General features: G+C 52.3%; 40 protein-coding genes, 2 pseudogenes and 1 CRISPR repeat array (2 of these 43 only partly in view). Of the genes and pseudogenes, 41 read left to right on the top strand and 1 reads right to left on the bottom strand.

Annotated elements, in window-relative coordinates; all coding sequences use genetic code 11:
• The 31 genes and pseudogenes from ACSAMM_RS07860 to ACSAMM_RS07710 form a co-directional block, all read left to right on the top strand.
• Nucleotides 1-1,373 carry the 3' portion of a glycoside hydrolase family 16 protein gene (locus tag ACSAMM_RS07860; RefSeq protein ID WP_457790909.1) on the top strand. It extends 70 nt beyond the left edge of the window, so the window shows 1,373 of its 1,443 coding nt (coding positions 71-1,443); its start codon lies beyond the left edge, outside the window; it ends in the stop codon at nucleotides 1,371-1,373.
• 8 nt (nucleotides 1,374-1,381) lie between these two features.
• Nucleotides 1,382-2,251: a family 16 glycosylhydrolase gene (locus ACSAMM_RS07855; protein ID WP_178722267.1), complete on the top strand. Its 870-nt coding sequence runs from the start codon at nucleotides 1,382-1,384 to the stop codon at nucleotides 2,249-2,251.
• A gap of 54 nt (nucleotides 2,252-2,305) precedes the next feature.
• On the top strand, nucleotides 2,306-5,194 hold the full coding sequence (locus ACSAMM_RS07850; RefSeq protein ID WP_178722269.1) for an extracellular solute-binding protein: 2,889 nt from the start codon (nucleotides 2,306-2,308) through the stop codon (nucleotides 5,192-5,194).
• Between the two features lie 13 nt (nucleotides 5,195-5,207).
• Nucleotides 5,208-6,122, top strand: a complete 915-nt coding sequence (locus ACSAMM_RS07845; protein ID WP_457790908.1) for a carbohydrate ABC transporter permease — start codon at nucleotides 5,208-5,210, stop codon at nucleotides 6,120-6,122.
• 10 nt (nucleotides 6,123-6,132) lie between these two features.
• Nucleotides 6,133-7,053: a carbohydrate ABC transporter permease gene (locus ACSAMM_RS07840; protein WP_178722271.1), complete on the top strand. Its 921-nt coding sequence runs from the start codon at nucleotides 6,133-6,135 to the stop codon at nucleotides 7,051-7,053.
• A gap of 39 nt (nucleotides 7,054-7,092) precedes the next feature.
• Complete coding sequence (locus ACSAMM_RS07835) at nucleotides 7,093-9,204, top strand: YIP1 family protein (protein ID WP_178722274.1); 2,112 nt, start codon at nucleotides 7,093-7,095, stop codon at nucleotides 9,202-9,204.
• Nucleotides 9,205-9,277: 73 nt separating this feature from the next.
• Nucleotides 9,278-11,485 carry a DUF5696 domain-containing protein gene (locus ACSAMM_RS07830; protein WP_178722276.1) on the top strand — a complete coding sequence of 736 codons (2,208 nt, stop codon included), beginning with the start codon at nucleotides 9,278-9,280 and terminating at the stop codon, nucleotides 11,483-11,485.
• Nucleotides 11,482-12,390 (top strand): sugar ABC transporter permease, encoded by a 909-nt coding sequence (locus ACSAMM_RS07825; RefSeq protein WP_178722278.1) that lies wholly within the window; start codon nucleotides 11,482-11,484, stop codon nucleotides 12,388-12,390. The genes ACSAMM_RS07830 and ACSAMM_RS07825 overlap by 4 nt, the downstream gene beginning before the upstream one ends.
• A 15-nt stretch (nucleotides 12,391-12,405) precedes the next feature.
• On the top strand, nucleotides 12,406-13,404 hold the full coding sequence (locus ACSAMM_RS07820) for an ABC transporter permease subunit (RefSeq protein ID WP_178722280.1): 999 nt from the start codon (nucleotides 12,406-12,408) through the stop codon (nucleotides 13,402-13,404).
• Nucleotides 13,405-13,439: 35 nt separating this feature from the next.
• Nucleotides 13,440-14,894 carry an extracellular solute-binding protein gene (locus ACSAMM_RS07815; RefSeq protein WP_178722282.1) on the top strand — a complete coding sequence of 485 codons (1,455 nt, stop codon included), beginning with the start codon at nucleotides 13,440-13,442 and terminating at the stop codon, nucleotides 14,892-14,894.
• 33 nt (nucleotides 14,895-14,927) lie between these two features.
• Nucleotides 14,928-17,132: a hypothetical protein gene (locus tag ACSAMM_RS07810; RefSeq protein ID WP_457790904.1), complete on the top strand. Its 2,205-nt coding sequence runs from the start codon at nucleotides 14,928-14,930 to the stop codon at nucleotides 17,130-17,132.
• A gap of 311 nt (nucleotides 17,133-17,443) precedes the next feature.
• The gene (locus ACSAMM_RS07805; RefSeq protein WP_457790902.1) at nucleotides 17,444-17,905 is read left to right on the top strand and encodes a tRNA (uracil-5-)-methyltransferase; all 462 of its coding nucleotides are present in this window, start codon (nucleotides 17,444-17,446) and stop codon (nucleotides 17,903-17,905) included.
• Nucleotides 17,906-17,995: 90 nt separating this feature from the next.
• A complete protein-coding gene (locus ACSAMM_RS07800) occupies nucleotides 17,996-18,451 on the top strand; it encodes a hypothetical protein (protein ID WP_178721829.1) in 456 nt (151 codons plus the stop codon).
• A 170-nt stretch (nucleotides 18,452-18,621) separates the two neighbouring features.
• Entirely contained in the window at nucleotides 18,622-19,113 is a 492-nt protein-coding gene (locus tag ACSAMM_RS07795; protein WP_178721828.1) for a hypothetical protein, read from the top strand.
• Between the two features lie 63 nt (nucleotides 19,114-19,176).
• Nucleotides 19,177-22,785, top strand: coding sequence for an InlB B-repeat-containing protein (locus ACSAMM_RS07790; protein ID WP_457790900.1), 3,609 nt, complete (start codon nucleotides 19,177-19,179; stop codon nucleotides 22,783-22,785).
• A 143-nt stretch (nucleotides 22,786-22,928) separates the two neighbouring features.
• The gene (locus tag ACSAMM_RS07785; protein WP_457790898.1) at nucleotides 22,929-24,755 is read left to right on the top strand and encodes a DUF4091 domain-containing protein; all 1,827 of its coding nucleotides are present in this window, start codon (nucleotides 22,929-22,931) and stop codon (nucleotides 24,753-24,755) included.
• Between the two features lie 9 nt (nucleotides 24,756-24,764).
• Nucleotides 24,765-25,166, top strand: a complete 402-nt coding sequence (locus tag ACSAMM_RS07780; protein ID WP_457790896.1) for a hypothetical protein — start codon at nucleotides 24,765-24,767, stop codon at nucleotides 25,164-25,166.
• Nucleotides 25,167-25,362: 196 nt separating this feature from the next.
• On the top strand, nucleotides 25,363-27,282 hold the full coding sequence (locus ACSAMM_RS07775; protein WP_457790894.1) for a DUF5054 domain-containing protein: 1,920 nt from the start codon (nucleotides 25,363-25,365) through the stop codon (nucleotides 27,280-27,282).
• Between the two features lie 137 nt (nucleotides 27,283-27,419).
• Nucleotides 27,420-28,586, top strand: a complete 1,167-nt coding sequence (locus ACSAMM_RS07770) for a Gfo/Idh/MocA family protein (protein WP_457790892.1) — start codon at nucleotides 27,420-27,422, stop codon at nucleotides 28,584-28,586.
• A gap of 11 nt (nucleotides 28,587-28,597) precedes the next feature.
• Entirely contained in the window at nucleotides 28,598-29,413 is an 816-nt protein-coding gene (locus ACSAMM_RS07765) for a sugar phosphate isomerase/epimerase family protein (protein WP_457790890.1), read from the top strand.
• 464 nt (nucleotides 29,414-29,877) lie between these two features.
• On the top strand, nucleotides 29,878-30,384 hold the full coding sequence (locus tag ACSAMM_RS07760) for a sigma-70 family RNA polymerase sigma factor (RefSeq protein ID WP_457790888.1): 507 nt from the start codon (nucleotides 29,878-29,880) through the stop codon (nucleotides 30,382-30,384).
• Between the two features lie 429 nt (nucleotides 30,385-30,813).
• On the top strand, nucleotides 30,814-31,182 hold the full coding sequence (locus ACSAMM_RS07755) for a type II toxin-antitoxin system PemK/MazF family toxin (RefSeq protein ID WP_457790886.1): 369 nt from the start codon (nucleotides 30,814-30,816) through the stop codon (nucleotides 31,180-31,182).
• Nucleotides 31,172-31,558 carry a recombinase family protein gene (locus ACSAMM_RS07750; protein WP_457790885.1) on the top strand — a complete coding sequence of 129 codons (387 nt, stop codon included), beginning with the start codon at nucleotides 31,172-31,174 and terminating at the stop codon, nucleotides 31,556-31,558. Before ACSAMM_RS07755 ends, ACSAMM_RS07750 begins: the two co-directional genes overlap by 11 nt.
• 11 nt (nucleotides 31,559-31,569) lie before the next feature.
• Entirely contained in the window at nucleotides 31,570-31,716 is a 147-nt protein-coding gene (locus tag ACSAMM_RS07745; RefSeq protein WP_457790883.1) for an SHOCT domain-containing protein, read from the top strand.
• Nucleotides 31,717-31,846: 130 nt separating this feature from the next.
• Nucleotides 31,847-33,403, top strand: a complete 1,557-nt coding sequence (locus ACSAMM_RS07740) for a recombinase family protein (protein ID WP_457790881.1) — start codon at nucleotides 31,847-31,849, stop codon at nucleotides 33,401-33,403.
• The gene (locus tag ACSAMM_RS07735; RefSeq protein WP_457790879.1) at nucleotides 33,400-34,305 is read left to right on the top strand and encodes a recombinase family protein; all 906 of its coding nucleotides are present in this window, start codon (nucleotides 33,400-33,402) and stop codon (nucleotides 34,303-34,305) included. Before ACSAMM_RS07740 ends, ACSAMM_RS07735 begins: the two co-directional genes overlap by 4 nt.
• Nucleotides 34,250-35,875, top strand: a complete 1,626-nt coding sequence (locus ACSAMM_RS07730) for a recombinase family protein (RefSeq protein WP_457790877.1) — start codon at nucleotides 34,250-34,252, stop codon at nucleotides 35,873-35,875. Before ACSAMM_RS07735 ends, ACSAMM_RS07730 begins: the two co-directional genes overlap by 56 nt.
• A gap of 132 nt (nucleotides 35,876-36,007) precedes the next feature.
• Nucleotides 36,008-37,032, top strand: a pseudogene (locus tag ACSAMM_RS07725) (virulence RhuM family protein).
• Nucleotides 37,033-37,234: 202 nt separating this feature from the next.
• The gene (locus ACSAMM_RS07720; protein WP_457790875.1) at nucleotides 37,235-39,061 is read left to right on the top strand and encodes an ATP-dependent nuclease; all 1,827 of its coding nucleotides are present in this window, start codon (nucleotides 37,235-37,237) and stop codon (nucleotides 39,059-39,061) included.
• A 317-nt stretch (nucleotides 39,062-39,378) separates the two neighbouring features.
• Nucleotides 39,379-40,569, top strand: coding sequence for an IS256 family transposase (locus ACSAMM_RS07715; RefSeq protein ID WP_457789050.1), 1,191 nt, complete (start codon nucleotides 39,379-39,381; stop codon nucleotides 40,567-40,569).
• Nucleotides 40,570-40,897: 328 nt separating this feature from the next.
• Nucleotides 40,898-41,971, top strand: coding sequence for a hypothetical protein (locus tag ACSAMM_RS07710; RefSeq protein ID WP_457790873.1), 1,074 nt, complete (start codon nucleotides 40,898-40,900; stop codon nucleotides 41,969-41,971).
• Between the two features lie 211 nt (nucleotides 41,972-42,182).
• On the opposite strand, the gene ACSAMM_RS07705 is transcribed toward ACSAMM_RS07710, so the two are convergent.
• Nucleotides 42,183-43,373, bottom strand: coding sequence for an IS256 family transposase (locus ACSAMM_RS07705; RefSeq protein WP_457789050.1), 1,191 nt, complete (start codon nucleotides 43,371-43,373; stop codon nucleotides 42,183-42,185).
• A gap of 339 nt (nucleotides 43,374-43,712) precedes the next feature.
• On the opposite strand from ACSAMM_RS07705, the gene cas3 reads away from it, so the two are divergent.
• The 10 genes and pseudogenes from cas3 to ACSAMM_RS07655 form a co-directional block, all read left to right on the top strand.
• Nucleotides 43,713-46,097 (top strand): CRISPR-associated helicase Cas3', encoded by a 2,385-nt coding sequence (gene cas3 / locus ACSAMM_RS07700; RefSeq protein WP_457790871.1) that lies wholly within the window; start codon nucleotides 43,713-43,715, stop codon nucleotides 46,095-46,097.
• A gap of 1 nt (nucleotide 46,098) precedes the next feature.
• On the top strand, nucleotides 46,099-46,827 hold the full coding sequence (gene cas5c / locus ACSAMM_RS07695) for a type I-C CRISPR-associated protein Cas5c (RefSeq protein ID WP_457790869.1): 729 nt from the start codon (nucleotides 46,099-46,101) through the stop codon (nucleotides 46,825-46,827).
• Nucleotides 46,828-48,660: a type I-C CRISPR-associated protein Cas8c/Csd1 gene (gene cas8c / locus ACSAMM_RS07690; RefSeq protein ID WP_457790867.1), complete on the top strand. Its 1,833-nt coding sequence runs from the start codon at nucleotides 46,828-46,830 to the stop codon at nucleotides 48,658-48,660.
• Nucleotides 48,635-49,480: a type I-C CRISPR-associated protein Cas7/Csd2 gene (cas7c, locus tag ACSAMM_RS07685; protein WP_178724058.1), complete on the top strand. Its 846-nt coding sequence runs from the start codon at nucleotides 48,635-48,637 to the stop codon at nucleotides 49,478-49,480. Before cas8c ends, cas7c begins: the two co-directional genes overlap by 26 nt.
• Nucleotides 49,470-50,132: a CRISPR-associated protein Cas4 gene (cas4, locus tag ACSAMM_RS07680; RefSeq protein WP_178724023.1), complete on the top strand. Its 663-nt coding sequence runs from the start codon at nucleotides 49,470-49,472 to the stop codon at nucleotides 50,130-50,132. The genes cas7c and cas4 overlap by 11 nt, the downstream gene beginning before the upstream one ends.
• On the top strand, nucleotides 50,129-51,160 hold the full coding sequence (gene cas1c, locus ACSAMM_RS07675; protein ID WP_457790865.1) for a type I-C CRISPR-associated endonuclease Cas1c: 1,032 nt from the start codon (nucleotides 50,129-50,131) through the stop codon (nucleotides 51,158-51,160). The genes cas4 and cas1c overlap by 4 nt, the downstream gene beginning before the upstream one ends.
• Before the next feature lie 6 nt (nucleotides 51,161-51,166).
• On the top strand, nucleotides 51,167-51,457 hold the full coding sequence (gene cas2, locus ACSAMM_RS07670; protein WP_178724019.1) for a CRISPR-associated endonuclease Cas2: 291 nt from the start codon (nucleotides 51,167-51,169) through the stop codon (nucleotides 51,455-51,457).
• A gap of 171 nt (nucleotides 51,458-51,628) precedes the next feature.
• A CRISPR array of direct repeats spans nucleotides 51,629-56,118; the repeat unit is 33 nt; unit sequence GTCGCTCCCCCCGCGGGGAGCGTGGATTGAAAT.
• Between the two features lie 218 nt (nucleotides 56,119-56,336).
• Nucleotides 56,337-56,510: pseudogene (locus tag ACSAMM_RS07665) on the top strand (carboxymuconolactone decarboxylase family protein); the annotation flags it as partial.
• A gap of 45 nt (nucleotides 56,511-56,555) precedes the next feature.
• Nucleotides 56,556-56,996, top strand: coding sequence for a carboxymuconolactone decarboxylase family protein (locus ACSAMM_RS07660; RefSeq protein WP_457792163.1), 441 nt, complete (start codon nucleotides 56,556-56,558; stop codon nucleotides 56,994-56,996).
• Nucleotides 56,997-57,018: 22 nt separating this feature from the next.
• Nucleotides 57,019-57,671 carry the 5' portion of an iron-containing alcohol dehydrogenase gene (locus tag ACSAMM_RS07655; protein WP_457790863.1) on the top strand. The gene runs 514 nt beyond the window's last position, so the window shows 653 of its 1,167 coding nt (coding positions 1-653); its start codon is at nucleotides 57,019-57,021; the stop codon falls past the right edge of the window.

Here is a 57,671-nt window from a genome sequence, read left to right as displayed (position 1 = left end):
CCTCTAGCAAGGAGACGTCCTCCACGATGTCCACGGGAAGCGGTTCCAAAACGATTGAGAGAACCACCACTGCGTCGGCGACGGCGGAGACGACCGGCTCCACCGGCGCGCCGCAGACAGACGGCACGCAGACGACGGTGTTGTCCGCCGAGCGCTCCACCACAACCTCTCGCACCACGACGACGACGGTAGCCTCCGTCAAATGGGACGGTCCGGCTGGATATACCATCGTGGTCCCGGCCGCGGCCGAACGCGAGGTACTCCAGGCGGCGGAACGCCTCAAAGCATTTTATGCGCAGAAATATCAAGTGGACCTGCCGATAGTCAAGGATAGCCAGAAGGAAACCGACAAGGAAATCCTGATAGGTAAAACCAACCGTAGCCAAAGTAACAAGAGCCTGGATGATAATGCCTATGCGGTATCAGTTAAGGGGAAGAAACTGGTGTTTGACCTAGGACACTATGTCGCGGCGCATAGGGCGATAACTCAATTTATTGCGAATAGTACGGCTACGGGCAATATCATGCCCTATCAGAAAACCTTTGATTTTGGAACAAAGATGCTGGAAAAATATGTGTATGTATGGGGCGATGAGTTCGACAGCGACTCGCTGGACGACTTGAAATGGCACTTTGGCACCGACATGGGACCGCGCCCTGATCTCGTGCTGATGAACGATGAAAATCCGGATTACGTCAAGGTAGCGGATGGCTACCTCCAGATGAGTGCGCGCCGGTATTTCAGCCCGGTCGAGCCCATGGTCCGGTACGCCACGGCTCAAACCGTCAGCACCCAAGAAACGATGAATTATAAGTACGGGTATCTGGTTATGCGCGCGAAACTGCCCTACAAGCAGGGCGCATGGCCGTCTTTTTGGATGAAGTCGACTGGAAAGCTGGCACCGAGGAAAACCACCGACTATTTCGCGGAGGTGGATATCCTGGAGGTGTTCTCAAGTGTTCACACACTTTCTCCGAACCTGCATAAATGGTATGCCAATGGAACTCATACGCAGTATCCCGGGGGAAAAAAGGAAAGTTATCGGTTCGAGAACTATTACAATCTCAACGAGGAGTATCATCTCTACGGTTTTGAATGGACGCCGGAGAAAATGACCATGAGCATTGACGGTGTTGACTATATGACATTTGACCTGTCCTACGATTTTGATGAAGGCGGGAACATGGACGGCTTCCACGATTGCATGTACTTCATGATGAGCAATCACTTGTTTACGGAACATGGCGCGTATATTCCGAATCCGGAGGCCATCGCCAACGACTATACAAAATTCCCCATCGAGTATTGTGTGGATTGGGTTCGCCTGTACCAGGAGCCAGGCGTTGGTGAGCTGCACACCAAGCAGGGATAGGATTCGATGTGAAACGGGTGAAAAAAGCGATGGAAGGGAATGGGGGATTACATATGGATATCTCGAAGCCGGGCGGCTACACACTGGTATGGCATGATGAATTTGACGGGAGCGTGCTGGATCCTGCCAGGTGGCAGCTTCTGGAGAGTATGCGGGGAAGCGAGGATACCGGTTTGGCGGACGAGTCGAACCCCGCGGTTATGCGTGTTGAGGACAGCCAGCTGAAGCTGAGCGCCATCCGTGATAAGAACGTGGACGACGGCGGCCCGCATTATACGACTTGTTATTCGATCACCACGTTCGATCGGATGCATTTTCGATATGGTTTTCTCGAAATGCGGGCAAAGGTGCCCTTCAAGAAAGGTGCCTGGCCGTCGTTCTGGATGAAGTCCGCCACAGGCAAGCTTGCGCCGAGGGCCACCATGGCATACATGGTGGAAGTGGATGTGTTTGAGGTTTTCGCAAGCAAAACCACGCTGGCTTCCAATATTCATAAGTGGTATGCTGACGGTGCGCACACGCAATTCCCTTACGCGGAGAGAATCCGGTATTCCTTTCGGGACAGTACCAGCTTAAATGAGGAATACCATCTCTATGGTTTTGAATGGACACCGGACGCCATGACGATGTATGTGGATAGCGAGCCGTATATGACATTTGATCTATCCAGAGATTTTGATGCGGGTGGAGATATGGACGGTTTCCATGACCCGTTATTTATCCTTCTCAATAATCACCTATTTACGCCATACAGCCGGTGGTCTCCGGGAGAAAACGCCCTTGTCGACGATACCTCGGCGTTTCCGATGGATTACTGGATCGATTGGATCCGCCTTTATCAGAAGCCCGGACTCGGCGATTTGTATGTTGTTGGTTAATTTGGTCTCCGCTGCCGGTCAGCGAGTACCGTTTTGAGAAAGGATATTCGAGCTATGCTGCGTTTGAAAGGGCTCTCCGGTTTCTGTCTGGTTATCGTGACGATAGGCGGCTTGCTGTGTGTTACGCTGCCCCAGACAGCGGCGGCACAGTCAGAACCGGTAACAGCCGCGGTTGAGCAAGACACGACCAAAACGGACGCGGGAGGATATGAGAGCTATCTCGCTGGCCTGACCGGGATTCCCGCCGCAAAGGAGGAAATCCGTGTCGCGGGCGCGGATTACATAAGGGAAGATTCCGCCGACGTACAGACGAAGGAGCAATATGCGGATGGAAAAAATGTGCTCCTTTGGAGCAATGGCGAGGGTACCGTCACCTATTTGACGGAGGTTCCTGTGGATGCGTTGTATACCGTTTGGCTGACTTACCTGCCGCTGGAAGGCAGTGGCGTCGACATTCGGCTGGGACTTCGTGTGAATGGCGAATACCCGTTTGAGGGTATGGAGAAGCTGGAGTTGCCTCGTATGTGGAGGAACGAGGACGGCGAATGGCGCAGGGACGGCATGGGCAACGAACTGACCCCGGAGCAGGAGGAATACGACGCATTTGTCAGCTGGCCCGCGAGGGATGCAAGCGGTGTGATCGCACGGCCGTATACGCTGTATTTGACCGCGGGAATGCATGAGTTGACTCTTGTGGCTGGCGGCGTGCCTTTTGCTTTGGAGAAAATCGAGTTGCGTGCACCGGAAAAACCGGAGGCGTATATCGATAAAGCAGCGGGCTACGATCCGGCGCCGACCGGGGGACAAGTGAAACCAGTGGTCATCCAAGGCGAAAACGCCGCGATAAAATCGACGCGTTCGTTGGTTCCAAAATCGGACAACGGTACGGCCAGCCTGACACCGGCCAGCCCGCGCCTTTCTAAACTGAACTATATAGGCGGCAGCTCGTGGAAGCTGCCGGGAGAAACGCTGGTGTGGAACTTTACCGTGGAAACAGACGGGTATTACAAGGTTGGTTTTCACTTCAAGCAGGATCAGGTTATCAACGGCGAATCTTATCGCTGGTTGAAAATCGACGGAAAAACGCCCTTTGCCGAAGCGCAGAACCTGAAGTTTTCCTATAAGCCGCAGTGGCAGTTCAGCGCCATGTCGGATACGGATGGGACACCGTATCTTATCTGGCTGAAGGCCGGCGATCATCAACTGTCTCTGGAAGGTACGCTGGGCGATATGGCGCCCTTTTACCGGAGACTGTCCGAACTGGTGAGCAGCCTGGGTGACGAGTATATGAAAATGGTCATGATTACCGGCGAATCGCCGGATATGAACCGTGACTATGAGCTGTTTCGGCAGGTTCCAGATTTTGAAAAAACGCTGCAAAGAAATCTGGATGCGCTGACGAGCTTGGCGCAGGATATGCGCGCGATGACGGGAAAGAGAAGCAGCCAGTATATCGCCTCGTTGGAGAATATGGCGCGTGTGCTGCGCTTGATGCTGGATCGCCCCTATACCGCCCACCAGTATATTAAGGATTACTATACCAATTACTGTACCGTCAGCTCATGGCTGTATGAAATGGCGTCCATGCCGCTGGCTATCGACGAGATACAAATCGTTCCTCATGACACGGAATTTAATGGAGATAAAGCGGGCTTTTTTGAGAAGCTGTCGTTTGGCTTCCAGCGGTTCTGCAACTCGTTTACGCGTGACTACCGCTCCATTTCTGCGGTGCAGGATACGCAGAAAACCATCCGTCTGTGGGTGAACTGGGGCCGGGATCAGGCGATGATTCTAAACTCATTGATTCAAGACTCGTTCGTTCCAGAGACCGGAATCGGCGTGCAGCTGGAAATTGTCAACGCCACGCTGGTCAAGGGTATTCTGTCGGGAAATTCACCTGACTGCGCTCTCCAGATGGCCCGCGCGGAGCCGGTGAACCTGGGGATGCGCCATGCACTGTACGATTTGACACAGTTTGACGATTTTAACAGCGTTCTGGAGCGTTTCCAGCCGGGGGCGGAGGAACCCTACCGGTATAGTGATGCATGCTACGCGCTGCCGGATACACAGACCTTTTTCAGTATGTTCTACCGCAGCGATGTGTTTGAGGAACTTGGTTTGACGGTTCCCGAGACATGGGAGGATTTCATACACGCAGCGACGGTCATTCAGCGCAACAATATGCAGGTGTATATTCCCTACACAACGATATCCACGACCACGTCGGTGGACACAGGCCTTGGCAACCTGAACCTGTATGCGACGATGATGGCCCAGAGCGGGCTGCCTATCTATAATGACAGTCGGACGGCGACGGCCATCAACACGCCGGAGGCCATTTCTGTTTTCGAACAGTGGACTCGTCTGTATACGGATTATAAATTCCTCAAGGAAGCAGATTTTTATAACCGATTCAGCGTCGGTACCATGCCGCTGGGTATCGCGCCGTATACGCTTTATTTAACGTTGTCACAGGCCGCATCCGGGATTCAGGGACGGTGGTCTGTGGAACCGGTGCCATCGTTCACCAGTGAGAATAAAGCAATTACCGGAGCGGGAACCGGCTGTGCTATCGTGGCCAAATCGTCCCACGTTGACGAAGCATGGGAGTTCCTGAAATGGTGGACATCCGCTCAGACGCAGGCGCGATATTCCCGCAATCTCGAATCCGTGTTGGGTTTGGTCGGACGGCATCCCACGGCTACGGTCGAAGCGTTCGCCGACTTGGCATGGGAGCCGGAAGTTCGGAACAATTTGATGGCGCAATGGGAGAACGTTGAGGAATTGCCTGAAATCCCCGGTAGCTACTATCTGACGCGGGCTATTGACCAAGCATTTTGGGCGGTTGTCAACGGCGAATCCAATGGGAAAGACGCCATCTTGAAATGGAGCGAAGTTGCCGACGCGGAAATAAGCCGTAAAATTAAGGAATATGTGCAGTAAGGGGGGACGAGATATGAATTCATTAACTAATAAGCGCCGGGGCGCGGCAAGGTCGCTGCATGGTCAGTGGCCTATGGTTGTCATGCTTCTGCCTTTTTTTCTCCTGTTTACCCTTCTCACCGTTGTGCCCATCATCTCATCCCTTGTACTGAGCTTCACCTCCTATGATATGCTGAACCCTGTGCGTTTTGTCGGCATCGACAACTTCCTGAGGATGTTCACCAGCGACAATGTGTTTCCTATTGTTCTAAAGAATACATTGCTGTTTGCCCTCATAACGGGTCCGCTTGGCTTCCTGCTTGCGTTTCTGCTGGCTTGGTTCGTCAACGAATTCCCCCCTAAGGTACGCACGTTGTTATCCTTTATGTTTTACAGTCCGTCACTGGTGGGGAACGCGTATTTTATATGGAAGGTTTTATTCAGCGGTGACAGCTACGGTTATCTGAATAGCTTCTTGCTGTCCATGGGACTGATTACCGAGCCGGTGGTGTGGCTGAAAAACCCTGACTTTATCCTGCCGATTATTATTTTGGTGCAGTTGTGGCAGAGCATGGGCATTTCTTTTCTGGCCAATATTGCCGGCCTGCAAAATATTAACAGGGAACTGTATGAGGCGGGGACGATCGACGGCGTGCGAAACCGGTGGCAGGAATTGTGGTATATTACTCTCCCCTCCATGCAGCACATGATCCTGTTCAGCGTCGTTATGCAGATTCAAAGCAGCTTTTCCGTCAGCACTATCGCGATTGAGCTGGCGGGGTTTCCCAGCACGGGATTTGCTGCCGATACCATCGTGTCGCATTTGACAGATGTAGGCGTGGTGCGCTATGAGATGGGCTACGCGTCAGCGATCGCCGTGGTGCTGTTTATCCTTATGGCCGCGACGCGTATTATTCTGGGCAAGATTTTGCAAATGGTTGGAAAGTAGGGGTAACACAATGAAACAAGCTTCTGTGGCAAAGGCTAACCCCGGCCGGCGCTTCTTTGGATCATGGGTAAAGCGGCGGATACAGACTCGCCGCTTTACCCGCTCTCGCGCGGCAAACATCATGTACTTTGTCCTCATTTTTTCTGCAGGGCTGTTCACCATGCTGCCCTTGATTTATGCGGTTGTCACCTCTTTTAAGCCGCTTGACGAATTGTTGCTATTTCCGCCGCAATTCTTTGTCCGGCGGCCGACCATTGAAAATTACGTCGCCCTGCCCAGTCTGCTGTCTGATCAATTCGTGCCGCTGACCCGGTACCTGTTTAACAGTGTATTCGTCAGTGTTATTACGACGGGGTTGTATATCCTGATTTCCGCAATGGCGGCGTTTGCGCTGTCCAAATCCAAGCTTCGCTTCCGGAATGTTCTGTTCATGATTGTGCAGTTTGCGCTGCTGTTCAACGCCTATACCTTATCCGTGCCCCAATACCTTATTTTATCCAAGCTGCATATTATTGACACCTATCTGGTTTATATCATGCCGCAAATGGCGACGACGCTGGGCGTGTTCTTGATGAAGCAGTATATAGAAGGGTATGTGCCCGACACCCTTCTGGAGGCGGCAAACATAGACGGGGCGGGATATTTTCGTAGCTTCTTCCGTATCGTTTTGCCTATTGTAAAGCCCGCTCTGCTGACGCTGACATTGTTTGCGTTTCGGGATATATGGGCGTTAGTGCCGCAGGGAACCATATTCAGCGAGCAGTTGAAAACGCTGCCTATGATTATGGCTCAGGTAACCGCGGGAGGTATTGTGCGCTCCGGCAGTGCGATGGCGGTCTCGGTGATTATGATGATTCCGCCGGTTATTGTGTACTTGATTTCGCAGAGCAATGTGGTCGAGGCCATGAGCAGCGCGGGCATTAAGGAATAGCAGCGGGCTGCAAGCAGAGGATGGAGGGCTCCTTTGAATATGACGAGGAAAATCATAATGGCGGCAACCGTGCTGACACTGTTGTTTGGACTATGCGCATCGTTTTGGGTGTCCGGTGAAGAGGTTCCGTATGAGAGCTACACCTATTGGGAGGACACCAGTGCCGCCGGCAGCCGGAAGGCGGTTTACGCAAAGCCTTCGTATACGGTGAAAACAGTCGTCAGTGCCGCTTCCCTTGGCGTGAAAGAATTTAAACAGCTGTCTGACATATGCACCGACAGCAGCGGCAATCTCTATCTTCTGGACGGCGGCAACTCCCGCCTGATTATTGCAGATAGTAATCACACCCTTGTAGGGGAACTGAAATCCCTGAACTATAACGGCGAACAGCTGAACTTTGAGGGCGCGCGTAGCGTTTATGTGCATACGGACGGCACCATTTATATTTGTGACACTGATAACCAGCGGGTACTGCTGGCTGACGCTAAGGGGACGGTAACGGATATTCTTACGTTGCCCGATTCCAATCTGATTCCGGATGATTTCCGTTTTCTGCCGATCAAGGTGGCGGTAGATTCCTATGGTTACACCTATGTGCTGAGTGACGGTTCGTATTATGGTGCTTTGCTGTATACGGCGGATAATACGTTTTCCGGGTTTTATGGAGCAAACAAAGTAAAGGGGACCCTGACAGACGCGCTGTCAAGCTTGTGGAGTCGGTTATTTGTTAACAATAAAAAGAAAGAGGCCAGCGTCAGGGCGCTGCCGTATTGTTTCGTCGATATTTGCATTGATGCGGAAAATTTTGTTTATACGGCAACCGGGTTTACGGATATAAGCCAGATGACGGGACAGATTAAAAAACTTAACCCCGGCGGGGGCTCCAACGTGCTGAATTCCGACGATGTGAATTTTGTCGATGAAGGAGTCAATACCACCTTTGACCCCGGTCAAATGCTCAAACAGGATATCGGTGGCGTTGCCGTGGACAATGAAGGCTTCATGTACTGCCTAGACACAACCTATGGACGGGTGTTTCTGTATGATCAAGAGTGCCGGCTACTGACGACTTTCGGCGGAGGCATGGGAACAGGAGAACAGGCCGGCACCTTTAAGGCGGCGAATGCCATCGCGCTCCGCGGTTCGGAGGTATTGGTCTGTGACGGCATTCAAAACACGGTGACGGTGTTCCAGAGCACGCCCTACGGCGCCCTCCTGCGAGACACCCGCGCATTGACCCTATCGGGAAAATATCAGGAGGCCAAGGCGGACTGGGAGGAAATCCTGCGACAGGATCGTAACTGCCAGCTGGCGTATAGCGGTCTCGCCCGCGCCTATCTGGCCGAAGGAGAATATACGCGGGCGATGACCCTCGCCCGGCAAGGATGTGACAGGGACACCTATGCCCTGGCTTTCGATAAACAGCGAAACGCGTTTTTGACCCAGTATTTCTGGATACTCTTGCCTTGCGGCTTGGTTTTAATTGGTGGATTGTTGACCGTGCTGGTGTTATCCATGCGTAAAAAGCTGGCACCGATAAAAAATAAGCAGTTGCGCTTAATGCTCAACACGGCGATTCGGCCGGTTCAGTCTTTCAACGAAATAAAAGAAAAAAAGGAGGGTTCGCTGCTTTTATGCGGCGTACTAGTTCTCCTGTATTATATATTATCCGTTTTGCAGGAACTGTGCGGAGGATTTCTCTTTACCTTTCACGATCCGTCAAACTTCAATTCCCTGTGGGTGCTAGCTCGTAGCGTAGGGCTGATTGTATTGTGGATCGTGAGCAATAAAGCGGTCTGCACATTGATGGAGGGCAAGGGTCGCTTGCGGGATATCGCAATCGTAACGTGTTACAGCCTGATTCCCGTCATACTAGGCCGTGTTCTATTCTTAGTTCTATCCAATATCCTTCTGCCGTCCGAAGCGGAGTTCCTCGGCATACTGCAAACGGTCATGTTCCTGTATACCTTGCTGTTGCTGACGATTGGAACTATCAAAATTCACGACTACAGCATGGGGCGGTTTCTTGGCACCAGCGCGCTGACGGTGTTTAGCATTGCGGTGATTGTATTTTTAGTCATTATGATTGGCATCCTGATGCAGCAATTTTTCGGATTCCTCGTTACCCTGTTTTTGGAAATGACCATGTAGGGAGAAATCGATAACACAGTGGAGAAAATCAATGAGAAAACATAATCGTATAAGTCGGATAGCCGTCCTTACCATGGTGGTGTTGCTAGGCCTCCTGAGCGGATGTGCGCAAAGAGCGACGGTGAGCTATCCGGCCTTTGGCACCCAGATAGACGAGACAGAACAGGAAAACGGCCCGGTAGTGGAAAACAGCAGGTTCCGTTTGGAATGGGACAATAAGAACAAGCAGATAACCTTGGTGGATATTGTCCGTAATGTCCGGTGGAGTCCAACGCCGACCGGCTCTTCGGAACAATTGCTGGATGAGTTCGGTTTGCCGGTGAAGAACCATCCCATGGTCGAATCCGCTATTTTAGTGGATTATATTGAGGCCGACACCCAAAATCTGGTGACGTCCAACTCCTATAATGGTGCTGTGCGCAACGGCCGTGTGTCCTGTTCTCCATTATCCGACGGACTGAAAGTGACGTATTTTTTCGACCAGGAGGAATTTGCCGTTCCGGTGGAATATCGCCTGCGCGAAAGCGGCATGGAAATAACGATCGATCCGACAGAAATCCAGGAGGGCAGGAATAAAGTGTTCAAAGTGGCGGTCGCACCGTTTTTCTGCGCGGTCGCCAACACTGGCAAGGACGGGTATTTATTTGTGCCGTCCGGCTCCGGGGCGCTGGTATATCCCAAAACGATTTCTTCGTCGGGACTGTCGTATTCCCAGGAAATGTACGGCGACGATCCGATCGTCGAGAGAAACGATCTTCCCGCGACACAAGAGGAGGTTCGGTTGCCGGTATACGGCGCGAAAGCGGGAAACCAGGCTATGTGCGCGATTATCGAAAGCGGCGCCGATACAGCGTATATCGAGGCGAGAGCAGGCGCGTCCTCGCTCCGGTACTCAACGGTTTATGCGTCCTTTCGCGTGAGAGGCTATGCCAATCTGCAAACAAAGCTGTATACCAATAGGATCAAGCAGTCCGTCAAGTATATGGAGGAACGTGTCGAAGACAAACTGACCGTTGGATTTTATCCATTGTACGACGGCGATGCCAACTATACGGGGATAGCCAAGACCTACCGTGAGTACCTGATTCGGACGGATGGGCTGACGCGCAGGGAACGCGGGAGCAGCGCTTTCAGTCTGTACATAAACGGCGGCATACTGGCGAAGAAGTCGTTTCTCGGCGTTCCCTATGAGACGTTGATACCTCTGACGACGCTGGCGCAGGCGGAAACGATTATCCGGGAGCTGTATGAGGAAACCGGCGCCGCACCCGCGGTGTCGCTGGACGGTTTCGGTGAGAGCGGCTTGAATATCGGAAAAATTGCCGGCGGCTATACCGTGCATAACAAGCTGGGGTCAGTCAAGATCATGAACGAACTGGCCAGTTACTGCCGGGAGAACACGATTCCTCTATTCTTTGATTTTGACACGGTACGGTTTTCCTCGTCCGGCGACGGTTGGTCGAAAACCTTTGACACAGCCAAGGGGGCCAATGGTCAGACGGTGTACCCGACCATGTACCATGTGGCGCTGCGAAACAAGGCGGCAGATACCCGTTATGTGCTGCTGGCGCGCGAGCAGTTGGCCGGCAGCGCGCAAAAGCTGATTAGCAAGACGAAGAAATGGGAGGTGGAGGGATTCGGCCTTGGAACGATGTCCAGCCTCGCCTATTCCGATTACGGTAGCCGGAGAACCCATTCCAGGGGGGGGATGTCCTCAGATATAGCGGTTTTCATGGATACTATACATAGCAGCGGACGGAAGCTTGCCGTATCCGAGGCTAACGCCTATGCTGCTTCGCGCGCCGATCACATTTTCCGCGCGCCGATGCGATCCACGCAGCACGAGATATTTGATGACGATATTCCTTTTTATCAAATTGTGTTTAAGGGCTATATACCGATGTCCTCCGCCGCCGTCAATCTAGCATCGTCTCCTGACGATATGCTGCTGGCTGCTGTTGAAGGCGGATGCAGCCCCGCTTACTCGTTATTTGATACCTACGATGCTGCGGCGCTGGATGCGGTTTCCCCGACGCTATGCAGTGGGGTTTATGCGGATTGGAGAACGGCCATCGTCGACACGGCTCGCATGCTCAAGCCCTATTACGAGTCTATCGATGGCGTGGCGATAATGTCTCATACGCTACTGGGGGACAGAGTCCGTATGACGGTTTATGAAAACGGCGTGGCGGTTGTTGTCAATCGCGGTCAAACGGCGCAGGACACACCGCTGGGACGTGTGGAAGCGGGACAATACCGGATAGGGGAGGCAGCGGCATGACAGACCGTGTAAAGCAACGAAAAATACGGGGTATTGAATCCCTGAAAAGTCGGTATGGACTGCTGTTTGTTTCTCCATGGATAATAGGCTTCGTCCTGTTCTTCGCTATTCCGTTGTTTCAATCCGTGGTTTATTCGTTCTCCACGGTTGTTTTGACCGATAAAGGCATGGAATCCTCGCTAACCGGCTTTCGACATTACTTCAAGCTGGTGATGGAGGATCCCACGTATACCGACAGTCTGCTTTCTTCGGTCGCTACCTTAGTATATTCCCTGCCTCTCATCTTGGTGGTTAGCCTGATTCTGGCACTGATTTTGAATCAGAGGTTTCGCGGGCGGCTGTTTTTCCGCGTGCTGTATTTTTTGCCGGTGATCATCACGACGGGCGTTGTGATGAATTTGCTGTTTATGACGACCAGCCGGGATATGACGACAACTGCCATGTCTGAGTCCATAACCGACAATATGTTCAGCGTGGAAGACGTGATGGGCTGGCTGAATCTGCCGCCGCAGATCGCCGAGTTTGCCAAAAATATTATCAACAGCATCTTTGACCTGATTTGGAAGAGCGGGATACAGATTGTACTGTTCATCGCGGGACTGCAGTCCATTCCGAAATCCCTGTATGAAGCCAGTACGGTTGAGGGCGCTTCCAAATGGGAGGAGTTCTGGTTTATTACATTTCCCATGCTGTCGAGAGTGACTCTTTTGGTCGGTATCTTTACGATGATTGAGCTGTTTACTGATGCGAACAATACGCTGGTCAGCCGGGCCTACACGCAGATGCAGGGTGGAAACTATGATGAAACCTCGGCGATGCTTTGGATGTATTTTATGATTGTCGGTTTCATAATGGGCATATTGGTATGGGCTTATCACTGCTTCCTGGTAAAACGTTGGGATTGAAAGGAGGGGAATCGTTTGAGAAGTCTGGAGGAAATCCTCAGCCCGACAAACCGCTCGGACAGTCTGAACCGGACGGTGCGCCGGGTATCCCGGCTCAAGCACGGCCTTTACAGCGTGGCTAGGCTACTTATCCTGCTGGCAATTGGCTATATCATTCTTTATCCATTGTTTTATATGATCGTGTCCTCCATCAGTACACGAGACGCTTTCCTAGATCCGGGGCGGATTTGGCTGCCTAGCTCGGTGACGCTGGAGAACTTCCGGTTTACATACGAGGTGATGGATTACGGAAACGCCCTGCTGGCGACGCTCCGGCTTGAGGTGGTCAGCGCACTAATCGAAGTTGTTACCTGTGCGGTTGTCGCTTATGGTTTTGCCCGTTTTCGCTTTAAGATTCGCAAGCTTCTGATGGCGTTGCTGTTTGTGACGATTATGGTTCCTGCTCCCATGATTATAATTCCACTGGTGATTAACTTTTCGAAGATGGATGTACTGGGAATACTTGGTCTGTTTCAAGACGTCTCCGGCATCGATTTGCGACCGAACCTACTGGGAACCGAGCTGACGTTTTATTTGCCGTCGCTATTTGCTGTCGGTCTGCGTTCCGGCATATTGATTTACATTTATATTCAGTTTTTTAAGGGACTTCCATCTGAGCTGGAGGAGGCGGCATGGATTGACGGTGCCGGTCCGATTCGCACGTTTGTCTCTATAGCAGTTCCGTCCTCGGGTGTCGTTATCCTGACCGTGACGATTTTCTCCCTGATTTGGCATTGGAACGACTATTTTCTGGCATCTATGTATATGAGACGAGATTATCCGCTGGCTGTCGCTCTTTCCAACCTGAACGAGATGCTGACTACCCGTGGCATATGGTTGACGGCCGATAATCCGGAAGGCATGGCCTATCTGATGGCCGGCTGTTTGATGTTTATTATCCCGGTGCTGTTGGTGTTTATGGTTGTTCAGCGCTGGTTTATCGAAAGCATAGACCGTGTGGGTATTACAGGATAGAAACATATACGCAAATAGACAAGGAGGAGTTTTTAATGAAAGCAAAGTATCGCATCATTACTCTGGCATCGACGGTGTCCTTAACGTTGTCGATTCTCGCCGGATGCAGCGGCAAACAGTTGAATGGGCCCGGCCAATCCGGTTCGCAGAGCACGGGAGAGAGCGTCACGATCGGCGGTACAACCAGCGGTATATCTGGCGCCAGCGTGTCTTCAGATGTCAGCGGAGAGACCACTTCCGGCGCGGACTCCGCCGTGAAAACCACGGTAAGTGGTGAAAAGACGAGTTCTACAACACGTGGGAACAGCAGTACCCCTGCCGGGAAGGTGGATCCTGAAAAATATCGCGGGACCACGGTGCGCTTTGCTACTTGGAAAGACCCACAGGCGAACGAGGACGGTCCGGTCGTGACGGCGTTTGAGAAGAAATACGGTATTAAGGTCCAGGTGGACATGGTGGCGCAGACTAACTATATTCAGACACTTACCAGCATGATTGCGGCAAAAGATGCGCCGGACATCTGCTTCGACAACAACGAGTTTCCCGCATCGTTCTCCGTGCTGCAGCCGTTGGAAGTATCCCAAATCGATATGAGCGATCCTATTTGGGACGCCAGCACCTTTGCTGCTTCCAGCCTAGGAGGCAAGCCGTACTTGTGCAATACTGTAGGCAACATCTGGTCGGAAACGGACATGGTATTCTTTAACAAAAAGCTGTTGGAGGATAACAATATCCGTACTCCTGCCGAGTATTACGAGGCGGGAGTCTGGACGTTTGATGCGATGTACACGGTTATGAAGCAGGTCTCCGAACTGGGAAGCCAATACAAAGGCGGATATATGGATCCTCGGATTCTTCCCGCCATGTTTGGAACGGGATTTTTCAAGCTCAGTAACGGAAGGATGGTCAGCGATATCCAGAATCCCATGCTGACAAAGGTGTACCAGTTTGCCGCCAAATGTAACAAAGAGGGATTAACCACGGACCGCGATGCTTTCATGAACGGTAAAACCGGTCTTTGCGTTACAAACGCGTTTGGATTAAAAAAGACGGGATATTGGGCGGAAATGAATCCCGATTATATCGGCTTTACCTATTTGCCCGACTTTGATGCCAACACAAAAGCGAAGCCGGCCAGTCTGTTCCGTGGCTGGGGTATCATTAAGGGCGCTAAAAATCCTGTGGCCGCCGGTATCTTTCTGCGGTATTACCTAGACGTCAACAATTACAACACTGATGAGGCGTTTATCAATAAAGAGGCATCCAACTTCTTTTTCAAGCTGACTTCCAAAAATGCGGCGCAAAAGGAGTACTATCTCCTGCGGGGACTGGTTAAGATTACGGGATCCACAGAAGCGAAGTTTACCGACATTGTGAAAGCCGATCCCGCGCAGGTGGCACAGCAGATTGATTCGTTGAAAAATGTGGTGGCTAACGACGTAAAGACTATCAACAGCTTTTTGGAGAAACAGGAGAAGTTATATAAATAACCCGTGCTTTTTTGCAAAAAAGGAGAGCTCTCTATGAAAAGAAAGCGCATCGGGAAAGCTGTTCTGTCCCTGACGCTGGTCGTCGCCATGTGCCTGCCGTTTACAGCGGGGCATCGGGGACGACTCGTTGCCGCCGCGAGCACTGTGTGGTCGGGCGGGGCAGCCGCCGAATATGCCGGGGGCCAGGGAACCCAAGAGGAGCCGTATCGAATTGCCACAGGGGAACAATTGGCTCTGCTGGTACAGACGGACGCCACGGCAACGGCTGGGAAGTATTACGTCCTGACGGAGGATATCCGTCTCAATGATACCTCTGCCGAGGATTGGAAACAGTCGGCGACCCCCTGGGTCCAGTCCGACGTGAGTTTTCGTGGCCAATTGGACGGGCAGGGGCATGTGGTAGAGGGACTGTTTATCGACGCGGACGTCACGACCACGACCCGCGCGGGATTGTTCTGCTTCATTGGACCGGGTGCCGTCGTGAAAAACGTCGGAATTGTAAAGGCTGATCTGAAAGCAAAGTTTGTTGGTAGTATCGCGGCTTATATAGAGCATATGGACGGGACGCCTCCTCGAATCAGCAACTGTTTTGCTGCTTCCAGTGTAAAGATACAGGGAGCAGACGTCGGCGGGCTCGTGGGAGCTACGCCGCGGCCGGTGTGTATGGAAGACAGCTTCTTTACCGGTTCGCTGACAGCGACAGGGAAGAAAGGCGGCCTGGTCGGTTCTCTGTGGGGAGCGGCGGATGCGAATAACACCGTTATTCGCAGATGCTACGTATACGGTGAAAATCGCGATTCCGCCTTGGGAAACGTCAGCGCAAAGATGGTGCTGGAGAATGTCTATGCAACGCAAGGGCAGACCGGTGTGACCGAGCTGGAACCGGGGCATATGATAGGCGACGCGGCGAAGACCAGCATGACGGGATTTGACTTCGACACGGTATGGCGGACGGTGGAAGGCGGTACGCCGCAGCTGCGGGTATTCCCGCTCTTTGACGACAGCGCCGTGTGGTCTGGCGGGACAGCCGCCGAATATGCCGGGGGCCAGGGAACCCAAGAGGATCCGTATCAAATCGCCACAGGGGAACAATTGGCCCTGCTGGTACAGACGGACGCCACGGCAACGGCTGGTAAGTATTACGTCCTGACCAAGGATATTCGTCTCAATGATACCTCTGCCGAGGATTGGAAACAGTCGGCGACCCCCTGGGTCCAGTCCGACGTGAGTTTTCGTGGCCAATTGGACGGGCAGGGGCATGTGGTAGAGGGACTGTTTATCGACGCGGACGTCACGACCACGACCCGCGCGGGATTGTTCTGCTTCATTGGACCGGGTGCCGTCGTGGAAAACGTCGGGATTGTAAAGGCCGATCTGAAAGCGCGGTTTGTCGGCAGCATCGCAGCTTACGTGGAGAATGTGGACGGGACGCCTCCTCGAATCAGCAACTGTTTCGCTGCTTCCAGTGTAAAGATACAGGGAGCAGACGTCGGCGGGCTCGTGGGAGCTACGCCGCGGCCGGTGTGTATGGAAGACAGCTTCTTTACCGGTTCGCTGACAGCGACAGGGAAGAAAGGCGGCCTGGTCGGTTCTCTGTGGGGAGCGGCGGATGCGAATAACACCGTTATTCGCAGATGCTACGTATACGGTGAAAACCGCGATTCGGCCTTGGGAAACGTCAGCACAAAGATGGTGCTGGAGAATGTCTATGCAACGCGGGGGCAGACCGGTGTGACCGAGCTGGAACCGGGGCATATGATAGGCGACACGGCGAAGACCAGCATGACGGGATTTGACTTCGACACGGTATGGAGGACGGTGGAAGGCGGTACGCCGCAGCTGCTGGCATTCCCGCTCTTTGACGACACGCCGGAAATACTCGTGGATTACATCGTTTCCATCCCGTCCTCTCTAGAGACGATTACCCAGCCGGGGGAGAAGCCGCTGGCCCCTATTGTCTGTATGCGGCTGCAACTGGAGAAAACCGGTATCCTGACCGTTTCGGCGACCCATAAGGCGGCCCTGACACACGGCAACGGAAGGGATACGATCCCATACGCGTTGTTGGGTGATAACCGGCAGCCGTTCACCTCCGTCGATTTTGTTGTCGGCGACCAGAACAAGACGCAGCCGCTCTTCATTTCCATTACGCAGCGGGATTGGGACAACGCCTCGCTGGCGGGTGTCTACAGCGATACCGTTACGTTTACCGTCAGCTATGACTCCGGATTAACATAAAGGAGCGCATGATGGACATACGCGTATCCCTTGAAACAAGTGCGGAAAACCATGCCGGAAAACTTCGCGTGGGAGGGAAAACCATCCGCTGCTTCACCAGGGCACAGCTCAAAGCCTTTCACCCCCAGGGCAGCTATAAAATTCTGGGAGAAATCCGGCTTCCTGATGAGCGGATACAGCCGTATCGCCGTCATAAACGGCTGCTATACGCGGAAAAAGGGTATTGGCGGTGTGGGCAGGGAGTATATGTGGCACTCATACGAAGAGTGTGGCCCACGCGTCTTGCCTTTACGGCGGTCCTTTGCGCGGCAGTGCTTGGGATCTGTTTTTCCTGGTCCGCTCTGCGTACCGTCCTGGAGAGTTTTTCTGCCGCGCCGGCAAGCTCCGTTTCGATCGCCTCCGCAGATTTGGATAAGGACGCGGAGGACTATGTGGGGGAGAAGCCCGACAATAAAGGAAATCCGAACGCCGCCTCCACCCAGATTCCCGGCTACAAGAGTATTACGGCGGATGCCAAAACGGGAAAGCTGAGCGTCGCCCTGATGAATCCCGAGGGTAATCCCTGCTATTTTGTCATCCACATTCTGGTGGACGACCGGGAGCTGTATGCCTCCAAGATGCTGGCGCCGGGCAAAGCCATCTACGAAGCCGGTTTAGAAAAAATTCTCCCCAAAGGCACCTACGCCGCCACGATAAAATACGAGTGCTTCCATCTGGAATCACTGGCGCCCCTCAACGGGGCGGACATTCAGGTTGAACTTATCGTGGCATAAGATTATTTTTCCTGACAAACACAGCCGTTCTCATACTTTACGACATTTGTTTCCTGAAAAATTTCAGATATAAACGAAAGGAAGATTACCATGAAAAAGGTGGCTATACTGGCGGCTCTCACCATGATTACGGCTCTGTTCTCTTTCGCTGTCTCGGCCGAGGAGATCAGCGAGCCGGGCTCGACCAAATTGACAGTGAACGCGTCGAAAGGCGTCGCTTACACGCTATCGATTCCCAGCGGTACTGTAAACGTGGATATAGCCAAGGATGGGGCTCAGAAAATCGGCGATATCGGCTTGTCCGCGTGCGCCATCGAGAACGGCAAGGAAGTCAAGGTGGCGGTGACTTCCGCCAACGGCCACAAACTGAAAAACGACACATCCAGCGCCACGTATACCCTGAGCAAGGAAGTGTGGAAGTTCACGGCGAAGACGGATCCCCTGGAAGCTATTAATCTGACGATTACCGATCGTGACAGTGCGATTCTGGCGGGCACATACACGGATACGCTGACCTTCACGGCCACCTATGAGGCAATCGCCTGAATGGTGTCTTGAGAAGCTCGCAGACTCAGCGAAGGTCGCATTTGAGAACAGACGGCTGTTTGTCGGAAAATAGGGAGAGTCCGCTGACATGGCGCAGCAGTCGTGTCAGCGGGCTCATCCCCCTCCAGGTGGAAGCTGCTGGATATATCGCTTGGAAAGGACGGAGAGGCATGAAAAGTTTTATTAAAGCCTGCATCTGTTTGCTTGTTTTACTGGGAGGCTCCTGTCTGGCGGCTTCCGCCGAGGAGGGGCAGGTTATTCTGAAAGCTGTCGTACCGCAAACGCATACGGTATCCGTGGCCTATCATACCGGCGGTTCTTTCTATTTGTCTGATGGCACTAAAATCGACAATCAGTTCAGCGTCGCACACATGCGTGATATAACCGTTCGGATTGTGCCGGACAAGGGCTATGAAATCGAAAGCGTATTCATAGACGAGCAGGATGTGACCAATTTGGTGGATAAAAATGGTTGTCTGCTCTTATCCCATGTCTATAAATCCGGAAATCTAAGAGCCACTTTCCGATTCATCCGCCAGGAGCCGGAACCCAATGTACCGACAGGAGGCCGGCTGCCGGTAGCAGCGGCGTTTTTACTTTTGGCGGGCAGCGGTGCCCTCGCTGTCGCTGCAGGCATGAAATATAGAAAACAATGTAGTTGACCGGAATTCTCCGGTCATAATTCAAATACATATACATAATTTTTGCAAAAAGGAGGGCTCTCTATGAAAAGAAAGCGCATCGGGAAAGCTGTTCTGTCCCTGACGCTGGTCGCCGCCATGTGCCTGCCGTTTACAGCGGGGTATCAGGGACAACTCGTTGCCGCCGCGAGCACTGTATGGTCGGGCGGGACAGCCGCCGAATATGCCGGGGGCCAGGGAACCCAAGAGGATCCGTATCAAATCGCCACAGGGGAACAATTGGCTCTGCTGGTACAGACGGACGCCACGGCAACGGCTGGGAAGTATTACGTCCTGACGGAGGATATCCGTCTCAATGATACCTCTGCCGAGGATTGGAAACAGTCGGCGACCCCCTGGGTCCAGTCCACCGTGAGTTTTCGCGGCCAATTGGATGGGCAGGGGCATGTGGTGGAGGGACTGTTTATCGACGCGGACGTCACGACCACAACCCGCGCGGGATTGTTCTGCTTCATTGGGCCGGGCGCCGTCGTGAAAAACGTCGGAATTGTAAAGGCTGATCTGAAAGCAAAGTTTGTTGGTAGTATCGCGGCTTATATAGAGCATATGGATGGGACGCCTCCTCGAATCAGCAACTGTTTTGCTGCTTCCAGTGTAAAGATACAGGGAGCAGACGTCGGCGGGCTCGTGGGAGCTACGCCGCGGCCGGTGTGTATGGAAGACAGCTTCTTTACCGGTTCGCTGACAGCGACAGGGAAGAAAGGCGGCCTGGTCGGTTCTCTGTGGGGTTTGGCGGATACGAATAACACCGTTATTCGCCGATGCTACGTATACGGTGAAAACCGCGATTCGGCCTTGGGAAACGTCAGCGCAAAGATGGTACTGGAGAATGTCTATGCAACGCAGGGGCAGTACAGTGTGACCGAACTGGAGCCGGGGCATATGATTGGTGATGCTGCCAAGACCAGCATGACGGGATTTGACTTCGACACGGTATGGCGAACAGTGGAAGGCGGTACGCCGCAGCTGTTGGCATTCCCGCTCTTCGATGACAGCGCCGTGTGGTCGGGCGGGACAGCCGCCGAATATGCCGGAGGCCAGGGAACCCAAGGGGATCCGTATCAAATCGCCACGGGGGAACAATTGGCCCTGCTGGTACAGACGGACGCCACGGCAACGGCTGGGAAGTATTACGTCCTGACCAAGGATATCCGTCTCAATGATACCTCTGCCGAGGATTGGAAACAGTCGGCGACCCCCTGGATCCAGTCTGACAATAGCTTCCGCGGCCAATTGGATGGGCAGGGGCATGTGGTAGAGGGACTGTTTATCGACGCGGACGTCACGACCACGACCCGCGCGGGATTGTTCTGCTTCATTGGGCCGGGCGCCGTCGTGAAAAACGTCGGAATTGTAAAGGCTGATCTGAAAGCAAAGTTTGTTGGTAGTATCGCGGCTTATATAGAGCATATGGATGGGACGCCTCCTCGGATCAGCGGCTGTTTCGCTGCTTCCAGTGTAAAGATACAGGGAGCAGACGTCGGCGGACTCATGGGAGCTACGCCGCGGCCGGTGTGTATGGAAGACAGCTTCTTTACCGGTTCGCTGACAGCGACAGGGAAGAAAGGCGGCCTGATCGGTTCTCTGTGGGGAGCGGCGGATGCGAATAACACCGTTATTCGCAGATGCTACGTATACGGTGAAAACCGCGATTCGGCCTTGGGAAACGTCAGCACAAAGATGGTGCTGGAGAATGTCTATGCAACGCGGGGGCAGACCGGTGTGACCGAGCTGGAACCGGGGCATATGATAGGCGACACGGCGAAGACCAGCATGACGGGATTTGACTTCGACACGGTATGGAGGACGGTGGAAGGCGGTACGCCGCAGCTGCTGGCATTCCCACTTTTCGACGATACCCGCGAGATCCCGCCCGGAGAAAATATGGGTACGCCCGGCACGGTGTGGACTGGAAAGATTGCCAGCAAATTTACCGGGGGTACAGGAACACAGACGGATCCATACCAGATTGCCACGGGGGAACAATTGGCTCTATTGGCCAGCACCTGCCTGACAAACTCGGCCAAAACAGCACGCGTGTATTATGTGCTGACGGAGGATATCCGTCTTAACAACACGGCGGATGACAACTGGTATTCCACAGAATCCGTAAATCCGTGGTTCCACACCACGGGCGCGGAGAGCTTCCGCGGCTATTTCAACGGTCAAGGACATATTGTGGAAGGCCTTTATGTCGACGCCGCCGCCGTTGCTCCGACCAACGCCCCAAAAGCCGGATTGTTCGCAGTATTGCGTCAGGGGGCGGTAGTGGAAAATGTCGGCATTGTGAAATCGTTCATTTCGGCAAACTACGCGGGCGGCATTGCCGGATATGTGGAAAACAATGCCGAGGGAGCGCCGCCTCTCATTCGCGGCTGCTTCGTCAACCACGATGTAATGTTGCAGGGCAGCTTCACCGGAGGCATTATAGCAGGCTCTCCGCGGCCTGTAACCATCGAGGATTGTTATAGCATCGCCAACTCCGAAGGCAGCTCGCGCAAAGGCGGCATCATCGGCAGCTATTGGGCGACTGAAAAAGGTGGAGAGATCCGGCGGAGCTATTCGGCGGGACTGGGAACCGTCAGGACACTTGGCAACGATAATGATGTCATGAAGTACAGCGACGTTTACGGAAACATCCCGCAGAACGGCGTTACGCAGGTCAATCGTGGAAACATGATCGGCGAAAAGGCCAAGACGAGCATGAAAGGACTTGATTTTGACGGCGTGTGGAAGACGGTGGATAAACGCTCACCGGTTCTTCGTTCGTTTGGCTCGGATGCCTATTCCATGCCTCTCCAAAAGGTAACGATCACGTTCTATACGAACGGTGGGCCGGAAGTGGCACCGATATCCGGTTATCCGGAAGAGCCGATTACGTGGCCGGAGATGAAGCGTGTCGGCTATGTGTTTGACGAATGGCATGTTTACAGGACATTGGATGTAAAATATCCACTGGATGTTTTTCCGGAATATGATATTACCTTATATGCCAAGTGGACGGACGTATCCATTCGCCAGGGCTTCGAGTCGTATCCTTTTTTGACTCCCGGTGAGGAGGGCCTTGGGCAGGATTACGAGGTGTATCGTCCCGGTACCATAGGGTACGACGGCACTTATGTGCATGATGGAAACAAATCCATTCACCGAATCGGGAAAGAGGCCGGCACACAGGATTTCACCTTATTTGATGAGGAAATGGGAGGTCTGACGATCGGGAATGAATACAGGTTGTCATTCTGGGTCTACAGGGATTCCGTGCATAATGGATCGGATAGCATCCAGCTTGTTCAAACAGATTATTTGGATGTGTCTCGTCCGTCGCACGGCAATCAGACTATCTGCAAACTCGACCAGTTGAAGCAAGGCGAGTGGCAGGAGGTCGTCGTAACGTTTATCGCCCAGACGAAATACCTGTCCCTTCGTACTCCCGGTCTGTCCAGCCTGTATTTTGACGATGCCGTCATCGCCTCGACAGGTAGAACCGGCGGGATTATCGACAGCGAAAGCGGGAACGAGCCAGGCAGCGCCGATACCGGTGTCGCTATGTGTACGGGCGCTCTCGTTACCGCGGTGGCGGCAGGAACCGCCGCGTATGCTTTGCGCAGAAGGAGAACGCGTGTCTCCCGATAAGGGTTGATTGGGTGAATTCTCATAATATGCTCGGTAGCCCACGGGTGTTCATTGTGCGCGATGAACATTCTGTGGGTTACTGTCTGCGAACGATTTTACTCATTTGATGTCTTGAAGCGCAGCGGAAAGGAATGGTCATATATATGATAAAGCTTGGTATGGCCGATGAAACGTTTAAACATTATCATGGGGTCTTTAACGACAGCACGCAGACGCGCGTCCGTCGGTATCCAAAAGAGATATGGGACACATACCCACAGGCGTTTGCCGTGCCCGGCGGCCGGGATGTTTTCGCGTGCCGCGACTTGAAGCTGCAGGCCTTGCGGGGGAGCTTCGCCGCATTCCAAGCGGCGGTGACCTGTGACAACGCCTTTATCTTGACGTTGTCTGAACGCGCCTGCTTTTCCATGGAGCGGGACAGTACGCGTATACGGCTGGAATGGTTTGGCGACGGACCGGCAGCAACCATGCAGATAATCCAATATATAAAAGGCGACGATAGGAGTCTGATCGGCGATATACTATCCGACCGGGACAGCGCAGCGTATGCGCGGCATGAAACCTCTATGGTTTGGGTGCAGTTGGAGACTCCCGAATCAACGCGCCCGGGACTGTACCGGGGAGGCATCCGGGCGTATGAAAGCGATCTGTTTGGCGACGAGCGGTTGTGCGGGCAGCTTGACTACGAGCTGGAGGTACTGGACTATATCCTGCCGCCGATGGCTGAGAGCCGGTTTGAACTGGATTTATGGCAGCATGTCACCAGTTTGGCGAGGCAGTATGCGGCGGAACGATTCAGCGATGCTCATTTTGCGATCCTTGAACGATTTATTGTTTCTCTGGCCCGGCTTGGGCAGCGTAGCATCAGCATTATAGCCAGCGATGCCCCGTGGGCGGGACAAATGTGCCACCGCTGTCCGGAAGACGGCGCGGATATGTACGAATATAATATGGTGAGAATCCGGCGCGACCAGGCGGGCGTATTTCACTATGACTTTTCGGCTATGCAGCGGTATATCGAGCTTTGCATGGCCCACGGTATTGACCGTCGAATTGAAATCTTTGGCCTGTCGGGAGTTTGGCAGGATGAGGAATACGGCTTTGGAAAGATGGCCGACGATCATCCGGATGCGGTACGGCTGCGATATTACGACGAAATCGACGGGTGTTGCAAATGGATGAGAAGCGGGGCGCATATCGATATGTATATAGCGGCGCTTCAAGACTATTTTATTCAGAGCGGACTGATCGATAAGGTGACGATTTTTACAGATGAACCCATGGATTTCGCTTTGTTTGAGCGTATTTTGGAACGTATACACCGGGTAGCCCCTGCTTTTCGGTTCAGCGCGGCTATCAGCCATACGGAGCATATCATAAAAATGAAAAATATGGCGGATTATTTTTCGGTTGCCCTTGCTTCTGTGGGAGAGGAATGGGAAAAGCTGCAGGCGCTTGTTCTCGAACAGAAGCCGGGGCAGAGGCCGGCGTATACCTGGTACGTCTGCTGTAAGCCGCCGTTCCCCAATATGTTTCTTTCGTCCCGTTTGCTAGAAAGCCGACTGATAGGATTCTTGACTGACTATCTACATCTGGATGGCTTTTTGCGGTGGAATTATTTTTTATACAATCGTACTCCGCTGACAGATGGACGGTGGCATACATACAATGCCGGGGATACGAATTTCGTCTATCCGGGTCCAAACGGCGTCCCTCTTTTATCGCTTCGCTATATACAACTGATGCGTGGAACAGAAGACTATAGGCTGCTTGAGCAACTGCGCCTGCGCTTTCCTCAAAAAGCGGATAACCTGCTGAAAAACATATACGCGGCGATGTTTCATAATAAAACTCCGCGGGAATTGCTGTGTCCAGCGGCGATGGATTCGGTGGAATCCGTGTATTGCATGGAGTATAGCGTATATGAGGCTGCCAGGAAAGCCATTATCGAGGCCTTGACGGAAGAATGAGGAGACGGAATGGTTTTACTGAAAACGGCAGAACACAATCTGCCCGGATATGAGCCCGTAGCCACATGCGGGGAGTGGCTTGTGGCGTTGATGAACGATTCTCCCCAATACGCCGCCGGCGAAATCAGGACCATGCAGAAGCATACGCTTACAGATGAGGTGTTTGTTTTGTTGAGCGGCCAATGCACGCTGTTTGTGGCGGAGGGAGGAGACAAGCCGGAGGCCATTCGAGCGGTGACGATGAAGCCGGGAATTACTTATACAGTTTTGAAAAATGTCTGGCACACGCATAGTTTATGTAAAGGGACAAAGGTGTTGGTTGTCGAAAACAGCGATACCGATAGATCCAATTCGCCTATAGAGTTCCTTGATGAAGAACAGTGGCGGTGGATAAAAGAAAACTCGTGTTAGGCTATTTAACAAAAAAGGAGTATGCAGGATGATACCGGTTCCGGAAAAACGCATGGCGGATTCTGAAAGAACGGGTCCGGGACCGCTTATCCGCTGAAGACTGTATTCAACCTGCCTTCCGACTATCTGGCGGTGCGGCGAGCAGGCACGACGCTGCTGCCGGAATATGGATGATTGACACGTTGGGAGAGAAGACATGAAAATTGACAAGTTGCTGGTGCTGTTTAAGACACATTTAGACATAGGGTTTACCGACCTTGCTTCCAATGTTATTACGAAATATATGGACGACTATATTCCAAAAGCGATCGACGTTGCTGCGGTGTTTCGTAAAGAGGGCGGTAAAGAATGCTTTCAATGGACAACGGGCTCCTGGCTGATTCATGAGTATCTGCGGACACGTCCGGCGGACAAGACAAAACGACTATGCGAGGCCATTGAAGCCGGTGATATCACCTGGCACGGACTCCCGTTTACGACGCATACCGAGTTGATGAGCGAGTCCCTTTTTCGGTATGGTCTGTCGCTTTCAAAGGAACTGGATAAGCGGTTTGGTAAAAAGACAATCGCTGCTAAAATGACCGATGTGCCGGGACATACCAAAGCCATAATTCCACATTTGGCGGAAAACGGAATTGAATTTTTGCATATAGGCGTCAACCCGGCCTCCGCCGTGCCGGATGTACCGGAACTTTTTCGCTGGAAATCCGAAAGCGGCAAACAGATTACTGTTATGTATCATACGGATTATGGAACCTTTTCCGAAATAGGAAAAACGGGAACAGCCATTTATTTTGCTCACACAAATGACAATCAGGGCGGACAAACCGCTGCTCAGGTGAGAGAGCTGTATGCCTCTCTCCGCGAGAAATTTCCGTCGGCCGATATTGTCGCGGCCAACCTGAACGACGTCGCATTAGCGGTCAGGGAAACGGAAGATGGGCTGCCTGTCATAACCGACGAAATAGGCGACAGCTGGATTCACGGAATCGGAACAGACCCGAAAAAGATTTTTATTTTTCGTGGTTTGGAGCGCCTTTCTGAACAAATGCCGGATATTCCGGACAAAAAGGTGCTGCAACAGGCGCTTATTATGATTCCGGAGCATACATGGGGATTAAACGGACAGATAAATCTGGCGGATCATACCAATTATTCGCGCGAGAAGTTTGAAGCGGTACGGTGCAGGGATAACTTCAGACGTATGGAAACGTCATGGGCCGAGCAGCGCCGTTATCTGACAGACGCGGTGGCCGCCATGAAATCGCCCTACAGAACAGCGGCCGAGGAAATCATCCGGCAGTCCGAAAGAAGCCCTCTGTCCACCAAAAATCTGCAAAGAGCCGATGCAAACAAGTTCCTCACTCTCGGAAAGTATACACTTAAGATCGACCGGCATGGTTCGATCTGTCATCTGCAGAAAGAGGACCACATTTTTTGCGACGCGGAACATACCTTATGCAATTTCTGCTATGAACAGTTCACCGCCGAACAATATCAACGGTTTTACCGGCAGTACAACCGATTAGATGTGCGTTGGGCGCGGGAGGATTATACCAAAATCGGAATGGAATGTGTGAACGAACCGTATAAAAGCTTTGTCCCGGATGCGGTGACGTTCTGCGGTTCAGACGCCATTGTCATTCAATATCGCTTTCCGCGCGAGGCAACGGAACATTGCGGATGCCCGGAACGTGGCGATCTGCTGGTGTCTGTGGGCGAAGACGGCGACTTGTTATTGGATTTCGCGTGGTTCGGAAAACCGGCCAACCGCGTAACCGAGGCCTTTTGGATAGGCTTTCATCCTATTGCGGCCAACAAGCGAATTCAAAAACTGGGGAGGAAAATCGATCCAAAACAAGTTGTCAGAAAAGGAAATCGACGTTTGCACGGCACCGATTACGGCATCCTGTATGATGAGATGGCAATTGAAGCCCTGGACACCGCGCTCGTATCGCCGGGACAACCGTCCCTCCTCAATTTCCGGCAGGATATACCGACCGACGGGGAAGGCGTCTTTTTTAATCTGTATAACAACGTCTGGGCGACAAATTTCCCCATGTGGTATGATGAAAACGCGCGTTTTCGATTTGCTCTTCATTTCTTCGGCAAATAGCCTTTTCCTATAAGCGGCGGGCGGCGTTTGCGTCACGCAACAGGGGAGATCGGCAATGAGAAAAAGAATGGGTTCAGGCATTTATCTCGGACGAAACAGGCCAAAGATATACATTTAACGCAGGGGGTTACAACTCTATGGCTCAACTGGATATGAACAATTTTGCTGTCGATTTTACAGAAGATAAGTCGATACGCAGCGGCAGAAAGCTACGGATTGGCATTATCGGAACCGGAGGCATAGCCAATAGCCATATGCAAAGCTATATGAAACAATCGGATGTGGAAATTGTTGCGGGGGCCGATATCATCCCGGATAAGGCAAGGAAATTTTTTGAAAAATATGAGGTGCAGGCCCGGTCGTTTGAAAGCTATAAAGATATGATCGACACCGTGCCGATGGATGCGGTCAGTGTCTGCACATACAACTGCTCTCATGCAGAGTGCACGATTTACGCGCTGGAACACGGGCTGCATGTATTGTTGGAAAAGCCGATGACGGTGACTTTGGACGAAGCCGTCGCCATTTGCCGCGCGGAAAAGAAAAGCGGTAAAATCGTTTCCGTCGGATTTCAACCGCGTTATGACGCCAACATGCAGATGATTAAAAAAATTGTCCAGTCGGGAGAACTGGGCCAGATTTACTACATTCAAACAGGAGGCGGCCGCCGCCATGGTATACCGGTCAGTTGGTCCGAAACCTTTATAGAGAAGGATAAAGCGGGGTTGGGCGCGGTCGGCGATATTGGCTGTTATTCGTTGGACATGGTGCTCAACGCCATCGGATATCCGAAGCCCCTGACGGTGACGGGGTGTGCAACCGGCTTCTTTGGCAAGACGCCGGAGGCGTATGCCCAGATAGGAAAGCCTGAATGCGCAAACAAATTTGGCGTGGATGATTTCGCTTCCGCGTATATTCGGCTGGAAGGCAATATCGTTCTGGATTTCCGTATCGCCTGGTATATGCACCTCGACACGTCGGGCGATACCATTATTATGGGGTCGAAAGGCTCGCTGCGTATCCCGTCGACAGAATGCTGGAACGGGACTTTCTGCTCCCCTATGACCATCTACCGCGATGTGGCGGGCGAGCCGGTTCAACTGTCCATCCCCCTGCTTCGCTCCCCCGAAGGCTCCGCCAACCTGTTCGATTGTAAAATTCGTTCTTTCCTTGACGCCGTCCAAACCGGTTCAGATGCACCGGTTCCTACCAGTCAAATTCTATATAATCAAGCGATTATCGACGGAATTATGCGTTCCAGCGCAACGGGTCGCGAGGTTATTATTGACATTCCAGAAATTTAAGAGGTGTAATAATGAAAGACTTTCCTGTAGCACTGCAGCTGTATTCGGTTCGCGAGGATATGGAAGCGGACTTTGCGGGTACGCTTCAAAAGGTGAAAGAAATAGGCTATGACGGGGTAGAATTTGCCGGTCTTTTCGGTCATGATGCGCGTGAAGTAAACAAGATGTGTAAAGACGCCGGACTGGTTCCTATTTCCGCACATGTACCTTTCATGAGTATGATAAGCGATCCCGCGATATTGGAAGTTTATCGGGATATTGGTTGCCAGTACGTCATAATCCCTTCTTTGCCTGGCACGTTCCGTCCGGGTCAGCCGCGATTTGCAGAAATGCTGGAACTGACAAAAGGTCTGGGTGAAAAAGCGCTGGCTCTCGGTTTGAAGTTGGGGTATCATAACCATGATTTTGAATTTATCAAAATAGATGGGAAGTACGCCATTGACCTTATGTATGAGGAGGTCCCCTCCGAACTGCTGCAAACGGAGTTTGATACCTGTTGGGTGAATGTGGCTGGCGAAGATCCGTGTGCCTACTTGCGCAAATATGCCGGCCGGATCGATTTAGTTCACTTGAAAGATTATTCTGGTACAAGAAGTGAAAATATGTATGCATTGATTGGAGTTGATGAAGATAAGAAAAAGCAGGTGTCTCAGTCATTTCAGTATAGGCCCTTAGGAATGGGGATACAGAATGTTCCGTCCATTTTGTCCTCAGCTAAGGAGTGCGGCGCCAAATGGATGGTTGTAGAGCAAGATCAACCAAGTTATGGTAAAACACCGTTGGAATGTGCCGGCCTTAGCTTGGAGTATTTAAATTCATTGGACTAAGGCTTATCATTTGTTGAAAGGATCGTATGTCTATGGATATTGAAGCACGGATATTTTATGTAAAAAGCCATATGTATCAATTTGGCGTGGCAGAACCGCCCGCTTAGACAGCACCCCAACCGCTTGGCTGTGCTGCCATGCGGTTGGAGTGATCTTTTGCTGTCTAGTTGTAAAAATATTGTTAACGCACTAAATGTTGGCAAAGAGCACAAAGCAACTTGCAGGGAAGGGCGTCGTCAAAAGCACCGAAAAAGGAACAAATATATAGTCGAGGACGACAACCGCCGCCCCCAAGAGTGAACAAACCAACCGTACAGCCAAATTTGCCGGTTTCTTAGAATCCGGTGAGTTTGGCTGTTTTCATTATGCCACAGTTTATCCTAGTGCCCGACCGAGCCCGGCTGGCTGCCGCGGCCCTCCTGTCGGCGTTTTGATTTCCAAAACGCCGACAGGAGGTAAAAAACGTGAAAGGCACCGACAGGTGTTTTATACGCAAACATGGTCAGTATAAAGAAATTAGCTACGAGGAGTTGCTCAAACGGAAAGAAGCAGACGCCTCATATCGAGAAAAACAGTTCATTCCCCTGCATGGGATGCTGCTGGAGGTTCCGCCGGAGGACTACGCCGCTTTCTACCGCGACCGGCGTCGCCAGAAGTATCTGCGGGAAGAGGCGATTCGGCATAGGGAGTTCTCCTATGACATGCTGGACACCGACGAGTTTCTTGGAGCCGATATCGTAGCGGATGATTCGGCCAATATCGCTTCTCTGGTAGAGAAAGCTGTGTTATCAGAAACCCTTTCCGATTGTCTGGACAAGCTCTCGAATGAGGAACAAGCCCTGCTTTCTGAATATTATGTTTACCAGATGCCGGAGGCTGAATTGGCGGAACGATATGGAGTAAATCAATCCACCATATGTCGTCGAATACAGCGAGCTGTAGCCAAATTGAAGAAATCCATGAAAATTTAAAATTTCCCTGCATAGCCCCCTCGCTTTTTCGGCATGGAAAGTGAGGGGGCTCATTTTACTCCTTCTTGTACTTTGAAAATTGCATATCCAGTGCATCGGATACGTTCCTTCTGCTGCCGTTCAAATAGCGAGCCGCAAAGAGTCATCTTGACCGCCGGGTGGCGCCGGCGGAGGCGAAGACAGGCAGAAGGGATCATGATACTTCCGTCCAGCCACAGACACAACCAATGGGGGCGGCCGGGTGAGATCCACGCGGGGGTGAGATTCCCATGATGTTCGCCAGAACAGTCCGATGCATTCCCGAAAGGACCATGGCCTTTCATGTCGGGGGATGTCGAGGACAAATACCGACGGTAAGACGATTGATATCGAGCGGGCGGCAGAACTCTGTCCTGCCGCCCGGTTACTTACCCAAGGAGGATATAGATCATGCCGAACATGAAAAGAGGAGAAATCTACTATGCCAGTCTGGAACCAGTCATCGGCTCCGAGCAGGGCGGGAACCGCCCAGTATTAGTGATTCAGAACGATGTGGGCAACCGGTTCAGCCCCACGACCATCGTAGCGGCTATCACCAGCCGGCAGGATAAGACCACCCTGCCCACCCATGTGTCAATATCCGCGGTGGAGCTTCCCCGGGATTCGGTGGTGCTACTCGAGCAAATCCGCACCATCGATAAGCGGCGGCTGACGGGCTTCGTGGGTCATCTGGACACGACGTCAATGCAGCAGGTGGACGAGGCCATCGCAATCAGCTTCGGGATTCGATATCTGGAGGAGCTGTGTCATGGGAAATGAAGAAAAACGTGCTTGGTTGTATTGCCGCTGTGCCAGTGCCAAGGACGTAGCATGGACTTTGGATTGTCAGGAGCAGAGGCTGCGAAAGTTCTGTGAAGATAAAGGGATCCAAATTGTCGGCATATCCCGGATACATGGAAGCGGGACACGCATGACAGAAGAGCTCATCAAGCCGACTTTGACTGCGGCTAAGAGCGGAAAGGCGAACCTGCTTGTGATGACTTCCATTGACAGGCTTAGCCGGAAACTCCCCTTATTAAACGCCCTGCTGCTGCGGTTTGAACGGTATGGAATGACTGTGGTGACCGTGGCGAACGGTGTCATCGAACCCTACTTCCGGCCGGAATATCCGAACGAACAGCAGATGCAGCTCTAGGAGGCGGACCGATGAATCTGGAGAACGAGGCCGCCTATCTGTTTATCACGGCCATCCTGAAAGAGCTGCTGGAACAGGGGCTCATCACAAAAGCCCAGTTCCGGCAGATCGATAGGTACAATGCCGAGGTATACCACCCTATTGCCGCTTATGTCTAGTGATGTTGGTAATAGATAGATTCGTACCCTCGTGGTATTGTTGTGTACTGCCGGCGAAGGCCGTCGGCAGTACACAACAAGGAGGATGAGCACATGTCTATGCTGAAAAGGGAGAAAGGAGCGGGCAGCCGTGCGGGAAATCCATGTCATTGACGCCCGAGCGGGAACAACAGCGGAAAAGCTCCGTGTGGCTGCCTACTGCCGGGTATCCAGCGACTCGGACGACCAACTGAACTCCTTCCTCGCACAGGTACGCCACTACACCGCGTATATCGGACAGAACCCGGAGTGGGAACTGGCCGATGTCTACGCGGACGAAGGACTGACCGGCACACGGATGGACAAGCGGGATGAGTTCAACCGTCTGATGGCCGATTGTCGGAAAGGGCAGATCGATCTAATCCTGGTGAAGTCCACCTCCCGGTTCGCGCGCAACACCATGGAGTTCCTGGAGGCGCTGCGGGAACTGCGGCAGCTGGGCGTGACGGTGTGGTTCGAGAATGAAAACATGCGGACCGACAAGCTGGCCAATGAGACTATGCTGGCCCTGTCCGGCGTCAGGGCACAGCAGGAATCCATCTCCATCTCCCAGAACCAGCGCTGGTCATGCCAGAAGCGGATGCAGAATGGAACCTTTCTTCCAAGTTCCGCGCCATATGGATATCGAATAATAGGTGGGAAATTCGTTATTGTGGAGGAAGAGGCTCGGATTGTCCGGCTAATCTTTGACTGGTATCTTTCTGGTATGGGGAAAAAGGCCATTACCGATAGGCTTAACGCTACGCAGGCGATTAAGCTGAACGGATTTGACAAATGGTATATCCACTCAGTCAGCTATATTCTCTGTAATGATCGCTATGCTGGAAACGCCCTGCTCCAAAAGAAATATACGACGGACGCCCTACCCTTTCAACAGCGGCGCAATCGCGGGGAACGGGCGCAGTATTATGTGGAGGATACGAATCCGGCCATTCTGTCGCCGGGAGTGTTCGAGCAGGCCAAACGGTTGTGGAAACTACGGGAAAGACCGGCGGCACCGGAACAGACCTGTACGTTTACCAGAAAGATTATCTGCGGCCGATGCGGCCGGTACTTTCGAAGACGGGATATCCGAGGGAAGCGATACTGGGACTGTCGGGGTCACAATGCCAGCGTCATAGAATGCCCGTCTCCTTTGCTGCTGGAAAGTGACATTGAGGAAGCATTCATACGGCTGTCCGATAAGCTCTGGCGTTATCGGCATTCTCTTCTGGAAGAGACTGTCAAGCTGCTGGAAACGATGCAGCACAGCAACCAGCCGATACGAGTGGGAGAGCTCAATCAAAGAATCGCAGAGTTGCGGGGACAGGAACGACTTCTGACCCAACTGAAGAGAAAAGGGTATATAGATGCGGCAGAGTATACGGCACAATGCCGTGACATCCATCAGCAAGAATCGGAACTGGTCTTGACCAGACGCCGCTTGTTGGATGACGGTGAAGAGGGAAGCAGGCTGGCGGAACTTCGTGAACTGAATGAATGGTATATGACATTGGATGGCCCGGTTGTGGAATTCAATAGGGAGTTGTTTGCGGATACGGTCAAAGAAATTCACGCCGAAGCGCCCAACAGTTGCCGATTCGTCCTGCTGGGGGGACTGGAGCTGCGGGAGCAGCTGCCAGAACGGAAACGGAGGATAGCGGTATGAAGAATCGGAAAATCCCATTCGGTTATATGATGAAACAGGGAGATATCCGAATATGCGAACAAGAAGCCTGTGAAGTGCGCAATATGTTTGCCCGATACCGGCAAGGGGCGTCCTATGCTGCCTTGGCAAAAGACCTGACGGAACGCCGGGTATGCTTTCTGCCCGGAGAATATCAGTGGAACAAGCATAGGGTGAAACGCATACTAGAGGATGAACGATACTGTGCTTCCACCGTATTCCCACCGCTAATCACACAAGCGGAGCTTCGGGCGGTTCATTCACTGAAGGAAGAGAAGCAAACAACCAAGACGCCACTTTATTGTGAACTTCCCCGCCATATGCGGGCCAAAGTTGTGTGTGATCGCTGCGGACGGCCACTGCAGCGGGTATACGATAAGCGCCATGCGACGCGATGGAAATGTGCCGGCTGCTCCATATCTGTTAAACTGACGGATGTACAGCTTGTGAATGCTGTCGGCGTCCTTCTGGATGGCGTGGCTTCCTGCCCGGACATGGTGGATATTGGATCTTCTAACTATACTCCTTCTGAAGCCGTCAAACGGTTGGAAGAAAAGATTTTCAGAAGATTGTATGACACAGTGGCAGACAAGGAACAGCTGAAATTGGATATCCTCGCGTATACGGCGAAGAAATACGATGAAATCGACAACCCCCGGCATCTGTCGGACGTGATACAAGCGGAACTGCGAAAAGCGGTTCCGTTTTCTGTATCTTCGGAAGAACTGTTCGATAAAGTGGTGTCGCACATCCGGATCAAACCGGACGGGAACATATCCCTGGAGCTCATCAACAGTCAAGTGATCGGGGAGGAGGACTTCATCCAGTATGATGCAGCAGACAATGCCGGCGAAGAAGGTCACGGTCATTCCGCCGCTTCCTGAATTACAGCCGGAGAACCGCGCTAAATACCGGCAGCTCCGCGTGGCGGCCTACTGCCGGGTATCCACCAAACAGGAGGAACAGGAGAATAGCTACGAGACCCAGAAGGCCTATTACACCGAGAAAATCCAGAAGAACCCGGAGTGGGAGTTCGTCGGCATTTTCGCCGATAAGGGATTGACCGGCACCAGCGCGGAGAAACGGCCCGAGTTCATGAAGATGATCCGCAAGTGCAAGCAGGGCAAAATTGACCGGATTCTCATCAAGTCGGTGTCCCGTTTTTCTCGCAACATCGTGGACTGCCTCCACTATATCCGTCTGTTGGCCGCGCTGGATATTGGCATCACCTTTGAGAAAGAGAACATCGACACGCTGGACATGGGCTCCGAAACCTATTTGTCGATCTACAGCATCTTCTCCCAGTCGGAGTCGGAATCCATCAGCGGCAATGTCACATGGGGCAAGCAACGCAGCTTCATGAATGGCAAGGTGCCTATGAACTACGGCTCCATGCTGGGATACCAGCGGGGCGCCGACGGGGAACCGGAGATTGTGGAGGAGGAAGCGGAAACCGTCCGGCGGATATACCGGGAATTCCTGATTGGCAGGAGCCTGCGGCAGATAAAGACGGGGCTGGAGGAAGACCAGATCCCGACACCCAAGGGCAATTCCATATGGCGGATCGAGACCATTCACAATATGCTGCAAAACGAGCGGTACCGGGGCGATGCCCTGCTGCAGAAGACCTATGTTCCTAATGTGTTAGCCAAGAGGTCCAAGAAGAACCATGGTGAACGCCCTCAGTATTATGTATCCAACAACCATCCGGCGATTGTCGACGGCGCCACTTTCGACCGGGTGCAGGAGGAACTGGCTCGCCGGCGGAGCAAGCGAAAGACGTCGAGCAAAGGAAAGACCGAACTGGGGAAATACAGCAGCAAGTACGCCCTGACCGAACTGCTGGTCTGCGGCCAGTGTGGCTCTCGCTACCGGCGAACCACTTGGGCGCGCAATGGTACCAAGAAAATCGTTTGGCGGTGCGTGAACCGCCTAGAGAACGGGAAGAAATACTGTCCGGATTCCCCCACGCTGGAGGAGGATACGCTGCAGACAGGGATCGTACGGGAGCTGAGCCGGACGCTACTCTCCCAAGGCTCCGCCATCGAAGTGCTGCGGAACAACGTTGGCCGCGCCCTGCATGGTGGAGGTTCGGAAGAAATCTACACCATTCAAGCGCAGATACAGGCGCTGCGGAACCGGCGGATGGAGCTGGTACGCAAATGCGTGGAGAACGGCGGTGTGGAGCGCTGTGAGGCCGAATTCAAGCAGATGGCGGACAGCATCGAGATGTTGACCACCCGGCTGGAACAGGCCGAAGCGAGGGAGGAAACTACGATAGTGGATGAGGAGGTGATACAGGAGATTGAAGAGGTGCTGAAGAAGTACGAAACGGTGCCGATGCCCTACGACAACATCATCATCCGCCAGCTGGTGCGATGCATCCGGGTGGTATCCAAGGAGCAGATACAGATAGTGCTGAAGAATGGTATGGAAATATTGGCGGACATCTGAACACATAGAGAAATCCCCCGACTGCGGTGCATATAGGGACGACCGCGGTCGGGGGATGTTTTTGTTTTGAGCAAACGTTGTAAATATATGGCGAATCGTGTTATACTGAAATTGACAAGGTGGTGACGCTAAATGAATGATAAAAAAATTCAAATTCGAAACAGCACTGTCGACTTCTTGGTCTTTACAAAAGACGCGGCGGAAGATTCGATAGAAGTCCGGGTGCAGGACAAAGATGTATGGCTCACGCAAAAGGCAATTGCCAAATTGTTTGATGTAGAGCGCAGCGTAATTACCAAACATTTAAAAAATATATTTGAAGGCGGCGAACTCGATGAAAATACAGTATGTGCAAAATTTGCACATACTGCCGACGATGGCAAGACATATCGCTATAAGTTCTACGCCTTATCCGCTATTGTAGCAGTAGGTTACCGGGTAAATTCTCAAAGAGCAACGCAGTTTCGCCAGTGGGCCACAAAGGTGCTGGACACGTTTGCAAAACAGGGCTATGTACTGGATAAAAACCGGCTGATAAACGGACAGATATTTGATGAGGATTATTTTGAACATCTTATTTTTGAGATTCAGGAGATAAGGGCAAGCGAACGTAGGTTTTACCAAAAGATAACCGATATATATGCAACTGCAGTAGATTATTCAGTTGACAGTAAGGTCACTCATGATTTTTTTGCCACCGTACAAAATAAGATGCATTATGCTGTTCATGGCAACACAGCGGCGGAGATGATTGTGGCCCGCGCTGACCATACCAAAGAGCACATGGGGCTTACCACTTGGTTAAACGCTCCACGAGGTAAATAGTAAAAGCGGATGTTTCCGTTGCCAAGAATTATTTGTCGAAAGATGAACTGCAGGAATTAAACGAGATTGTCACCATGTACCTTGACTACGCGATTCGTCAAGCTAGGCGACATATTCCTATGACCATGGCGGATTGGGCCAGCAAGTTGGATGCCTTTCTTCAGTTCAATGATGCGGAAATACTTCAGGATAAGGGAAAAGTTACAGCGGCTATAGCGAAAGCATTTGCGGAAAGTGAATTTGAGAAATACCGAGTTTTGCAGGATAGAACCTATCAGAGTGACTTTGATCGTTTAACTGGATTGGTTGATGGCCAAACCGAGCAAGAATGAGATAGCCCTATAATGGTCTGCAAATATTAGCGATATCTGAAGATAAAGAAATGTCTCCGGCTGCGGTACATACAAGGATGCCGCGGTCGGAGAATGATTTTGATCTAGAAGCATTAGCAGATGTTGTAAATATATGGAGAATTATGGTATAATAATAATATACCCATGCTTTAAAACCTATATTAGTTAGGGGATACTGGAATTGAAAATAATAGAAAGCATTACAATTAAATATTTTCGTTCCGTCTATACTTTGACGATTAATAATTGTAATGATATAACCGTAATAACAGGCCAAAATGATGTCGGTAAATCAAATATAATAAAGGCACTTAATCTATTCTTTAATCAAAAGACAGATTATCATACAGAATATAATTTTGATATAGATTATTCATTGATTCGGAAACGAGATGTTAAGGAAACCATTAGGGGACAGCAATTTATTTCTATATCTATAAGATTTAATCGAGGAAATAGAATGGTTAATTCGCTTCCGCCTATATTTACGGTAACACGTCGATGGGATTTACATTCAAATGAATACAAACAATCGACAGATGTATTAGTTAAAATGGAATCCTATTCCAGAAAGAAAAATATAAGGTGCTCTGAGAAAGTTACGATGACTTTTTTGAGTAATTTTTTACATAAAATAAAATATATCTATATTCCTGCGATTAAAGATGAAAATGTTTTTAATAATACATTAGATTTATTACAACAGAGTTTATATAGTTCTGTATACAGAAAGGATTTAGACGCTCCTGTTAATGCAACAAATGCTATAATCCAAAAAACTATGGAAGATTTGCAGAATGATTTCAAAATCGCTACAGGAATCACTACTACAATAGGAATACCAGAATCTTTAAATTTTGCAAAAAGACTATTTCAAGTTAATACACAAGTCTTTGATGAAACAGATACAGTAACTATTGATAAGAGAGGTGATGGTATAAAGGCTCATTATATTCCAAAAATACTTGATTATTTAGCAAGAAATTCAAAAGAATTTTTTATATGGGGCTTTGAAGAACCAGAAAACTCATATGAATATAGGCGATGTATTCAAGTGGCTGAAGAATTTGATTCTCAATATAGTTCTTGTAGTCAAATATTTCTGACTAGTCATTCACCCGCTTTTTATAATAATCCGTCAGATAAGAAGACTGTGCTACGTGTTAAGAGGGGCTCTGACGGAAAAACATTATTATGTCAGGACGATAAATCGATTGACGAAGAACTTGGTTATATAGAATTATATAGAGAATTTATTGAAAAAGTAAAAATATTAGAAAAACAATATAAAGAAGTTAGTGATGAAGCAACTGCATTAAGTAATCAAATTAAGAATATTCAAACCCCTGTTATTTTAACTGAAGGAAAAACGGACGCAGCTTTATTAAAGCTAGCTATATCAAAACTTGGATTATGTCAATATTCTGATTGGGAGATTCGCCCAATAATTTCGGGTAATACATCAAATAATGAAGCTTTACAAAAATATCTCACAGATATAAGTAGTAATGCGGCTGTAAATCAATTGATTATAGGTATGTTTGATAGAGATACACCAATTTTTTTTAATTCCGGAAATGATCTTAGATTTCAAGAGTTTTTAAAGATAAGTTCAAATATATATGCTTTTTCTATTCCTGTCCCCCATGGCCGACCAGAGAAAAATGATATTTCAATTGAGCATTATTTTACTGATGGTGAAATTAAAACTGAAGTAGGAGGAAAGCGACTATTTCTAGGTACTGAATTTTACCCCACTGGCAATTTTATAGGTGATGAAGAATTATATTGTAATAAAAAAAATATTTTGGGAACCATTAAAATAATCGAGCATGAAAGTAAATGCTATGTTACAAAGGCAGATGGAACTGGTGATTACAGTATATCTAAAGCTAGATTTGTAGAATGTATAGAACAAGGCGTAGTTGGTTTTAGCGATATATCGTTTGCTGAATTTAATAAGATATTTGATATTATCAAAAAAATCTTAGACGATAGTACTGTGTGATTTTATAAAAAATGGATGCGCGTTAACATAATTAAAAAATTTTGCATCTAAAATGTCCGGTAAACACAAACGACAAGGCATCGTCCGAAAGGGCGGTGCCTTGTCGTTTTACAAAGCGTCGTGCCGGCTGTGGTACATACAGGGATGATCGCGTTTGATCTAGAATTATTAGTAGCTGTTGTAAATATATGGAGAATTATGGGAGATAAGGTAGAATAAGTTGCGCAAATTGAAAAAGGGATAAAAAAAGAGACATAGTTTGCAGTCTTTGGTAGAATGAAGTCACGACACACCATTCTGAAAGGAGACAATAAACTATGTCCGAGAAAATTGTACAACTAAATGAGGAAGTAATCAAGGGTGAAATCAGGGAACTGGTGCGTGGGAGCGTGGAGGAGACCCTCAACGGCCTGTTGGAGGCGGAGGCGCAGAAACTGACCCAGGCGGCGCGCTACGAGCGCAGCGAGGAGCGGCAGGCCTACCGCAGCGGTCACTACCAGCGTAACTTGACCACCAGCTCCGGCGACGTGACCTTGAACGTCCCTCGTTTAAAGGGAGCAACCTTTGAAACCGCCATCATCGAGCGGTATCGCCGCCGGGAGAGCAGCGTGGAGGAAGCGCTGATTGAAATGTATCTGGCTGGAGTATCTGTGCGCCGCGTGGAGGACATCACCGAGGCACTGTGGGGCAGCAAGGTGTCCCCCTCTACCATCAGCGAACTGAACAAGAAAGCCTATGTCCACATTGAAGACTGGCGCAACCGCCCCTTACAGGGCGGTAAGTACCCGTATGTGTATGTAGACGGCATCTACCTGCGCCGCAACTGGGGCGGAGAGTATGAGAATGTGGCCGTACTGGTTGCCATTGCGGTTAACGAAGACGGCTACCGCGAGGTGCTGGGCGCTGCCGAGGGTATGAAAGAGGACAAGGCTAGCTGGGTCAGCTTCTTTCAGTGGCTCAAAGGGCGGGGTCTGGAGGGCGTCCAGCTCATCGTGGGAGACAAATGCCTCGGTATGCTGGAAGCTGTGGGAGAGGTGTACCCGGACGCGAAATACCAGCGGTGTGTGGTACACTTCTACCGCAACGTGTTTTCCTGCGTCCCACGCACCAAGGGGAAGCTGGTGGCCAAGATGCTCAAAGCAATCCATGCCCAAGAGAGCAGAGCCGCCGCCCAGGCGAAGGCGCGGGACGTAGTGACCGCTCTGCGTGAAATGAAACTGCCCGAGGCGGCGAAAAAGGTAGAGGATGGGCTGGAGGAAACACTTGCTTACACTGCTTTCCCCTATGAGCACTGGACGCGCATCCGCACCAACAATGTGATTGAACGTCTTAACCGGGAGATCCGCCGTCGCACTCGCGTGGTGGGGGCTTTCCCAGACGGTAATTCTGCCCTCATGCTTGTCTGTGCCCGGCTGCGTCATGTGGCCGGCACTCAGTGGGGCAGCAAGAAGTATATGAACATGAAGCATTTAGACGGGGCGTGTGACGATGCCTCTTTTGCCGGTTGACTTCTTTCTGTTTTTGACTGCAAACTAATTTGCGCATAACTCTTGACACTACCAATTATGGTATGATAATAGTATACCTATGCTTTAAAAACTACATTAGTTAGTGGATACTGGAATTGAAAATAATAGTAAGCATTGACAATGAAATATTTTCGTTCAGTCTATACGTTGACGAACTGGTGATTATAAAATATCCCGCAAATACACGCCGGAGCAAGCTATGTATTGCTTGCTCACTTTAACTGCTAGTAATAACTGCAGTCAGCTTTTGAATTCTGTCAACAAATATATTGCAAAAAGTTATGGGAATTTTGTTGGAGGGGTTATTTTGATTAAAAAATTGGTTGGACTATCAGCAGCCTGCTTGACGGCATTTTCATTATGTTCCTGTACGCATGATCTAGAGCGGAGCGCCGGCTCGGGAAAGCCTACAACTTCTTATACAGATTTTCATTTTGGTAGCGAATCTAATACTACGCTTCCTTCGGATTCGTTCATCAGCCAAACGCCGAAATCGAACGTCAGCCAAGAAACGAATATGCCAGCAACCACTTCGAAAATAGCCAGGGGCACCACTTCTTCAAAAACGCAATCCACAACAACTACACAGAAGCCTACAACATCCAATATCCACCCTCTGGATGTACCATTGGTATTCGATGATGGTATTGTGGAGAAGCTAGTGCGAGAATTTGTTGATAAGCCTAAAGGTAATGTGTATCCCCGTGACTTCAGCGATTTTATAGATACTCCGAAAAATTTTGTGGTTGAATATAATGAGAGCACCAATAAGACTTCTTTTGCCGACTGGAGCGGCGTAGGAAATATGGCGGAATGCAACGGAAAGGTAAACAGCTTTAAGGCTTTATCTACCATTCCATTTAAATATGTTCATCTTGATAATATTTCGGATATTAATTACTTTTGCTCAGAAGCGTTAGAATCCATTAGGATGGTTTGCAGTGAAAAAACCGAAAATTTTAAATGTTTAAGTCGATCCAAAAATTTAAAATCCTTATATATTGAAGAATGTAAGGCGCTTGATTTGTCTTTGCTTAGCGGTTTGCAGAATATTGAATCTATTACTATTAGGGAAAGCGAAGTCAATGGATTTAACGTGGTAAAAAGTTTTAAAAAGCTCAAAGTTTTTGAAATCTCCGATACGAGCTTTACGGACGTTTCCGGCTTAAGCAATCATCCGAGTTTGGAATCTTTAAGGTTTGATTATATTCCGGAAATGGATTTGTCATTTCTATTGACAATGCCAAGATTGAAGTTCCTAACGGTCGGCGGGTTAGAGCGTGTTAATTCCTTTGTACAATTTCCTTCCCAAGCCATATATGAAGCGCTGACACAAAAGGGCGTAACAATCCAAACCTATGGAAAGGATGGATGGGCATAGTCAATAACCAGTGTGCAGAAAATTCAATTTTAGTACGATGTCCCTGCATGTCAAATAGCCTCTATTTTCTGGGAGTGGATTGTTCCGCTCCCAGATTTTTTATAGTAAATTTTGAAGTGCCATAGGATATGCACAATATAATACACATAAGAATTTTTGGTAGTGTCAAGAGTTATGCGCAAATTAGTTTGCAGTCAAAAACAGAAAGAAGTCAACCGGCAAAAGAGGCATCGTCACACGCCCCGTCTAAATGCTTCATGTTCATATACTTCTTGCTGCCCCACTGAGTGCCGGCCACATGACGCAGCCGGGCACAGACAAGCATGAGGGCAGAATTACCGTCTGGGAAAGCCCCCACCACGCGAGTGCGACGGCGGATCTCCCGGTTAAGACGTTCAATCACATTGTTGGTGCGGATGCGCGTCCAGTGCTCATAGGGGAAAGCAGTGTAAGCAAGTGTTTCCTCCAGCCCATCCTCTACCTTTTTCGCCGCCTCGGGCAGTTTCATTTCACGCAGAGCGGTCACTACGTCCCGCGCCTTCGCCTGGGCGGCGGCTCTGCTCTCTTGGGCATGGATTGCTTTGAGCATCTTGGCCACCAGCTTCCCCTTGGTGCGTGGGACGCAGGAAAACACGTTGCGGTAGAAGTGTACCACACACCGCTGGTATTTCGCGTCCGGGTACACCTCTCCCACAGCTTCCAGCATACCGAGGCATTTGTCTCCCACGATGAGCTGGACGCCCTCCAGACCCCGCCCTTTGAGCCACTGAAAGAAGCTGACCCAGCTAGCCTTGTCCTCTTTCATACCCTCGGCAGCGCCCAGCACCTCGCGGTAGCCGTCTTCGTTAACCGCAATGGCAACCAGTACGGCCACATTCTCATACTCTCCGCCCCAGTTGCGGCGCAGGTAGATGCCGTCTACATACACATACGGGTACTTACCGCCCTGTAAGGGGCGGTTGCGCCAGTCTTCAATGTGGACATAGGCTTTCTTGTTCAGTTCGCTGATGGTAGAGGGGGACACCTTGCTGCCCCACAGTGCCTCGGTGATGTCCTCCACGCGGCGCACAGATACTCCAGCCAGATACATTTCAATCAGCGCTTCCTCCACGCTGCTCTCCCGGCGGCGATACCGCTCGATGATGGCGGTTTCAAAGGTTGCTCCCTTTAAACGAGGGACGTTCAAGGTCACGTCGCCGGAGCTGGTGGTCAAGTTACGCTGGTAGTGACCGCTGCGGTAGGCCTGCCGCTCCTCGCTGCGCTCGTAGCGCGCCGCCTGGGTCAGTTTCTGCGCCTCCGCCTCCAACAGGCCGTTGAGGGTCTCCTCCACGCTCCCACGCACCAGTTCCCTGATTTCACCCTTGATTACTTCCTCATTTAGTTGTACAATTTTCTCGGACATAGTTTATTGTCTCCTTTCAGAATGGTGTGTCGTGACTTCATTCTACCAAAGACTGCAAACTATGTCTCTTTTTTTATCCCTTTTTCAATTTGCGCAACTTATTCTACCTTATCGAATTTTTATTTTTCGAAAAATGATAGGAAAAAGTTGTAAAAACATGGCGGAATATGGTATAATTCTAAATAATAGAGAAATATCCGATAAGAGGGGCGCGGGGTTAGCACGTTGGCGGTTGGGGCGGATCCGTGGAGATGCCGCCGAAGTTATTCGGTAAATTGGTATTGTTAGGCACCTCTGCCTCATCTGTCATCGGAAATATATTGTCCGGGAGGTCAGAGTATGATATATCCGGCTCATATTCGCCGTGACGAGAATGGGGGTGTGCAGGAGGTGCAGACGGTTGAGGTCCACTGCAGAAACTGCGCGCGTCTTGCGGCGCAGGAAGCACCGCCCGGTATGGTGCAGACGGCCTACCTTTGCGGTCTACTTCATGACATGGGTAAGTATACCCTAGCCTTTGCCCGCTACATCGAGCAGGCGTCACGGGACGAGTCTGTGCGCCGGGGCAGCGTGAACCATACCTTTGCAGGCGCTCGTTTTGCACTCGAAAGATGGCACACCCCGCCCTCGGGGAGCCTCCGGGACTTGACCAGCGAACTCATCGCCTTTGCGGCCGGCTCTCATCACGGGCAGTTTGACTGTATCGATGAAGATGGAAAGGACGGGTATCAGCACCGGCAGACAGCGGCGGATATTGGCTACGGGGAAGCGAAAGCGGCCTTTTTATCCCGGTGTGCCACGGAAGCGGAGCTGGATACCTTATTTATGGCTGCGGTCGAAGAAATGGCGCAGGCCATGGAGCGATTCCGACCAATTGCAGGCACAGACGAAGAGATGCTGTTCCAGTATGCGATGCTAAGCCGACAGATCCTATCGGCCGTCATTGATGGCGACAGGCGAGACACGGCGGAATTCTGTTTGGGGATTTCTATTCCCCACCAGGTGAAAGAAGAAAGCGCTCTATGGCAGCGCTGTTTGCGGAAGGTGGAAAACCGCCTCCAATCGTTTACTGACGAGTCGGAAATCAATCGGGCCCGCCGGACGATTTCCGACCGCTGCAAAGCGGCGGCCAAGTGGGGCGCGGGCATTTACCGGCTGAATATCCCCACCGGGGGAGGGAAAACGCTGGCCGCCCTTCGCTATGCTTTGGCGACAGCCGCCGAACATGAAAAGCAGCGCATAATCTTCGTGATTCCGCTGCTTTCCATTTTGGATCAGAACGCGAAAGTCATACGCGAGTATCTGGACGATGACAAGCTTATCCTCGAGCATCATTCCAACGTGATACAGGAAAAGTCCGGTGATAAGCTGGATGAGAATGAACTGCTGATGGAGACGTGGGCGGCTCCCGTTGTGATCACCACATTGGTACAGCTGCTGAACACGCTGTTTTCCGGCAAGCCCTCCTGCATCCGCCGGATAGCGGCTTTGCGCGACAGCGTCATCGTGATCGATGAAGTGCAGTCCGTCCCCCGCACCATGCTGTCCCCATTCAATATGGCGCTGAACTATTTGAGCGCTTTCTGCGGAGCGACGATCCTGCTTTGTTCCGCCACACAGCCTTGCCTGGAGCAGACGGCGCATCCGCTCCTTTTGGCTCATCCGAGCGACCTGGTGGCTTATGACGCCGCTCTCTGGAAGGCCTTCCGACGAACAGAAATCTTTGACAGGCGCATCCCGGGGGGCTATTCCACGGAAGAACTGGCGGCGTTTGTTTCGTGCTGCGCCGACGAGCAGGGGAGCGTGCTGCTCATCTGCAACACCAAGGCCGAGGCGCTGGGGCTGTATCGACAGCTGCGGCTGCAGCCAGGAACGTTCCATCTTTCCACCGCCATGTGTATGGAACACCGCCTTCGGACACTGCAAGCCATTCATGCGGCGCTGCACGATCACGAAAGAGTGGTCTGTATTTCCACCCAGCTGGTCGAAGCCGGGGTCGATTTTTCCTTTGGCTGTGTGATTCGGATTTTGGCGGGGATGGACAATGTGGTGCAGGCGGCGGGCCGCTGCAACCGAAACGGCGAACATGCGGAGCGCGGACCGGTATATCTGGTGAATTTGCGGGAGGAACGTCTCAGCCGCCTGCCGGAAATTTGGCAGGCCCAAAAAGCGGCGGAATCGTTGCTGGCGGATTTCGCGGAAAATCCGGCGGCTTTTGACGGAGAGCTGACTTCGGATACGGCCATACGTGCGTATTACCGCGCGCTGTACGCAGAGATGGACAATGGCGGACAGGACTATCCTCTGCCGGATCTGGGGACAAGCCTGCTGGATTTGTTATCGGTCAACCGGGTGTTTCGCAGCCGCTGCCGGACGGCCGGCGCGTATATCCTGGGGCAGGCATTTCAGACAGCGGGGAAGCGATTCCGCGTGTTTGAGGACAACACCATGGATGTGCTTGTCCCGTTTGGAGAGGGGGCCCAGCTTATTGCCGCTTTGTGTTCCGATAAAGCCAGATGGGATCTGGTCCATCGGGGGGAGCAGCTGAAAAAGGCGGGACGGTACACCGTTTGTCTGTACCAGTATCAGCTGGACAAGCTGCGGGAGAATGGCGGCGTGTATTCTCTGTGCGACGGCACGATTCTCGCCTTACAGCCGGAGTTTTACGCGGAGGAGACAGGGCTTTGCCTGGAAGGTGAAAACGAACAATTTTTGGAGGTGTGATATGGAACACAGAAATCAGGTGGAATTTGAGGTGACGGGCGCTTACGGCCTGTTTTCCGATCCGGTGATGCGCGTCGGCGGAGAGAAATGCTCCCTGCAGGTACCAACCTACGAGGCGCTGAAGGGCATCCTGGCCTCTGTCTACTGGAAGCCGACGCTGATTTGGTACATCGATGCGGTACGGATCATGCATCCCATTCAAACAGAGGTGAAGGGCATACGTCCCATCGCCTACAGCGGAGGAAACGACCTGTCTTTCTATACATATCTAAAGGATTGCCGCTATCAGGTGCGCGCGCATTTTGAATGGAATGAAAACCGCCCGGAGCTGGCTGGCGACCGCAACGAGCATAAGCACCACAACATTGCCAAACGTATGATCGAGCGGGGCGGCCGCCGGGACGTGTTTTTAGGCGCCCGGGAATGCCAAGGCTACGTGACGCCCTGCGTCTTTGGGGAGGGGGCCGGCTGCTATGACCAGACGCCCGAGCTGGCCTTTGGGCTGATGTATCACGGCATCACCTATGCGGACGAGGCTTACTCCGATGACACGCGCGGCCGGATGAGCGTACGCTTCTGGTATCCGGTCATGCGTCAGGGGGTGATTGCGTTTGACCGGCCCGAACAATGCCCCATTACCCGGCCGGTGCGGGAAATGGAATGCAAACCGTTCGGGGCTGCCTTGGAAAACTTTATAGGCGCAGAGGAATTTGGAAAGGAGGTCGAGTGAATGGGGCTGCTGCAAGCGGCATACCGCACCTATGAGACGCAGGCCGCGCGGGCGGGCGTGCCCTTCGCCGGAGAAAAGGAACCGCTGACCCCGTTGTCGCACATGATGGCCAACGCTCATATCGAGATAACCTTGAACATGGATGGCCATTTTCAGAGCGCCGTGCCGGTGCCGAAAGAGGATTGCAAGACCATCATTCCGGTTACTGTTGAATCGGCCAACCGGACGAGCAAGAACACGAAAGCCCATCCGCTGTGCGACCAGCTGCGGTATCTGGCGCCCTTTGGCGGTGAAAAATTTGCCGCCTATCTGGAACAGCTGAACCGCTGGACGGATTCCCCGTTCAGCCAACCCAAGCTCCGGGCGATCCGGCAGTATATCGCCGCGGGCTCCATTGTCCGCGATCTTGCCGCGGCCGGGGTTATCACGCTGGACGAGAACGGCAATCCGGGCAACGGAAAAATTGAGGGCATTCCTTTTGATAAATGTCTTGTCCGCTGGCGGGTGGTCCCGGCCCCGGAAGGAGAGTCGACCGCCTGTTGGCGGGACAAAGCGCTGTTCAGCAGTTTTTCCGCGTTTTATGCCCACGAGCGCGAGGGGGAGGAACAGGACCTGTGCATGATCACCGGCGCCGCCGATGTCGTCTGTGACATGCACCCCAAAGGGGTGCTGGCGTACAGCAACGGCGCGAAGCTCATCTCTTCCAACGACAGTAACGGCTTTACCTACCGCGGCCGCTTTACCCAGTCCAAAGAGGCGGTCAGCGTCGGCTATGACGCGTCGCAGAAGGCGCACAGCGCTCTGCGCTGGCTGACGGTCAACCATGGCGCCATCTTTGGAGGGCGCACCTTTCTATGCTGGAACCCGGAGGGGGCCAGCGTCCCGTCCTTCGCCGTTTTCGGATTTTCCAAACAGGAAAAGCAGGAAAAGAAGGATTTTGTCAGCTACCGCGATGCGTTGAAAAAAACCATAGGCGGCTATCGGCAGGCGCTTCGGCCGGAGGCGGATGTGGTGGTGGCGGCCTTGGATGCCGCCACCACCGGACGCCTGTCGGTGACCTACTACAATCAGCTCATGGCCTCTGATTTCTTAGCGCGTATCGAACGTTGGTATGAGACCTGCTGCTGGGACAGCCGCCGCTTTGGGGTGCAGGCTCCGCCGCTCAAGCGTATTGTCGACTGCGCGTTCGGCACCGAACGGACCCAATTTTTTGAGACGGACGGCCATGTTCTGCGTGAGCAGATACAACGGCTGCTGCCCTGCATTCTCGATGAAAGGCCGGTGCCGAAGGATATTGTGCGCGCTTTGGTAAACCGGGCCGGAACCCCCTTGGCGTATCAGGGCGCCAACCGGGAAACGCTGTTGGAGGTAACCTGCGCATTGGTGCGCAAAGACCGCCATGACGATAAAAAGGAGGAATGGAAATTGGCCCTTGACACATCTAGCATAAACCGCAGCTACCTGTTCGGCCGCCTTTTGGCCGTGGCCGAGCAGGTCGAGCGCGCCACCTACGATCGGGAGGAAAAACGGGATCCCAACGCCATTCGCATGCAGGCGGTATTCGCCCAGCGTCCCCTATACGCCTGGCGCATCATCGAAGAAAAGCTCAATCCCTACTATGCGCGGCTGAAACCAGGGCTGCGCGCTTACTTCAAAAACCTCGTGGGCGAAATTTTGGACAAGCTGCCCGAACCGGACGATCCCACGCTGCCCCAAAGGCTGGAGGACGTGTATCTGCTCGGCTATTACCAGCAGCGCACGGCACTGACCAGAAAAAAAGAAAACACTGTGACGGAGGAGAAGAATGATGAGTATTCTGAGCAACAAGATTGATTTCGCGGTTCTGGTATCGGTGACCATGGCCAACCCCAACGGCGACCCGCTCGACGGCAACCGCCCGCGCACCAGCTATTCCGGGTATGGAGAAATTTCCGACGTATGCATCAAGCGCAAGCTTCGCAACCGGATGCAGGATATGGGGCAGCGCATTTTTGTCCAGTCGGACGACCGCAGCGACGACGGCTGCAAGAGCCTCAGAGAGCGGGCCAATGCGGTGCTGGGGAAGACCAAGGACCGGGACGAATATGCCCGCATCGCCTGCGAGACCTGGATGGATGTGCGCAGCTTTGGTCAGGTGTTCGCTTTCAGCGCCTCCGATAAAAGCGGGGTTTCCGTGGGGGTGCGCGGCCCGGTATCCATCCATCAGGCGGTGAGCCTGTCCCCCGTAGAGGTCAAAAGCCTTCAAATTACCAAAAGTGTCAATGGCGAACCCGGCGAAAAGCGAAGCTCTGACACCATGGGCAGCAAGCATATAGTGCGTTTCGGCCTGTATCTCGTTAAAGGCTCGATCAATGTCCAGTTGGCCCAAAAGACTGGTTTCACAAATGAAGATGCCGGAATTGTCCGGGAATGCCTGCGCACCCTGTTCGAAAACGACGCCTCCTCGGCCCGGCCGGACGGCTCCATGGAGGTTTGCAGGCTCTATTGGTGGGAGCATAACTGTCCTTGCGGCCAGTATTCCTCTGCCAAGGTTCACCGCTCCTTACACGTGGCTTTGAAGACCGGTGTGGAGCAGCCGGATTCCTTTGAGGATTACGACGTGACATTGGATACGCTGCCCGGGCTTGCCTGTGAGATTATTGATGGAGTATAAAGAGGAGGATTTTCTCCAGTTATCCGGCATCCAGCATTTTAAGTTCTGCCGCAGGCAATGGGCACTCATCCATATTGAAAATCAGTGGGCCGAAAACTTTCGCACGGTGGACGGCGAAATCCTGCACAAAAACGCTCACGACAAGGGTTTTCGCGAAAGCCGGGGCGAGGTGCTCATCACCCGGGGAATGCATGTGTTCTCCGCCTCCATGGGGGTTTCCGGCGAATGCGATGTGCTGGAATTTCATCGGGACGAAACCGGCATTCCTCTTAAAGACCGGGAGGGGCTCTGGCGGCCGTATCCGGTAGAATACAAGCGGGGCGAACCCAATGAACGAAGCGGCGACACCCTGCAGCTTTGCGCGCAGGCCTTATGCCTGGAGGAAATGCTGTGCTGCGATATTCCGGAAGGCGCGCTGTATTATGGGGAGATCCGTCACCGAATGGTTGTATCCTTTACGCCGCAGCTGCGCGATCAAGTGCGGGTGATGTTTGAGGAGATGCATGCCCTTTATCAGCGGGGATATACGCCTAAGGGCAAACGAAGCCGTGCATGCAATGCCTGCTCTCTGAAGGATTTATGTCTGCCCGGCCTGATGCACACACGCCCGGTAGCGGATTATGTCAGAGAAAGCCTGGAGGATATCGGATGAAGCATCTGCTCAACACGCTTTTCATTACATCTGAGGATATTTACTTGTCGCTGGATGGCGAAAATGTGGTGGCTAACCGGGATAAGCAGGCGGTGGCTCGTTACCCCCTGCACACCCTGTTTGGCATTGTTTCTTTTTCTTATGCGGGGGCTTCTCCGGCATTAATGGGCGCCTGTGCGCAGCGGGGCGTCAGTTTATCCTTTTGCTCACCCGGCGGACGTTTTTTGGCGCGGATCTGCGGAGAGAGCAGCGGAAATGTGCTGCTTCGCAGGGCGCAGTACCGGGTGGCGGATGATGCAGAGCTTAGCTGTGCCGCCGCGCGTACGATGATTTTTGGAAAGCTGTACAATTCCCGCTGGAGTTTGGAACGGGCCCGGCGCGATCATGGTCTGCGGATAAATGACGAACGGCTTAAGTCTGCGTCCGCTCAACTGAAAAATTTGCTTCCGCAGGTTGCCTCGGCCGCTCATCTTGATCAGCTTCGGGGCTTGGAGGGCGTCGGCGCCGCGGCTTATTTCGATGTGCTGGATGAAATGATTCTGAACAATAAAAACGAGTTTTTCTTTCACGGCAGAAGCCGGCGGCCGCCTTTGGATGCGTTCAATGCTATGCTGTCTTTTGCCTACAGCCTGCTTGCCAACGATTGCGCGTCCGCATTGGAGAGCGTGGGGCTGGACGCCTATGTGGGGTTTTTACACCGCGATCGCCCGGGGAGAACATCCCTGGCCTTGGATCTCATGGAAGAGCTCCGTCCCTGTATGGCGGATCGGTTTGTCTTAACGCTTGTTAATAACAGAATCTTGGCGCCGGATGATTTTGAGACGCGCGAAAGCGGGGCTGTTTTCATGACAGACAACGCACGCAGAATTTTTCTGAAAGGCTGGCAGGAAAAGAAAAAGGAAACGCTGACACATCCGTACCTGGGAGAGAAGCTGCCATGGGGAATGGTTCCCTACATACAAGCTTTGCTGTTGGCGCGATATCTACGCGGCGACTTGGATGGATATCCACCGTTTTTATGGAAGTGATGGGAGATGCTTGTTTTAATCACCTACGATGTCAACACAGAAGACGCCTCGGGACGCAAACGTCTGCGCCGAATTGCGAAGCAGTGTGTCAACTATGGCCAGAGGGTGCAATGTTCTGTTTTTGAATGCTTGCTGGATGCGGCCCAATGCCGGAGCTTGCAAGCAAAGCTCTGTGACATTATGGATAAAGAAAAAGACAGTTTGCGTTTTTATTATTTAGGGGATCGGTATGAGAAAAAGGTGGAGCATTTTGGCTGTAAGCAAAGCTATCGTCCCGAAGAGCCGCTGATTTTATGACGGTGCGAACGGGATGTGCACAGAAAAACACAGGAGGTTCGCACCAGCTTTAAGCCTTATCTTTTCTTGGATTTAAGTCGAGAGCAAAGGAGGGAATGCTTTTAGGAAAATCTGCGTGCAGAATTTATGGTATATGGATAAATTCTCGCATAAAAAACATGCACTTTTGCTGTCGCTCCCCCCGCGGGGAGCGTGGATTGAAATTTATTTGCGATGAGTTCCAGGTCAGGTATCACAAAGGTCGCTCCCCCCGCGGGGAGCGTGGATTGAAATGTCGCTTTGTGGAAATTTTCCCTGGCATCTTTGTGTCGCTCCCCCCGCGGGGAGCGTGGATTGAAATTAAGTTTGTCAACGGCATGTCTATCACTGTGGAAGTCGCTCCCCCCGCGGGGAGCGTGGATTGAAATCCTATATCCTACAACAGCAAAAACGACATTTCTAGCGTCGCTCCCCCCGCGGGGAGCGTGGATTGAAATTACCCTTCCGGCAAAAAACTAGGGTCTATAGCCACATTGGTGTCGCTCCCCCCGCGGGGAGCGTGGATTGAAATGTTTGCTCGTCCCATTTCTACGATTTTGTCGTGTAAAGTCGCTCCCCCCGCGGGGAGCGTGGATTGAAATGTATAGGTAAAAGTTTTATCAAATTCAAGGCCAACCGTCGCTCCCCCCGCGGGGAGCGTGGATTGAAATATAAACAGACAATCCCGAAGAGGTAACCACAACATAGTCGCTCCCCCCGCGGGGAGCGTGGATTGAAATATTTCCTTTGACTAGGTTTAATCAGACTTTTAGAGTCGCTCCCCCCGCGGGGAGCGTGGATTGAAATATTTTGTATAGTTGGCGGTAGAATGAACAAGTTACCGTCGCTCCCCCCGCGGGGAGCGTGGATTGAAATGCGTTTTGATGCTGTTTGGATAGAAACTTAGGCTAAGTCGCTCCCCCCGCGGGGAGCGTGGATTGAAATAAACCTGATACTATATATACAATATCGGGTAAGGTGTCGCTCCCCCCGCGGGGAGCGTGGATTGAAATTTTTTGTGGAAGGCACTTGCAAGCCGGAACTGGAAGTCGCTCCCCCCGCGGGGAGCGTGGATTGAAATTCGCAATCAAATTTTCCAAAATTGATGGACTGTTGTCGCTCCCCCCGCGGGGAGCGTGGATTGAAATCGGAACCGCCCAAGAATCAAACAACTTGTAATAACGGTCGCTCCCCCCGCGGGGAGCGTGGATTGAAATAAAAGCGCATCATCCGTGGATGTCTGCAAAAGGTCGAGTCGCTCCCCCCGCGGGGAGCGTGGATTGAAATACAAAAAACGATCCCCTTTTCTTTTTTCAGAGAGCGTCGCTCCCCCCGCGGGGAGCGTGGATTGAAATAAAGTGGGACGGCCGCGGCCGGTCTATATATGCCGTCGCTCCCCCCGCGGGGAGCGTGGATTGAAATTTACATCAAGGATCCTGTGACCAACATTGTACAGTCGCTCCCCCCGCGGGGAGCGTGGATTGAAATACAGAAGCGATTGTGAAGACCCGTTCTTCACCTTGTCGCTCCCCCCGCGGGGAGCGTGGATTGAAATAGACAAGTGGTGGTATAAGCTTAAGACCGGAACCGGGTCGCTCCCCCCGCGGGGAGCGTGGATTGAAATTCCCGCAACAGACCAAGCGGGCCAGGCACTCGGTGGTCGCTCCCCCCGCGGGGAGCGTGGATTGAAATCGGTGGTGGAGGAGCAAATCAAGGTTATCAATCAGTCGCTCCCCCCGCGGGGAGCGTGGATTGAAATCGTGTTGGGTTCGTCTGCGTAGCTGGTGATTCTGTCGGTCGCTCCCCCCGCGGGGAGCGTGGATTGAAATTTCGCGGAAATGTTTGGCCACGCACCGCATAAGTAGGTCGCTCCCCCCGCGGGGAGCGTGGATTGAAATCGGGTGTCGTGGGATAGGCGGATTTCTGCGTATCGTCGCTCCCCCCGCGGGGAGCGTGGATTGAAATACGTTTTGGCGCTGAAAATCCGTAAGGCCGTCCAGTGTCGCTCCCCCCGCGGGGAGCGTGGATTGAAATCGCGCCGAGTGCGCCGCCATCATGGACGAATATAAGGTCGCTCCCCCCGCGGGGAGCGTGGATTGAAATGGCATGACTATGGACGATTTCCGGCAAGCGGTAGGTCGCTCCCCCCGCGGGGAGCGTGGATTGAAATTCCATCCGCCGCGATAAACGGCGCGTAGGCATCCCAAGTCGCTCCCCCCGCGGGGAGCGTGGATTGAAATCTTATGTGGCGGCGCAGTTCTGGTGACTGCCGCACGTCGCTCCCCCCGCGGGGAGCGTGGATTGAAATCGTTACAACCAGTCGCCCAAAATCTACGCATTGCGGTCGCTCCCCCCGCGGGGAGCGTGGATTGAAATACATTTTGAAATAGACCGCATGTTGTCCGGCATGACGTCGCTCCCCCCGCGGGGAGCGTGGATTGAAATGTTTTTGCATATTGCGGATTAGAGCAGAGGGGGGTCGCTCCCCCCGCGGGGAGCGTGGATTGAAATGAACGCATCACGGCCAGCCCGGAAGCGTTAGCGCGTCGCTCCCCCCGCGGGGAGCGTGGATTGAAATTGGTTTAAGTGCAAATGCACGCGGCCGATGCCTAGTCGCTCCCCCCGCGGGGAGCGTGGATTGAAATTCGGCGCAGCGGCGGGCATCCCCCTTGTCCGAAAACAGGTCGCTCCCCCCGCGGGGAGCGTGGATTGAAATGTCCCTATGTACAACCTCGTAGGCCGTACGCACGTCAAGTCGCTCCCCCCGCGGGGAGCGTGGATTGAAATGTTGGTTGCGCCGATAGGTTGCAGGTAGATTTCTTGTCGCTCCCCCCGCGGGGAGCGTGGATTGAAATTCGTACAATATTGCCATGGTCCGCAGGTCCTTAATGGTCGCTCCCCCCGCGGGGAGCGTGGATTGAAATTGTTTTGGGCAGCGCGGCCAAGCGTATCCAAGCACGTCGCTCCCCCCGCGGGGAGCGTGGATTGAAATAACTTTGTGATACCTGACCTGGAACTCATCGCAAACAGTCGCTCCCCCCGCGGGGAGCGTGGATTGAAATATATAAGCCCAAAAAGAAGGAGGAACGAACATGCAGGTCGCTCCCCCCGCGGGGAGCGTGGATTGAAATCTTGAAACGCTTGTCAATGATGGACTGAGTGCGGTCGCTCCCCCCGCGGGGAGCGTGGATTGAAATCTTCGTACCGAACCGACTGGTTTGGGAACACTGGAAGGTCGCTCCCCCCGCGGGGAGCGTGGATTGAAATGTTGATGGTTGCAGCTGTTGCATTTGATAAGTCTGGTCGCTCCCCCCGCGGGGAGCGTGGATTGAAATCTGCCCTGATGGATACCACCCGCCCCAGCGGGGTATCGTCGCTCCCCCCGCGGGGAGCGTGGATTGAAATGTAGTCTAGTTCCCGGAATGCCTTATCGGCCTGTGCCCGTCGCTCCCCCCGCGGGGAGCGTGGATTGAAATGTAGTCTAGTTCCCGGAATGCCTTATCGGCCTGTGCCCGTCGCTCCCCCCGCGGGGAGCGTGGATTGAAATGCCCTGGACAGCTTGTGTACTGTGGCCTAACGTCGGGTCGCTCCCCCCGCGGGGAGCGTGGATTGAAATGACTGGTGTTGCTCGTGAATCGATAGCTTGATGATGGTCGCTCCCCCCGCGGGGAGCGTGGATTGAAATCAATCAAAAAGAAATGGAGGAAATAACAAAATGGTGTCGCTCCCCCCGCGGGGAGCGTGGATTGAAATCCTTGCGTCCTTGTCGTGCTGATGAATTGACATCAGTCGCTCCCCCCGCGGGGAGCGTGGATTGAAATGGGACGAAGAAGAAGTAAATGTCCAGGTTGGCATTGTCGCTCCCCCCGCGGGGAGCGTGGATTGAAATTTGGTTTCCTCCTTAGTGATGGTCAATCAGTCCAGGGGTCGCTCCCCCCGCGGGGAGCGTGGATTGAAATGTCCAGAACTTTTGCCTGTTTGTTGGTTAAATTAAAGTCGCTCCCCCCGCGGGGAGCGTGGATTGAAATCCAGGCAATCAAGGACATTCAGCGCGACATGGGAGACGTCGCTCCCCCCGCGGGGAGCGTGGATTGAAATCGACTGCACGACCTCTCCAGGGTCATACACAAACTTGTCGCTCCCCCCGCGGGGAGCGTGGATTGAAATATACTCCGGCCGCTGCATGAAGGCTAACTGCTTTGGTCGCTCCCCCCGCGGGGAGCGTGGATTGAAATTCCGCGGCTCTCGTCAAATATAGATGGGTCTGCAAGTCGCTCCCCCCGCGGGGAGCGTGGATTGAAATAAATACAGAATTGTTGGAAAAACAACATTACCGCGGTCGCTCCCCCCGCGGGGAGCGTGGATTGAAATCCGTCCGCATTACATCACCCCGATTTCCTGTAGCAGTCGCTCCCCCCGCGGGGAGCGTGGATTGAAATAGGCAAATCAAACTCTTTGGCAATTGACCCAAAATGTCGCTCCCCCCGCGGGGAGCGTGGATTGAAATCAAAAGGGGCGCATAAGGAACGATAATTTCTCGCGTCGCTCCCCCCGCGGGGAGCGTGGATTGAAATACCTATGATAGGATGGCGAAAGAAGGACGGTTCCGTGTCGCTCCCCCCGCGGGGAGCGTGGATTGAAATATTGGTTGCGACGGTTTTATCACGCTCGGCCTGTGGTCGTATCCCCGCGGGGAGCGTGAATTTAAAATTTGCGCTTGACTTGGAGTGTACTCCAAGTGCTAAGCTAAAGATAACGTCGATGAGAAAAGAGGTTTTTAAGTTGGTATTCTCCGATACCATAAGGGACGCTGGCTTTGTTGCGGAGTTGTTGAGAACGGACCCAGAGTTCGTCGAGAGGTTTGGCAGCTTTTGCTTTTGATGAGGCAGCCCATCAGGGGAGCCTAGACGAACACACGCGATTCCATGTTATTTTGGCTGCGTTGCTTGGGTGTCAGGGAGTCGAGGCGTTTACGGAGATGCTGCCCGTCGCGCTACGCGTTGGCGTCACACCGGCGGAGATTAAGGAAATCGTATACCAGGCCACCGCCTACTTAGGCTTCGGGCGGGTTTTCCCTTTTATGAGAGCTGTCAATGAAACGCTGACTGCGCAGGGGATCGCATTGCCCTTGGAAGGGGCAGCCACCACGACGCGGGAGACCCGTCTCGAGGCGGGCGTGCAGGCCCAGGTGGATATTTTCGGCGAAGGCATGCGGGATTTTTGGCGGTCCGGGGAAGAGAAAAGCCGTCACCTCAAGCGGTGGCAGGCGGAGAACTGTTTCGGCGACTGGTATACTCGCAAGGGATTGGATCTCCGGCAGCGGGGACTGATCACCCTGTGCCTTCTCGCCGCCCAGGGCGGATGCGAGCCGCAGCTGACCAGCCACGCGGCCGCCAATCTGCGGCTGGGAAACGATAAACGGTTTCTTATCGACGCCATATCCCAGTGTCTGCCCTATATCGGTTATCCCCGCAGCCTGAACGCGCTTCGGTGCGTGAACGAGGCAGCGGGGAACCAATAAAACAGGAAAAGGAGATTCTAGAATGAACAGTTTTATTTATGACATTCCTACCAAGGTCTATTTCGGTGAACATCAGCTTAGCCATTTGGGCGAGGAGCTGGCCAAATACGGCAAGCGGGTACTGCTGACCTACGGAGGTGGTTCCATCAAAAAGTCCGGCTTATACGACGCGGTGGCGGCCGAGGTCAAGGCGGCGGGGCTCACCCTCTTCGAGCTTTCCGGCATCGAGCCGAATCCCCGTATCGATTCCGTGCGGGCCGGCGCGGAACTCTGCAAAAAGGAACGCATCGACGTGCTGCTGGCGGTAGGCGGCGGCTCCACCATCGACGCGACGAAGTACATCGCCGCCGGGGCCTGCGTGGATTTTGACCCTTGGGATTTTTTTAGCAAATGGGCGCCCATCGAGAGGGCGCTCCCCATTGTGACGGTGCTGACCCTATCCGCCACCGGCTCGGAAATGGACACGGGCGGCGTCATCAGCAACCCCGAGACCCAGGATAAAATCGGCCGTCTCGCGCCGCCGTTGCTGCCCAAGGTTTCTTTCCTCGATCCCACCAACACCTATACGGTCAGTCCCTATCAAACGGCCTGCGGCGCAGCGGATATTATGAGCCACATTCTGGAGGTCTACTTCAACCTGGAGCCGGATCTGTATATGCTGGACTGCTTTATGGA

The sequence above is a fragment of the Anaeromassilibacillus sp. SJQ-5 genome, from assembly GCF_054108045.1.
The sequence above is the reverse complement of the archived record's forward strand: the minus strand, read 5'-3'. Positions and strand labels throughout refer to the sequence as shown.

Excerpts from the sequence above, each read along its gene's own strand:
- cas3 (WP_457790871.1), top strand. The coding sequence starts at position 43,713 with ATGATATATCCGGCTCATATTCGCCGTGACGAGAATGGGGGTGTGCAG.
- ACSAMM_RS07745 (WP_457790883.1), top strand. The coding sequence starts at position 31,570 with ATGAATCTGGAGAACGAGGCCGCCTATCTGTTTATCACGGCCATCCTG.
- cas2 (WP_178724019.1), top strand. The coding sequence starts at position 51,167 with ATGCTTGTTTTAATCACCTACGATGTCAACACAGAAGACGCCTCGGGA.
- ACSAMM_RS07775 (WP_457790894.1), top strand. The coding sequence starts at position 25,363 with ATGAAAATTGACAAGTTGCTGGTGCTGTTTAAGACACATTTAGACATA.
- ACSAMM_RS07660 (WP_457792163.1), top strand. The coding sequence starts at position 56,556 with ATGAGAGCTGTCAATGAAACGCTGACTGCGCAGGGGATCGCATTGCCC.
- ACSAMM_RS07730 (WP_457790877.1), top strand. The coding sequence starts at position 34,250 with ATGATGCAGCAGACAATGCCGGCGAAGAAGGTCACGGTCATTCCGCCG.
- cas8c (WP_457790867.1), top strand. The coding sequence starts at position 46,828 with ATGGGGCTGCTGCAAGCGGCATACCGCACCTATGAGACGCAGGCCGCG.
- ACSAMM_RS07800 (WP_178721829.1), top strand. The coding sequence starts at position 17,996 with ATGAAAAAGGTGGCTATACTGGCGGCTCTCACCATGATTACGGCTCTG.
- ACSAMM_RS07750 (WP_457790885.1), top strand. The coding sequence starts at position 31,172 with ATGGGAAATGAAGAAAAACGTGCTTGGTTGTATTGCCGCTGTGCCAGT.
- ACSAMM_RS07795 (WP_178721828.1), top strand. The coding sequence starts at position 18,622 with ATGAAAAGTTTTATTAAAGCCTGCATCTGTTTGCTTGTTTTACTGGGA.
- ACSAMM_RS07810 (WP_457790904.1), top strand. The coding sequence starts at position 14,928 with ATGAAAAGAAAGCGCATCGGGAAAGCTGTTCTGTCCCTGACGCTGGTC.
- ACSAMM_RS07835 (WP_178722274.1), top strand. The coding sequence starts at position 7,093 with ATGACGAGGAAAATCATAATGGCGGCAACCGTGCTGACACTGTTGTTT.
- ACSAMM_RS07825 (WP_178722278.1), top strand. The coding sequence starts at position 11,482 with ATGACAGACCGTGTAAAGCAACGAAAAATACGGGGTATTGAATCCCTG.
- ACSAMM_RS07790 (WP_457790900.1), top strand. The coding sequence starts at position 19,177 with ATGAAAAGAAAGCGCATCGGGAAAGCTGTTCTGTCCCTGACGCTGGTC.
- ACSAMM_RS07780 (WP_457790896.1), top strand. The coding sequence starts at position 24,765 with ATGGTTTTACTGAAAACGGCAGAACACAATCTGCCCGGATATGAGCCC.
- ACSAMM_RS07765 (WP_457790890.1), top strand. The coding sequence starts at position 28,598 with ATGAAAGACTTTCCTGTAGCACTGCAGCTGTATTCGGTTCGCGAGGAT.
- cas5c (WP_457790869.1), top strand. The coding sequence starts at position 46,099 with ATGGAACACAGAAATCAGGTGGAATTTGAGGTGACGGGCGCTTACGGC.
- ACSAMM_RS07735 (WP_457790879.1), top strand. The coding sequence starts at position 33,400 with ATGAAGAATCGGAAAATCCCATTCGGTTATATGATGAAACAGGGAGAT.
- ACSAMM_RS07850 (WP_178722269.1), top strand. The coding sequence starts at position 2,306 with ATGCTGCGTTTGAAAGGGCTCTCCGGTTTCTGTCTGGTTATCGTGACG.
- cas1c (WP_457790865.1), top strand. The coding sequence starts at position 50,129 with ATGAAGCATCTGCTCAACACGCTTTTCATTACATCTGAGGATATTTAC.
- ACSAMM_RS07840 (WP_178722271.1), top strand. The coding sequence starts at position 6,133 with ATGAAACAAGCTTCTGTGGCAAAGGCTAACCCCGGCCGGCGCTTCTTT.
- ACSAMM_RS07785 (WP_457790898.1), top strand. The coding sequence starts at position 22,929 with ATGATAAAGCTTGGTATGGCCGATGAAACGTTTAAACATTATCATGGG.
- ACSAMM_RS07705 (WP_457789050.1), bottom strand. The coding sequence starts at position 43,373 with ATGTCCGAGAAAATTGTACAACTAAATGAGGAAGTAATCAAGGGTGAA.
- ACSAMM_RS07770 (WP_457790892.1), top strand. The coding sequence starts at position 27,420 with ATGGCTCAACTGGATATGAACAATTTTGCTGTCGATTTTACAGAAGAT.
- cas7c (WP_178724058.1), top strand. The coding sequence starts at position 48,635 with ATGAGTATTCTGAGCAACAAGATTGATTTCGCGGTTCTGGTATCGGTG.
- ACSAMM_RS07715 (WP_457789050.1), top strand. The coding sequence starts at position 39,379 with ATGTCCGAGAAAATTGTACAACTAAATGAGGAAGTAATCAAGGGTGAA.
- ACSAMM_RS07845 (WP_457790908.1), top strand. The coding sequence starts at position 5,208 with ATGAATTCATTAACTAATAAGCGCCGGGGCGCGGCAAGGTCGCTGCAT.
- cas4 (WP_178724023.1), top strand. The coding sequence starts at position 49,470 with ATGGAGTATAAAGAGGAGGATTTTCTCCAGTTATCCGGCATCCAGCAT.
- ACSAMM_RS07755 (WP_457790886.1), top strand. The coding sequence starts at position 30,814 with ATGCCGAACATGAAAAGAGGAGAAATCTACTATGCCAGTCTGGAACCA.
- ACSAMM_RS07815 (WP_178722282.1), top strand. The coding sequence starts at position 13,440 with ATGAAAGCAAAGTATCGCATCATTACTCTGGCATCGACGGTGTCCTTA.
- ACSAMM_RS07830 (WP_178722276.1), top strand. The coding sequence starts at position 9,278 with ATGGTGGTGTTGCTAGGCCTCCTGAGCGGATGTGCGCAAAGAGCGACG.